Consider the following 57,671-nt stretch of genomic DNA (forward strand, 5'->3'; position numbering starts at 1 on the left):
CAAGCTGCCAGGTCCTTTTTTATTATTAAAAAACGAGAAAATAGCCTTAAACAGGCTATTTTTTATTTACAGAAAGAAGTTAAATATCTATCATTCAATATGCATTCATGCTATAATGAACCCGATTATAAAAAAGAAGGAAAGGTGAATTGTATGATTGGTTATTACAACTATACAGTCATTCTAACATATTGTAGTTTAATCAGTGCGATTGTCGGAACACACTTCGCATTTGAACACAATTATGTTTTGGCATTATTCTGTCTTATGCTTTGTGGCTTTTTTGATTCTTTCGATGGTATCGTTGCACGTTCAAAAAAGGACAGAACAGAAGAAGAAAAGAAGTTTGGTATTCAGATTGATTCTCTTGTAGACTTAATCAGTTTTGGCGTTTATCCTGCAATCATTGCCTACTCAATGGGATTCAATAGTTTGCCTTGTTTGATCATCTTTATTATATATATTCTTGGTGCTGTTATTCGACTAGGGTATTTCAATGTTATGGAAGATATGAGACAGCAGCAGACTACTGAAAAAAGAAAATATTACCAGGGATTACCTGTTACATCTTCATGTCTAATTTTTCCAATGATCTATTGTTTAACAGTATGGCTTACGGTGCCTCAAGTCCAGCTTGTTTATTTAATTGGACTACTAGTTGTAGGTATTCTATTCGTAGCTAACATCAAAGTAATCAAGCCTGACTTTAAGGGTGTCCTAGGTCTTATCGGCTTTGGTATTATTTTATTAATCATTTTAATTATTAAAGGTGTTGTTTTAATCTAGTATGGCAATATTCAAACGTAATGGTGAAAAATTAGAATATGATCAGTCACAGGATCTCTTCTTAGAGAAATTGTATGGATCACTTGCAGGAAGATGTTTATTAAAAGTATTAACTCAGCCAGTTATTACTGAACTAGGTGGTGCTTTTATGAATTCTTCTCTTTCTAAAGGACAAATCAATTCCTTTGTAGAAAAAAACAATATTGATTTGAATCTATATGAATCACAAGATTATCATTCTTACAACGATTTCTTTACACGTACTATTAAAGATGGTGTAAGACATATCGATATGGATGAAAATGCATTGATTGCACCTTGTGATAGTAAACTCACTGTTTATCCTATTGAGGATACATTACAGCTTAAAATTAAGAATTCAGTTTATACAATTGAAGACTTATTAATGAGCCCTGCACTTGCAGATGAATATAGAGGTGGTCTATGTCTTGTATTTAGACTTACAGTAGATGATTATCATCACTATCACTTCATTGATGATGGAACAGCTGACAAAGATCACTTTATTAAAGGTGTTTTCCATACAGTCAATCCTATCGCAAGTGATTATTATCCTATCTATAAGACTAATAGCCGTTCTTATACAGTTCTTCATACAAAGCACTTTGGTGACGTAGTTCATATGGAAGTAGGGGCAATGATGGTTGGTAAAATTACTAACTTAAATAAGAAAACCTTTAAACGTGGTGAAGAAAAAGGCTATTTTGAATTTGGTGGCAGTACAGTTGTCTTATTCATAAAAAAAGATATTGTAGATATTGATGAGGATATTCTCAACATTTCTAAAAATGAAGATGAAGTACGTGTTCTCATGGGAGAACGTATCGGTACACTAAAATAGTGAGAAGGTGAATACCTTCTCATTCTTTTTGTTTTGTTTAAAGAGTTTTATGCTATAATTAAGAATGCGAATAAGGAGGTTATGTGATGGGCAAAGTAATCGCAATTACAAACCAAAAAGGTGGCGTAGGAAAAACAACCACTAGTATTAATTTATGTGCAGCACTCGCACTTATGAAGAAGAAAGTATTACTTGTAGATATGGACGCTCAGTCTAATGCGACGCAGGGTATTGGAATTGATCGTTCTAGTTTAGAAAAAACAACTTATGATGTGCTTATTGATGAAGTACCCATTGAATCAATCATCAAACATAGTGAAATCCCACACCTAGATGTGGCACCTGCAAGCATTGACTTAGCGGGTGTAGAAGTACAACTATCAGCTGTACCAAAGGGAAGAGAAAAACGTTTAAGAAAGGCAATGGATAGTGTTAGAGATCAATATGATTATATTATTATTGATTGTCCACCAGCTTTAGGTTTATTAAACACAAACGCTCTTACAGCTGCAGATAGTGTTTTAATTCCTGTTCAATGTGAATATTATGCGCTAGAAGGTTTAACACAATTATTAAATACTATTTTATTAACACAGTCAGTATTTAACCGTAATCTTACAATTGAAGGTGTATTATTGACTATGCTTGATTCACGTACTAATTTAGGTGTAGAAGTGACACAGGAAGTACGTAAATACTTTAAGGATAAGGTTTATAAAACAGTCATTCCTAGAAATGTAAAGCTCTCAGAAGCACCTTCTGCAGGTCTTTCAATCTTTGATTATGATTCACGTAGTGAAGGTGCGAAGTCTTACGCACGACTTGCGAAAGAGGTGGTGAGCAGAAATGGCAGATAAGAAAAAACGTTTAAGTAAAGGATTAGATGCAATCTTTGATACAACATCTACTGGTGGAGATCTTCAATCAATGATTTCTGCAATTGAAAGTAATTCTAATGAATTTACTCAAGAAAAGGTTTCTATTGATTTAATCAGACCTAATCCTTATCAGCCTAGAAAACATTTTGATCAGGATAAGTTGAATGAATTAGCTCAATCCATTAAAGAACATGGCATCCTACAGCCAATTCTATTAAAGAAATCTATTCATGGTTATGATATTGTAGCTGGTGAAAGAAGATTTAGAGGAGCTAATATTGCAGGGTTAAAAGAAGTTCCTGCAATTATCGTAGACTTCACTGATGATCAGATGATGGAAATTGCGCTTCTTGAAAACATTCAGAGAGAAGACTTAAATGCGATTGAAGAAGCACAGGCTTATAAAGCCATGATGGATAAGATGAATCTGACTCAGGAAGAACTAGCTGGACGTATTGGGAAATCAAGAACTCATGTGACTAATACTTTAAGACTTCTTAATATCAATGAGAAGCTCCAGCAGTATATTCTAGAAGGTATTCTTTCTATGGGACATGTTAGACCATTAGTTGGTTTAGATGATGAAACAGCTCTTAAAATTGCGAATCGTGCTATTAAAGAGAAGCTTTCTGTACGTCAGGTAGAAGATATCGTTAGAGGATATAAACTTGCTCAGAAGCGTAAAAATGCGCCTAAGAAAGAAAAGAATACAACCTATACTTATGCAGAAGATTTATTAAGAAAGAAGTTCCGTACTAAAGTAAAGGTAGAAGAAAAAACAATTACTCTTAAGTACTCTGATACAGAAGACTTAAATCGTATTCTAGAAATCATGGGTGTAATAGAAGATATCTAAAGAACAGGAAACTGTTCTTTTTTCATTTCTAGGAAATCTCAATGTTTAATTTATATTCTATGTATAATAAATATGAAAGAAGAGGACAACAAAATGAAACAATTTCCAGAAGGATTTTTATGGGGCGGTGCTGTTGCTGCCAATCAGTATGAAGGTGGATGGAATGAAGGCGGTAAAGGTATTACTGTCTCAGACTGTGCTAGAAGTCATTTAGATGTAGATGTACAGGACTATAAGAAACAAAACGAAGTCACTACAGCTGACATCGAAGAAGCATTAAACACACAGGATGAAGTATACTATCCAAAAAGACATGGTGCAGATGGATATCACCACTATAAAGAAGACATTAAGCTATTTGCAGAAATGGGCTTTAAAGTATTCCGTTTATCTATTGCCTGGGCAAGAATCTTCCCTAATGCAGATGATGCAACACCTAATGAAGAAGGTTTAAAGTTTTATGATGATGTATTTGATGAATGTTTAAAATATGGTATTGAACCATTAGTCACTATTTCTCACTATGAACCACCTATTAATCTTGTATTAAATTATGATGGATGGTATTCAAGAGAAGTCATTGATATGTTTGTACGTTATTGTGAAGTGATTGTAGATAGATACAAGGATAAAGTAAAATACTGGCTTACTTTTAATGAAGTAGACTCTATGATCAGACATCCATATACTACAGGTGCACTTATTAAAGATCGTTTCCCAGGTAAGAACTTTAATGAAGTGATCTTCCAGGCAATGCATCATCAGTTTGTGGCCAGTGCACTTGCGACTAAGATCGTACATGAAGCAAGACCTGATGCTAAAGTAGGTTGTATGTTAACAAAGCTTACTTACTATCCATATACATGTAAACCTGAAGATGTTTTACAGGCACAACAGGATATGAGAAGTACATATTGTTATAGTGATACACAGGTATTTGGTGAATATCCAGCATACTTATTATCTAAATTCAAGAATGAAGGCATCAATATCAAGATGGAACCAGATGACTTAAAGATTATGAAAGAATATCCAGTTGATTTCGTTTCATTCTCTTATTATTCATCTAGCTGTGTTGCAAAAGATGACAATGGTTTAAAGAAAACTGCAGCTAACACTAATGTAGCTATTAAGAACCCATATATTCCATCATCTGACTGGGGATGGCAGATTGACCCTATTGGTTTAAGAATCTCTTTAGTAGACTTATATGACCGTTATAGAAAGCCATTATTCGTAGTAGAAAATGGTTTAGGTGCGAAGGATGAATTAGTGAATGGTACTGTAGATGATCAGTATAGAATTGATTACTTCGATGCACACTTTAAAGAAATGTATAATGCGATTGTAGAAGATGGTGTAGACCTCATGGGTTATACATCTTGGGGATGTATTGATATTGTTTCTGAATCTACAAAACAGATGTCTAAACGTTATGGTTTCATCTATGTAGATTGTGATGATCTAGGTAATGGTACTTATAAACGTTATAAGAAGAAATCATTTGATTATTACAAACATGTCATTGAAACAAATGGTGCATGCTTATTCGAAGACTAAAGGTAGTGTTTTACTACCTTTTCTTTATGTCGAAAGAATGGTATTATTGAATGGTAAAGAAGAGAGGTATATATGAGAGAAAATTATGATGTAATTGTAGTAGGTGCTGGTCCAGCAGGAATTATGGCAAGTTATGAATTCGTATTAAAGAATCCTAACTTATCAGTATTATTAATTGATAAAGGAAGAGCAGTGACTGCAAGACATTGTCCTATTAAAGATAAGAAGATCAAACAGTGTCCAGTGATCAAGGATAATGAACCAGGCTGTTTACCAGCATGTTCTATTACATGTGGATTTGGTGGCGCTGGTGCTTATTCTGATGGTAAGTTTAATATTACAAGTGAATTTGGTGGATGGCTTACTGATTATCTTCCAGCAAATGAAGTAGAAGATGTAATTCGTTATGTAGATAGCTTATATTTAAAGCATGGGGCAACTAAAGATATTACTGACCCAACTACAGATAAAGTAAAAGAAATCGAACACAGAGGCTATGCAGTAGGTTTAAAGTTATTACGTGCTAAGGTCAGACATTTAGGTACAGAAGAAAACTTACGTATCATGACTGAAATGCAGGAAACATTAAAGGAACATATTGATATCCAGTTTAATACAGAAGTAGAAGATATTATTGTAGAAGATAATACAATCAAGGGTATAAAGCTTGCGAAGGGTGATATCATTACAGCCTCTAAAGTATTACTTGCACCAGGTAGAGATGGTGCGACATGGCTCGATGCTGTCTTTAAGAAACATGGCTTAGATCTTTATAACAACCAGGTAGATATTGGTGTACGTGTAGAAACATCTAATATCGTTATGGATGAAATCAATAAAAACTTATATGAAGGTAAGTTCATCTATAACACATCTGTAGGTACAAGAGTAAGAACATTCTGTTCAAACCCTAGTGGACATGTTGTAATAGAAAACCATGAAGGGACAATGATGGCCAATGGACATGCTTATCATGATCCTAAATTAGGGTCTAACAATACAAACTTTGCATTATTAGTATCTCATGTATTCTCTGAACCATTTAACCAGCCTAATGAATTTGCCCATCAGGTTGCTCAACTAGCAAACAAACTTTCAAATGGTTCTATCATCGTACAGAGATATGGTGATATCCAAAAGGGTAGAAGAACAACTGAAAAGCGTTTAAAAGAAGGTTATACAGTGCCTACATTACCAGAAGCTGTTCCAGGTGATTTAGGTCTTGTATTACCATACAATACAATGAAATCAATCGTAGAAATGATTGAAGCATTAGATCACGTAACACCAGGTATTGCGAATGAACATACATTACTTTATGGTGTAGAAGCTAAATTCTATAGTGCAAGACCAAAGGTAAGAGAAGGATTTGAAACTCTTGTAGATGGTTTATATGTTGCCGGTGATGGTGCAGGTTTAACACGTGGACTTGCTCAGGCAGGTGCTAATGGAATCTTAGTTGCAAGAGATATTATTAAAAGATTAGGAGAATAATGATGGAATACGGATTACATGATATTATTGAAATGAAAAAGCCTCATCCATGTAAGAAATCCACACAATGGGAAATCGTAAGAATGGGTGCGGACATTAAAGTGAAATGCATGGGTTGCGGCGCAATTATCATGTTTTCACGAAGAGATTTTGAAAAGAGATTAAAAAAAGTAATTGAACATAAAGAAAGTGAATAATTTGACTCCATCAAAAAATAATGGTTTAATATAATCATACAGGATAACTGATGTAGAAAAATCGATCTCGTCTAACACGCCTTATACTTATTTAAGTATTCTGCGGATGAGGGATGCCCATTCTTAGAAATGGTTCGACCGCCCCTCCAGTTATCCTTTTTTTATTTACACAAAAACGAGAGGCATAATGCCTCTCGTTAGTTGTTGATACGTTGATGACTGACAAAGTCAGTATGTTCTAATGTTTTAAAAGTATAGCCATTTGCCTGATAGTATTCAATAATTGCAGGTAATGCCTGTACTGTAGTTGTTTTAGTGGCTGTATCATGCATTAAAATACAGACACGTGGTAGTCTTGACTTAGAACTTTCAATAATACGTGCAGGATTTACTGAACGTCTTGTCGCATCATTAGAAGATACATTCCAGTCATAGTACTTATAGCCTTTCTTTTCTACAACCTGTGCAACCTTAGCCATAATTCCCTGTGAATAATGTCTTGATATCGTATTTGAACTTCCTCCAGGAAAACGGATCAATTTGCTGGTACGTCCTGTTTGTTCTTTGATGATTTTCTCAATATTACCTAAATCCTCAAAATAAGTTTCTTCACTTTGATAAATACTATACTTATGTGTATAACTATGTGCACCAATGGTATGTCCTTTTAAATAAGCTGTACGAATATAGCTTTGATAACGCGCATTTTCACCAGTCACAAAGAATGTCGCTTTCACATTATATTTATCGAGAATATCTAATACTTGAGGTGTGTTATGAGAAGGTCCATCATCAAAAGTTAGATAAACTTCCTTCACTTCATCAGCATGTACAGGACTATAAACAAGACTGATTAAAAGCATGAAAGCTATCGCAATATTTATCTTTTTCATGAGCACATCTCCTTTACCGGATACCATTATACACACTTCTCTGTGTAATAGTTATGTAATCTATAAAAGTTCAATAATAAGACTTAATACCATACCGGCAGTCACATCACTGATATGATGAAGACCACTTAAAACCCTTGTAATGGCAGTTAAAAATGCGAATATAAGCATCACTATACCAATATATAAATCAAAATGAATCGCAGTAAATGCGATAATAAATGCACTTGCAGCATGTCTAGAAGGGAAAGAACATCCTTCATGATGTTCAAAGAGTGGAGTGACTTCTAAGTAGTCATAAGGACGTGATTGATTAATCAGTTTTCTAATCACTGTCACAATAAGAAATGCAGCACAAGGCTTAATAATCGCATAAATAAGATAATCATCATGAGTCATATAGAAACCAATTAATAACATCACATAAGAAGCCATCATGATATATTTTAATGCGATTGTAAGAAATCCTACCACTTTTTTATAGGTAGGATGAGACCATAAAAATTGATTGAGTCTTTCATATATATTATTCATTTTATCACCTTCTCCATTATACCATTCATTCATTGCAATTTAACGTTAAGTATAATAAAATAATGTAGATTAAAAGGAGTGAATATAAATTATGTCATTAACTGCAGGAATCGTTGGTTTACCAAACGTTGGTAAATCTACATTATTTAATGCGATCACAAACGCACAGGTAGAAGCAGCCAACTACCCATTCGCAACAATTGACCCTAACGTAGGTGTTGTTGAAGTACCAGATCATAGATTAGATGATCTTGCTGCAATCTTTAATCCAAAGAAGACTATCTATACTACATTTGAATTTACAGATATTGCCGGCCTTGTAAAAGGTGCATCTAGAGGTGAAGGTTTAGGAAATAAATTCTTAGCTAACATCAGAGAAACAGATGCAATCTGTGAAGTAGTAAGATGTTTTAGAGATAAGGATATTACTCACGTTGATGGTTCAGTAGATCCAGTACGTGATGTTGAAACAATCAATCTTGAACTTGTAATGGCTGACTTAGAAACAGTGGACAAGAGAATTGGTAAGATTGAAAAGAAAGCTCAGACTGGTGATAAAGAAGCTAAAGCTGAAATGGAAGTATTAGCACCATTAAAAGAAGTATTAGAAGCTGGTAAGATGGCTCGTACGCTTACTTTTAATGAGGAAGAAATGGTTTATGTAAAACAGTTCAACTTATTAACTACTAAGCCTATGATCTATGTAGCGAATATGGGTGAAGAAGATATCGAAGATCCAAATTCAAACCCATACTATATCACTTTAAAAGAATATGCTGCAAAAGAAGGATGCGATGTTGTTCCTATTTGCGCTAAGATTGAAAGTGAATTAGCTGCATTAGATGCAGAAGATAAAGCTATCTTCATGGATGATTTAGGAATCAAGGAAAGTGGTTTAGATAAGCTTATTAAAGAAACATATGCTTTATTAGACTTAAAGACTTTCTTTACAGTAGGACCTGATGAATGTCGTGCATGGACATTTACTAATGGTATGACAGCACCAGAAATGGCCGGTATTATTCATACAGACTTCCAGAAAGGTTTCATTAAAGCTGAAACTTATACTTATGATGATATGATGCAGTATAAGAGTGAAGTGGCTTTAAAAGAAGCTGGTAAGATCAGACAGGAAGGAAAAACTTATAAAGGACTTGATGGTGATATCATGTTCTTCAAGTTTAACGTATAATGAAAATCATTAGACGTATTCTTCTTGTAGTATGTTTAGCTGTCTTTCTATATAGTGCAGGTAATCTTGCAAACATTGGATATAAATATCATAAGGTCAACTCTGACAACAAGAAGCTACAAGAAGAAGTCGTCACTGAAGTGAAGCAGGATTCACCACTGGATAGAAAAGTTGATTTTAACCAACTAAAGAGTATTAATGAAGATATCGTAGGATGGATCTATATTCCTAATACAAACATTGATTATGCTTTATTAAAAGGAAAAACAAATGATACATATATTCATACAAACTATGAAAAGAAGCATTCATTTGCAGGCAGTATTTTCTTAGATGAAGATAATAATTCTTCTTTGACTGATAGTAATACAATTATTTATGGTCATAATATGAAGAATGGTTCAATGTTCGCGAATATTAAGAAGTTTACAGATCAGGATTACTTTAATAATCATCCAAAAGTATATATTTATTTACCAGATGGCAGCATTAACGTATATTCTATCTATAGTACTAAGATCATTGATGCAACAAGTGATTATTACTTGAAGGATATTGATTATGCAAGTTATGTGGCTAATGCGAAATCATCCGCTAAACAATCAAGAGATGTAGATTCACAAAATACAGCACCATTATTGCTTTTATCTACTTGTTATGCGCATGATACGCCAACACGTAGTGTTTTATTTGCAAGACTAGAGAAAAACGTAAAGTAATTTACGTTTTTTTTATATATAATGTAATAGAGGTGATTCATGATGTATAGCGCAATTATATTATGTGCAGGAAGTGGTAAGAGAACAGGTCTTGGTTACAACAAGATGTTCTATCAATTACAGGGAGAGACTGTATATGAAAAGACAGTGAATGTCTTTTTACATGATAAGAGATGTGAAGAAATCATTATTGTATGTAAAAAAGAAGAACAGTCACATTTCAAGAAACTATTAAATAAGAAATGTATGAAGTTTGTAGAAGGTGGAAAAGAAAGACAGGATTCTGTTTATGAAGGATTAAAACATGTCACAAGTGATTATGTAATGATTCATGATGGCGCAAGACCTTTTGTGAAAAAAGACCTTCTAGACCGTTTGGTAGTAGGTATGGAAGAACATAAGGCAGTTCTTGCAATGGTACCATGTAAAGATACAATCAAGCGTGTCAAGGATGGTAAGGTAGTAGAAACACTTATTAGATCTGAACTGATGCAGGCACAGACACCACAGGCTTTTGATACAGTACTTATTAGAAATGCTTATAAAGAAGCCATTGAAAATAATATCCAGGCAACAGATGATGCATCTATGTTGGAATTACAGGGTAAAGATGTCTATGTTGTAGAAGGTGATTATGACAATATTAAAATCACTACGAAAGAAGATCTAAAATAGTAAAAAAAACTTCGATTAATCATTGCTTTTTTGATTTTCTTGTGATAGTATGAACAAGCATGTAAAATATTACTGCCTGTCTAGAAGTATTCTAGACCGTCAAGACCAGAGGAGGTAAAAAAATGAACAAGTATGAAATTATGATGATTTTAAAACCTGATTTAGAAGATGATGCTAAGAATGCAGTATTAGATGGTTTTAAAGCAATCTTAACTGAAGGTGAAGGTGTTGTTGATAACGTTGACACTGAAAAGTTAGGCTTACGTGAATTAGCTTACGAAATCAAAGATTATACTAAGGGATTATATGTAGTAATCAATACTCATACAACTCCAGAAGCAATCGCTGAATTCGAACGTTTATCACGTATCAACCCAAGCGTATTACGTCACTTAACTTTAAGAAGAGACTAAGAAGAGGTGATGGCGAATGCTTAACCGTGTCGCATTAGTCGGAAGACTTACAAGAGATCCTGAATTAAGAAGAACAGGTAATGGTACAGCTGTAACAAGTTTTACTTTAGCAGTTGATCGTAACTTCTCAACAAGAGATGGTCAGGAAGCTGATTTTATCAACTGTGTTGTATGGAGAAAACCTGCTGAAAATGTTGCACAGTATTGCAGCAAGGGTTCACTTGTATCAGTCGACGGTCGTATACAGACTCGTAGTTACGACAACAATCAAGGCCAGAGAGTTTATGTAACAGAGGTTGTGGCTGATTCAGTTCAGTTCTTGGAAACAAGAGCACAGAGAGAAAGAGCTCAGCAGAATGCACCTATGATGCAGCAGCCTACAATGACTCAGCAGCCTAGACAAAACAACAATGACTTCTATGATATGAAGACAGTGGATCTAGATAAGGATTTTGATGATTCAGTGAATTCATATGATATCATGGATGACGATATTCAATTCTAACAGGAGGAAACAACAATGGCTTTCAGAAGACAGAGAATGGGTAGAAGAAAAGTTTGCTACTTCACTAAAAACAAGATTGATTACATCGATTATAAAGATGTTGAACTTTTAAAGAGATTTATCTCAGCTAACGGTAAAATCATCCCAAGACGTGTAACTGGTACAAGCGCTAAGTATCAGAGAAAACTTGCTAGAGCAATCAAGAGAGCAAGACAGATGGCTTTATTACCATACGTTGGTGAATAGTTAAAATGAAGGAAAAACCTCGATAAAATCGAGGTTTTTTTTTGCGAAATAGCGTTTTATACGTGATTTTTAACGGAGAAGTGCGTATTATTTGTCGTTTTCATCCTCTAAATTGAGGTCAACTAAGTCAGCAACGAATTTCTGACGAGCATGTAATACGTCTATATAGGTATCAGCGGTTATATTGATATCACTATGACCAAGATGAGCAGATACAATTTTTAGATCGACATCATTCATTAATAATAAAGTCGCATTAGCGTGACGTAAGAAGTGAACAGATATAGATTCATAGTCTGTTCCTTTTTTATTGAAGCTAATCTAGATGATGCAGTATGACGATTAATGTAATTAGTAGTATTACCTGCAAAGACTAGATTATGATCTTCATATACATTACATTTAGAAATCATGGCCTTTTTCATGTCAATATGTATTACAAGAAATAGTATTCGTAAGAAGGTTACATAAGCATTTTTTACATGATGAGATTTGTTGAATATAGTATTTATTTATTGACTTTTAAAAAAATATTGAGTTATTATAGATATAGATACACCGGTATACCGGAATAATGATAAGAAAGAAGGAGTTATGATGAGAAAAGTTAATGTTCAAGGTATGGAAATTGGAGTAATGGGAATGGGATGTATGGGATTCTCTCATGCGCACGGTGATCCAGCTCCTAGAGAAGAATGTATTTCCATGATGCGTAAGGCTCATGAAATGGGTGTTACATTATATGATACAGCTGATGTATACGCTAATGGCCATAATGAAATCTTAGTAGGTGAAGCTTTAGCACCAATTCGATCAGAAGTACAAATCTTAACTAAGTTCAATCCAGAGGTAGCACCTGTAAATGATCCAGCTAATGGTACAGTTGCTCAACAAATTGAAGCAAGATGTGATGCTTCATTAAAACGATTAGGAACTGATTATATTGATATCTATATGATGCACAGAGTTCCTGATGATTTACCAATTGAAACATATGCAGAAGCTATGAAAAATTTGATTGAAAAAGGTAAAATTAAGGCTTGGGCTATGTCAAGAGCAAGAGAAGATCAAATCAGAAAAGCACATGCTGTATGTCCAGTAGCAATCGTAGAAAATGAATTTTCTATGGTTGTTAGAAATATTGAAACTGACGGTTCTTTACAAGCATGTAAAGAATTAGGAATTGCTATGACTCCTTATATGCCTTTAGCTTCAGGTTTATTAACTGGTGCTTATAGACCAGGTATGAAATTAGAATTCAAGAATGATGATATTCATAGAACATTCTCTTGGTTTACAGAAGAAAACTTAGAAAAAAATCAACCATTATTTGAAATGTTAGAAAAATTTTCAACTAAAAAAGGATGTACATATGCACAATTAGCTTTAGCATGGGTAATGGCTGAATATGATATGATGATTCCAATTCCTGGTATGTACAAACAAGAATTCATTGATTCAAACTTAGAAGCATGCAATATTGTTTTAACTGATGAAGAAATGAAAGAAATCGATGAAACTTTAGCTACACTAACAATCTATGGTGACGGTGCTGAATGGCGTGTTGACCAATTAAGAGGAATGTTAAAAGAAGAAGGATACGAAGTAGAAAAATCTTGGAGAAAATAAGATGCATTCGCATCTTTTTTTATATCTAACTCGACATTATACGTAATGAATGTTAGAGTATAAATAGTACCGGTATACCGGATTTAGGAGAATAAAGATGCAATTATTATTAAAAGATCAAGCATATCAGGCATTATTAGAAATGATATGGTCAGGAAATTTAGAGGCAGGAGGAATCTATTCACTTACAAAAATCGCACAAGATTTAAATATTTCTAGAACGCCTTTAAGAGACGCAATTCAAAGATTAAGTGATGAAAAACGTATTGATATCTTACCTAGCAGGGGATTCTGTTTACATAAATTCACAGAAGAAGAAATTAAACAGAGATATCATCTTACAATCTCTCTAGAAGGATATAGTATTGTACGTTTAATTGAAAAATATAAGGAAAATCCAAAGAATCCATATATTATGAAATTAGAAGAATGCGTAGATTTAATGGAAAATGGTTTAAATGAAGAACATACATTTAAAGAAAAGTATAATTATGACAACGTTTTTCATAATACTTTAGTTGAATCACTAGATGATAACTTTCCTGAATATCTTTCTTTAAAGGATCATGGATTTATTAATATACCAGAATTACATGTCTATGCAAAATGTCTAGATATGAAAGTTATGTTAGCGTTTAATAAAAGAACACTTAATGCAATCAAAACAGGTAACTATGAAGATGGATATAAATGTATGATTGAAAATGCTGATTATGTTTACAACATTTATATAGAACAATCAAATAAATAAAAGGAGAACAAAATGACATTTCCGAAAGGTTTTTTATGGGGTGGAGCAGTAGCTGCTAACCAATGTGAAGGTGCTTATTTAAGAGATGGAAAAGGCTTATCAGTACCAGATATGTTATTAGGTGGAGATAGATATACACCAAGAACATTCTGTAGTGTGATTGATGAAACAGCTTTTTATCCATCACATCAAGCTATTGAATTTTATGATCATTATAAAGAAGATATTGCTTTATTTGCAGACATGGGATTCAAGTGCTTTAGATTTTCTATTAACTGGGCAAGAATCTTTCCTAATGGAGATGATATAATGCCTAATGAATTAGGTTTACAATTTTATGAAAATGTTGTTGATGAATGTTTAAAATATGGTATTGAACCATTGATTACATTATCACATTATGAAATGCCATTTGCATTAGTTCAAAAATATAATGGTTTCTATAGCAGAGAAGTGGTTAACTTCTATGTTAATTACGCAAAGACATGTTTTACTCGTTTTAAAGATAGAGTTAAATACTGGATTACATTTAACGAAATTAACTGTGCCATTGTAACAATGGGTCATGGTGGCATGGGTGATTTATATGGCTTAGGTGTGATGGACAGAGAAGATGTTAAATCTACTGAACGTATTCCATTATCTAAACTTAAAACAAACCCACAAGTCACTTTCAATGCAATGCATAATCAATTTGTTGCAAGTGCACTTGCAACTATTGAAGCACATAAAATCAATCCTGATTTTATGATAGGAACAATGATAGCACAGGTTACAGGATATCCTTTAACACCAAATCCAAAAGATATTCTTTTATGGCAAAAAGAAGATAATATCAATAATAACTTATGTGGTGATGTGCAAGTCAGAGGGAAATATCCAGAATTTGCTTATAGCTTCTTTAGAGAGGTTGGTGTAGATCCTTCATTCATTACAAAAGAAGATGAAGACATCTTATATAAAGGCAAAGTTGATTTCTATACTTTATCTTACTATCAGACAAACTGTGTTACTACAAGTAAAGATGCAGAAATTGTTGAAGGAAATTTACATGGTGGTGCTAAAAATCCATATCTTAAAGCATCAGACTGGGGCTGGCAGATTGATCCTGATGGATTAAGATTTACATTAAATAAATTACATGATAGATATCCTGAAGTACCATTAATGATTGTAGAAAATGGTTTTGGCGCATTTGATAATGTAGAAGAAGATGGGTCAATTCATGATCCATATAGATTAGATTACTTTAGACCTCATATTATTGCAATGAAAGAAGCCATTGAAGATGGTGTACCATTAATTGGTTATACAACTTGGGGACCAATTGATCTTGTTTCAGCTGGAACTGGTCAATATGCAAAACGTTATGGATTTATCTATGTAAATCGTCATGATGATGGCACTGGAGATTTTTCAAGATCTAAAAAAGATTCTTATTTCTGGTTTAAGAAAGTTTTAGAATCTAATGGTGAAAATTTAGAATAAAATGTAACTTGCTTGATATGTAAGTATTGAGCGAGTATTCTTTGATTGGAGAGGTGAATAATGAATTATCAAGAAATATTAGATCAAAGTAGACCTTTAATGGGGAAAGTATGTAAATCATGCCCAGTATGTAATGGTAAGGCATGTGGTAATAAAGTACCAGGACCTGGTGCGAAAGGGACAGGCACTGTCGCTATCAGAAACTATGATGCCTGGCAAAATATCTATGTCAACATGGATACACTCACAAGTAATGCACCTGTTGATACAACTTTAGAATTATTTGGGAAGACATTTAAATATCCAATCTTTGCAGGACCTGTAGGAGCGATTCAATTACACTATGGAGATTCATTAGATGATAATTCATATAATGATATCTTAGTCAGAGGATGTAAAGAAGCAGGAATTGCAGCCTTTACTGGTGATGGTGTTAATCCAGCCATCATGCAAGCTTCAACTCAATATATCAAAGAAAATGATGGTATTGGTGTACCAACAATCAAACCTTGGGGTGAAGAAGTCTATGATGAAAAATTAAAACTTGCGATTGAATCTAATGCCTTCGCAGTTGCGATGGATATTGATGCAGCAGGACTTCCTTTCTTAAAAGGACAGACTCCTCCAGCTGGTAGAAAATCACAAGAAGAATTAAAACGTATTATTGATAAAACACCTGTACCTTTTATCGTAAAAGGTGTTATGACAGTAAATGGTGCTTTAAAAGCCAAAGAAGCTGGTGCTAAAGGTATTGTTGTATCAAACCATGGTGGAAGAGTATTAGATGGGACTCCTGCAACAGCTGATGTCTTAGAAGAAATTGTAAAAGCTGTTGATGGAAGTATGAAGATCTTCGTAGATGGTGGTATCAGAAGTGGGACTGATATTTTCAAAGCGTTAGCTTTAGGAGCTGATGCAGTGATTATCGCAAGACCATATGTCAATATGGTATTTGGTGGTAAAGAAGAAGGAATTAAAGCTTTAACTGAAAAGCTTGGTGCTGAATTAAAAGATACAATGGAAATGTGTGGAGCCACTACATTATTAGAAATCACAAGAGACAAAGTTAAATAATTAGGGTTAAGTCCAAAAATATAGTTATTCAATTTAAATTAACGATATTATTCCAGATAAAGCGATAAATAAACGTTTTACCTTATGTTGGTGAATAATTTTTATAGGCATAAATACTTATAAAAATAAAGTCCATAGATACTAGAAAATCTGGTATTTATGGGCTTTTTTGTACTTTCTTTTGTTGTTTAATAGTATATGTAACATATCAGTATGGATGCATAATGCTAAATATAAATTAAACAAAATAGAATGAAACGAAAATAAATACGTTTCAATATAATTGCAACGAAAAAGCTTTCGTTGCAAAAAGAGTAAAACGAAAGAAACGATATTATTTAAATAAGCTTTGATATTTTTTTATTTTGGCTAAGTAGATTATTATAGCGTAGCTGAACAATAAATTCGATTTAACCAGATCATTCATTCCGATAAACTTGATCAATCATTTTGATTAGGTTGATCAGTGTATTATACGTACTTCATTTCTAAAAAAATTAAATTGTAGATATGCATCGAATCAATATAATAATTTTGAATCTGTGTCAATAGAGGAGGGGACTGATATATCCCTCCTGCATACTGTTCATAAAAGAAAAAGAATACCTGACATCATTGCCCAACAGAACTGTTGTAAATTAATACCTCAGCTCCCACAAAGTCAAAGGATCTCCCTGCATTATGATTAATGATTTAGAGAGTATGTTTTAATATGCATCAGGAATGTGAAGATTATCAAAGAGGTAAAAGCATTAAGGCACGCTGGAGTACTTTTTTTATTTGTCTGGAAAATTCTATATTGATATAAATGTTTAATGTGTTATTGACATCAAAAAATGTTTGAAATCAAAATAATGCATATAAAATAAAGGTTACCATACGTTGGTGAATAATTCTATCCTCTGAACCTTGATGTAAATCAAGTTTTTTTTGTGCTTGAAATTGAGAATTATGATGCAAACAGTTCATAACACTATCTTTATTTATTCAGCATGGTATACTGTTGTATAGATAAAAAGAAAAGAGGTTAGAAAATGTACGCAAAAAATACATGGGAAAAGTATAAGGACAATCTCAATGAAGTCATGGAATATAATGAAGGTTATAAAGATTATATTTCAAAAAACAAAACAGAACGTGCTTGTGTTAAAGACTCTATTCGTTTAGCCAAAGAAAAAGGATTCAAGCCATTAGACTCTTTTGAAACACTTAAGCCAGGAGATAAGGTTTATGTCAACAACAGAGATAAGAATATTGCTTTATTTGTGATTGGTAATAAACCACTTACAGAAGGTATGAGAATCTTAGGTGCTCATATTGACTCTCCTAGAATGGACTTAAAACAGAATCCATTATATGAATCAGAAGGATTCGTATTAGCTGATACACACTATTATGGTGGCGTAAAGAAATACCAGTGGGTAACTATCCCTCTATCATTATATGGTGTTGTCGCAAAGAAAGATGGTACTGTCGTAGATGTTGTCATTGGTGAAGATGATAATGATCCAGTAGTAGGTATCTCTGATTTACTTATTCACTTAGCTGCAGAACAGTTAGATAAGAAAGCAGCTAAAGTGATTGAAGGTGAAAACCTTGATGTTACTTTAGGTAATATGCCTTTAGTAGGTGAAGAAAAAGATGCTGTGAAGGCCAATATCTTAAAGCTATTAAAAGATAAATATGATATCGAAGAAGAAGACTTTGTATCAGCTGAAATTGAAGTTGTACCAAGTGGTAAAGCAAGAGACTATGGTTTAGATCGTTCAATGATTGCTGGTTATGGTCATGATGATAGAGTATGTGCCTATACATCTTTAACTGCAATTCTTGATATGGATGTTTGTGACTATACATGCTGTACTATTCTTGTAGATAAAGAAGAAATAGGTTCAGTAGGTGCTACAGGTGCTCAATCTTTATTCTTTGAAAATACAGTTGGTGAAATGTTAGTGAAGATGGGTATTGATAGTTTTGTACAGACAAGACTTACTTTATCTAGATCAAAGATGCTTTCAAGTGATGTATCTGCTGGTGTAGATCCACTATTTGTAAGTGTGAATGATAAGAAGAACGCTGCTTATTTAGGTAATGGTATTGTATTTAATAAATATACTGGTGCAAGAGGTAAGAGTGGAAGTAATGATGCATCTGCTGAATATGTTGCGAGAATTCGTGCTGTGATGGATGAATCAAATATCCATTATCAGACAGCTGAACTTGGTAAGGTAGACCTAGGTGGAGGAGGCACTATTGCTTATATCCTAGGAAACTACAACATGGATGTTATTGATGCAGGTATTGCAGTATTAAACATGCATGCACCAATGGAAGTCGTATCTAAAGTAGACGTATACGAAACATATCAAGCATATAAAGCATTCTTAAAGAATGCATAATTCATAGAACTGTAGTTAAAACAGGCAGTAAACTTTATGTATTTCCACCTTGGATAAAACCAAGGTGTTTTTTAATTAATCTATGATACAATAATCAAGAGGTGATTTGATGAAACAATTAACACTTGGAATGGTGGCTCATGTTGATGCAGGTAAAACTACATTAAGTGAGTCATTACTCTATACGACAGGGACAATAAAACATCAAGGTCGTGTTGATCATAAAGATACATTCCTTGACTATAATACACAGGAAAGAGAAAGAGGCATTACTATCTTTTCTAAGGTTTCTTCTCTTAATTATAAGAATAACCATTTCACATTTATTGATACACCAGGTCATGCTGATTTTAGTGGAGAAATGGAACGTGCATTAAGTGTTCTTGATTATGCAATAGTGATTATCAATGGTTTAGATGGTGTACAGGCGCATACTAAAACAATCTGGAACTTATTGAGACACTATCATGTACCAGCCTTCATCTTTGTGAATAAAATGGATTTAACACATTATACAAAAGAAGAGTTATTGGACTCTTTATCACAATTATCTCCTCATATTATGGATATGAGTGCTTCTGAAGAAGATATTGCAGCACTGGATGAAGAGATGATAGAAGAATATTTAGAAACAGGGTCTTTAAAGGATGCATCTATCGCAAAAGCGATTTCTAATAGACATCTTTATCCACTCTATTTTGGTAGTGCCCTTAAGAACCAAGGTGTAGATGAATTACTCGATGCCTTAGACCGTTATACTTTAGAAAAAGAACCACAGACAGAATTATCTGCACAGGTCTTTAAGATTACGAGAGATGAAAGAGGAGAACGTCTTGTCTTTATTAAGATCACTGGTGGCAGGCTTCATGTGCGTGATACAATCCATGATGAAAAGATTCATCAAATTAGGTTATATCAAGGGAACCGCTACACTTTAGTAGAAGATGCATCTCAGAATGATATTGTAGCCTTAACAGGTATTAAGAAGCTTCAGGCAGGGGATTACATTGGATTAGGACATGTGATTCATTCAACACTGAGACCTTCTATGTTGTATCAAATTCAACCATCTAAAGAAGCAGATATCAACCATTTCTTTTCTTCTTTAAAGGTATTAGGTGAAGAAGAACCATTACTTCATTTAAAACTCTTTGATGATCATGCCCAGGTTTCTTTAATGGGTGAAGTACAGATAGATATTCTTAAACAATTAATGAAAGATCGTTTTAATGAGGATATCACAGTGGATGAAGGAGATGTCGCTTATCTAGAAACAATCAAAGAACCAATAGAAGGAGTAGGACACTTTGAACCATTACGACACTATAGTGAAGTCCATCTTTACTTAGAACCACTTCCTCAAGGTTCAGGACTTGTCTTTGAAAATCAATGTCAGAATAACTTAGAAGAAAGATATCAAAATCTCATCATGACACACTTACAGGAAAAAGAACACTTAGGTGTACTCACAGGTTCTCCTATTACAGATATGAAAATCACACTTCTAGGTGGTAAAGCCCACTTAAAACATACAGAAGGAGGAGACTTCAGAGAAGCCACTTATCGTGCTATTAGACAAGGGTTAAAAATGACTGAATCAGTCATCTTAGAACCTTACTATAAATATGAATTAGTCATTCCTACAGAAGCTTTGAGTAAGGTTTATTATGCTTTAGAAGACTATCCAACACCTACTGTAGTGAATGAGAATAATGATATTACAACACTTCATGGAGAAGCACCTGTCTTATTCTTGACTCACTATCAAAAAGAACTTCTGACTTCCACAAAAGGAAAAGGACAGCTTTTCTTCTTAGATACATTCTATGCACCAGTAGAAAATCAGGAAGAAGTGATAACTAAATGTGATTATGATAGTGAATCAGATCTAGATAATCCTACAGGTTCTATTTTCTGTTCACATGGTGCAGGCTATTATGTGCCTTATGATGAAGTAAGAGAGAAGATGCATTTACCTCTTTATAGTGCGATGAAACAGGAACATACTTATACACATAATCCTGTACATATTAGTGATGAAGAACTTAAAAGAGTATATGAACGTACCTATGGTCCAATAGATACAAAACTTGCAAGTGACTACTATAAACCAAAACAAGATCATGTCTCTTCTAATACAGTACAGGTATTAGATGAATATTTGATTGTAGATGGATATAATGTCATCTTTGCCTGGGATGAACTGAAAGAACTTGCAAAACAAAACCTAGGTAGTGCAAGAGATAAGCTTATTGATATATTGATGAGCTATAAAGGGTATCGTGGCTGTCATATGATCCTTGTCTTTGATGCTTATAAGGTTCCACAGAATAAAGGCAAGAGTCAGATGTATCATGATATGGAAATCGTTTATACAAAAGAAGGACAGACAGCCGATGCTTATATTGAAAGCATTACAAAACAGATGGCAGGACAATATCGTCTTGTGGTAGCCACAAGTGATAATCTTGAACAGAAGATTGTATTAGGCCATGGGGCGACACGTATCTCATCAAGAGAATTACTTCAGGATGTCATTTCTCGTTCTAAAATCCAAAAAGAAGAATTTGAAAGAAAAAATCCCCAAATGCATAGTTATGCATTTGAGGATCTCAAGAAGTCTTAGGACTTCTTTTTTTATTTGATGTTTGTAACTGTATAGTCTTTATCTTCTACAGTTTTCTTTAAGACATCATTAGATACTTCTTTACTTAAAGTGACAACTGCAGTGCCTTTTTCATGACTTACATCAGCACTTTCTACACCATCTACAGCTTCTAATGCCTTCTTTACAGCCATTTCACAATGACCACACATCATACCAGTAATTTCTAAAGTCTTTTCCATTGTTTTCTTCTCCTTTTTCTTTCTTTTTATATCTTTAGATGCATCATGCATAGAGAAAGTATTGAGTCTCAACGCGTTCATACATACAAAGAAACTAGATAAACTCATGGCAGCAGCCCCTAACATAGGACTCATCTGCCATCCTGTTAAGTGAATAAATACACCAGCAGCAACAGGAATACAAATCGCATTATAGAAAAATGCCCAGAATAAGTTTTCATGGATATTTCTTAATGTCGCACGAGAGAGTCTAATAGCGGCAGTGACATCTGTCAGCTTACTATTCATTAAGACAACATCAGCTGCATCTATCGCAATATCAGTACCTGCCCCAATCGCAATTCCAATATCCGCACGTGTGAGGGCAGGTGCATCATTGATTCCATCACCCACCATAGCTACTTTACCATGCTTTTGTAAATCTTTAATAACACTCTCTTTACCATCAGGCAATACTCCTGCAATTACCTCATCTACACCTGCTTTTGAACCAATTGCATCTGCAGTCTTCTTGTTGTCACCTGTCAACATTACAACTTGAATACCCATGTTCTGCATTTCTTTAATAGCCTGAGGGCTATCTTCCTTCATTGTATCAGCCACACAGATCATACCAAGATAAGTATCATCATAACTAAAGAATAGAGGTGTCTTACCTTCCATTGCCTTGTCAGATGCTTGTTTCATCATTTCTTCAGGAATATGTTTTTCCATCATCTTGATGCTTCCACCTAATACTTCTTTACCATGAATTAATCCTCTTAACCCATGACCAGGTAATATCTCGAAGTCTTCAACATCTTCACTACCTTGATAATAATCAGTCACAGCTTTACCAAGAGGATGCTCACTCTTTTTTTCTAGACTAGAAGCATAATTTAATAGTACTTCTTTTTCTATCTTATAAGGGACCACATCAGTGACTACAGGAGTTCCTTTTGTGATTGTACCTGTCTTATCTAACGCAATAATATCAATAGAACCTGCCACTTCTAATGATTCAGATGTCTTAAACAAGATACCATGCTTTGCACCCATACCATTACCTACCATAATAGCCACGGGTGTCGCAAGACCTAATGCACATGGACATGAAATAACTAAAACGGAAATAGCACGGGCAATAGAGAATCCAATACTCTTTCCAAGAATCATCCAGACAATAAATGTGACTAACGCAATACCGATAATCACAGGTACAAAGATACCAGAGACTTGATCGGCTTTCTTTGCGATAGGTGCTTTAGTAGATGCTGCATCACTCACCATCTGAATAATCTGTGAAAGTGTTGTATCCTCATCTACACGAGTGGCACGTACTTTAATAAAGCCTGACTGATTAAGTGTTGCGCCTGATACTGTATCATTTACTGTTTTATCAACAGGAATACTTTCACCTGTTAAGGCAGATTCATCAATAGCTGTAGAACCTTCTACAATCACACCATCAACAGGAATATTTTCACCCGGTCTTACTACAAACAAATCACCTTTATTCACTTCATCAATACTTACAGTGACTTCTTTATTATCCTTAATAATGACTGCAGTTTGAGGTGCAAGATCCATTAAGCTCTTTAAGGCATCTGTAGTACGTCCTTTAGACATTGCCTCTAACATCTTACCAACAGTAATTAAAGTAGGAATCATTGCTGCAGATTCAAAATAGAGATCATGTCCTAAACTCATCACCTTCATCATCTGTCCCTGGCTCATGGCATCAATCATTAAATATAAAACAACTAAGCTATAACCAAAAGCAGCACTAGACCCTAATGCGACCAAAGCATCCATGTTAGGGGATAACTGAAATAAACTCTTATACCCATTAACAAAGAATGCTTTATTAATGACTAAAATAATAATAGTCAATAACATTTCTGTTACTGCAAGAGATACATGATTCTCCAAAAACGAAGGTACAGGCCATTTCCACATCATATGACCCATAGATAAATACATTAATAGTATTAAGAATACTAGAGAAGTAATCAATCTCTTCTTTAATTTTGGCGTCTCATGATCCACTAAAGAATCATCTTTTACCTTTTCAACACCTTTTTCACTTGCACCATATCCAATATTCTCAATTGCCTGAATAATAGATTCAGAAGATGCTGTTCCTTCTACGCCCATAGAATTTGTGAGTAAAGAAACAGAACAGCTATCTACACCATTAATATGAGCTACAGTTTTTTCAATACGATTGGCACACGCTGCACAACTCATACCAGTAATATTATATTGTTTCATTTCATCACCTTCTGTAATACTTTCACTAATTCATCAATTGTTTCATCATGACCTTCTTTAATATCATCCACAACACATGTCTTAATATGCTTTGCAAGTAATTCTTTATTAAAACTATTCAAAGCTGCATTGACTGCAGAAACCTGAACAAGAATATCAGGACAATAAGCATCTTTTTCTACCATGCCTTCAATTCCTCGAATCTGACCTTCAATACGTTTAAGGCGGTTCATGAGTTTTTTCTTTTCTTCTTCACTACGATCCTTATGACGTTCACTACAGCAGCAATCTTTTTTATCCATTATTTCACCTCCTACTCCAATCATATACCCTGTAGGGGTATACGTCAAGCGATGTGATTGTTGTATAATGACCACAAGGAGAAATGAATTATGAAAATAAATAAACTCGTGCAGGGTGCACTCATCGCATCACTCTTTGGTGTCCTTGCAGTACTCAATACAATGACAGGTACGATGTTTGATAGCTTAATTGGCTATGGAATGGCTATTCCTATGGCTATTTATAGCTATAAGACAGGCCTTAAAGAAGCTTTAATGACTTCTGTAGCTTCCATGGTCATTGCCTTCCTATTTGGAACACTCAGCTATGTATTAATTGTCCTCTCATCACTTGGTATGGGAACAGTTGTAGGGCTATGTTTAAAAAATAAAGCTAAGAAAGAAACAATGCTGGTGCTTGGTGCTACATTCTTCTTTTTATCTGATTTTTTATATTTCTATGTATTCTCAGGAGTGCTAGGTATTAACTTACTCACTGAAGCAAAAGAAATGTATAACCAGATTATTGCGGCAGTGCCTTCTATAACTAATGCCTTTACTTTCCAGGACTTCTATAATCTCATTCCACTCTCTATACTCATCATGTCATTCTTACAGAGTTATTTAGTCATGATGTTATGTGCACTATTCTTTAAACGCTTAAGAATACCTTTTGATATGAGTATTCATATTGCGACATTTAGATTCAGCCCTAAAATGGGATATATTCTCGCAATCATGCTTGCAGGTAGTATGATTGCTAGACAATATTTTGGAAATGTTGTTATTGTACAATATATCTATTTTATTAGTATCTTAGGATTTATGGTGGATGGACTTGCTTTCTTATCTTTCTATCTTGTTATCAGAAACCATGGACGTTATTCTAACTTACTTATATTTTTAGTATTCATTCCGTTCCTACAGACACTATTAGTGATTCTAGGAATTATTGATATATTTGTTGAAATACGTCAAATACTGTATAATAAATATCAATAAGGAGGGCCTCTACAATGACGAGAAAAGTTGCACAACTTAGAAATATCTTTGTTCTTTTACTCGTATTTATTACCTTTGCGACCTTTGCGGCTTTTGGTATATTTCATCAGGCTTGGATGCTTCGTCTTGCGATATTTGCGGTTATTACGAATGTAATCTACATATCGTTACTATTCTATATGGGCTACTTAATGGATCAAAACAGCTATTCAGTCAGTGATGCTTTAGGTATTGATGCAAAGAATGCTTTGATCTATGGTGGCGTAGGATTGATTCAATATGATGAAAACAGAAACATTACATGGGTTTCAGACTTCTTAAAGGCATTAAATATCAATATTGTAGGAATCAAGCTATTAGAATGGCAGCCTACACTTGCTAGTCTTTTTGATGATGAAGATGTCAAAACAATAGAAGTTAAAGGAAAGAAATTCGAAGTATATAATAGTGCGGATACAAGACTCATCTATATGAAGGATGTGACACAATATGTCTCTTTATCACAGGACTGTGAAGATATGCAGGTATGCATGGGTTATATTACTGTGGATAACTATGATGAAATTATTGCGAATGTAGATGAATCACAGAAGGTAAAGATTCAAAATTTATGCCGTAGTACAATTACTGACTGGGCATATAAGAATGGTATGATTATTAGACGTTATCAGACAGGTAAATATATTGTTTTCTTTAATGAACGTATCTATAAGAAACTCATTGAATCTAAATTCTCTATTTTGGATGATTTCAAGAATGCGATAGAAGAATTAGATGTGCTTATGACATTATCTATTGGTATTGGTAGAAGTACAAAAGTATTAAGAGAATTAGAAGAACTTGCTTCTTCAGCATTAAGCCTTGCTTATTCACGTGGTGGTGACCAGATTGCGATTAAGAGTGGTAAAGATCATGTACGTTACTTTGGTGGTAAAACAGATGCATTTGAAACATCTTCTAAAGTACGTTCTCGTATTATGGCACAGTCTCTTGCCGGTCTTATTAGTCGTTCACGTAATGTCTTAGTTATGGGACATAAGAACTCAGATTTGGATTCATTTGGTGCTTCTCTTGCGGCTGCGCGTATTGCAGAGAATTTAGGTAAGAAAGCCAATATCGTAATTGACTATGAATCTCTTGAAGAAAAAACAAAAGGTGTCGTAGAAATGTTGAGAAGTAATCCTGATTATAAGGGTTTAATGTTGACTATTTCAGAAGCACTTGAAAAAACTAATAAAGATACTTTATTAATCTGTGTAGATAACCATAAGGATTCATTGGCTATTAGCCGTTCAGTACTTGATAAAGTAAAAAACAAGGTCATTATTGACCACCATCGTCGTAGTGAAGAATTTATTTCTTCACCGGTTCTCACATACTTAGAACCATCTGCATCCTCTACAGTAGAATTACTTGTAGAACTATTTGACTACCAGCAACATGAAATTGAAATTTCATCACTTGATGCGACAGTTATGTATACAGGGATGCTAGTAGATACAAATTATTTCAGACAGCATGTGGGTACAAGAACATTCCAGTCAGCAGCTAAACTCAAAGAAGCACAAGCTGACTTAGCACTTGCATATGAATTATTAGAAGATTCATTTGAATGTATGAAAGAAATATTTGATATCACAGAATCAGCTTATCGTTATAAGGATAGATTCCTTATTGCGACAGGCAAAGATGACGAACTGAGTCGTTCTACTCTCGCAAAGGCTGCAAACCAATTAGTATATGTTTCTGGCATTTATGCTGCATTTGCGATAGGATATATATCTAAGAACACAGTGGCAATCAGTGCACGTAGTTCTAAAAAGATCAATGTCCAGATGATCATGGAAGATCTTAATGGTGGTGGTCATTTCTCTATGGCTGCCTGTCAGATTGAAAATGTGACAATCGAAGAAGCAAAAGAGAGATTAGAACATGCAATAGATGCATATTTGGAAGATAGGGGTGTATAAACATGAAAGTTATTTTATTAGAAGATGTAAGAAAAGTTGGTAAGAAGGGTGAAATCGTTAATGTATCTGACGGTTATGGACAGAACTTCTTAATTAAGAATGGTAAAGCTTTAATGGCAACAGAAACAGGTAAGAAGATTGTTGCTCAGCAGGAAGAAGAAAAGAAACAGGAAGACTTAAAGAAGAAAGAAGAAGCTCAGGAACTTGCAAAGAAGCTTGAAACTATTGTAGTAGAATTCAAAGTAAAGACTGGTAAGGATGGTAAGAGCTTTGATCATGTTTCTACAAAACATATCGCAAAGAAATTATTAGAAGAACATGGTATTAAGATTGATAAGAGAAAGTTCATCAATGCATATCCAGTAGGTGCTTTAGGAACTACTAAGTTGAAGATTGAACTTTATAAAGGTGTTATTGCGACTATCAATGTTCATCTATCTGAAAAATAAGGTGAATACTTATGGATACAAGAGAACTCCCTCATGACTTAGAGGCAGAACGAGCTTTATTAGGGGCAATGTTGATTGATAAGAATGCATGTAATGATGTCATCAACATGGCAACACCTCAGGATTTCTATCTTGATGCGCATCGACTGATCTTTACAGGTATGAAGTTCCTTCATGACGGTAATAAACCAATTGATGCCACTACAGTGACTGATTATTTAATTAACCAGAAGATATTAGAAAAAGTAGGTGGAGTAGACTACTTATTGGTACTTGCAAATTCAGTACCAACAGTCGCTCATACACCGCATTATCTTAAGATATTAAATGAGAAGTCATTACTTAGAAGGCTTATTAAAGAAGCTACAAACATCGTACAAGATGCTTATGGTGAAATTACTGATATTAATGATTTTATTGATACAGTAGAAAAAGATGTCTTAGAAGTCACTAGAGATAGAAATGCCGGGGAATTCAAGACAATTGAAAGTGTTGTACAGAATGTCACAGCTAGAATGAATCTCCTTCAGAAAAATGGTGGAGTTGTCTCTGGTGTAAAGACAGGCTATAAAGAATTAGATAAATTAACATCAGGCTTTCAGCCAGGTGATTTAGTTATTCTTGCAGCTAGACCTTCTGTAGGTAAAACAGCTTTTGCCTTGAATATTGGTTTTAACTCATCACTTAATAGTGAAGAAGCTGTCGCAATATTTTCACTAGAAATGCCTGCTGAACAGCTTGTCACCAGATTAATATGCTGTGCAGGATCTATTGATAACGATAAATTAAAAACAGGTGCGATTTTAAAAGAGAATGCGAATAAATATTATGCAGCAGCAGATCGTGTCACACGTTGTAATTTATATATTGATGATACACCAGCAGTTAAGATTGGTGAAATTGCAGCTAAATGCAGAAGACTACAAAGAGAACAGGGATTAAAGATGGTTATTATCGATTACCTCCAGTTAATCTCTGGTCCATCTTCATCAAGAGAATCAAGACAGCAGGAAGTATCTGATATCTCTAGACAGTTAAAAGCACTAGCAAGAGAATTAAAGTGTCCCGTTATTGCCTTATCACAGCTTTCTCGTCAGGTTGAACAGCGTAAAGGAAAACCAATGTTGTCCGACTTAAGAGAATCTGGGGCTATCGAACAGGATGCCGATATCGTCGCTTTCCTTCATCGTGAAGACTATCAGAATAAAGAAAAAGAAGCAGAAACAAACGGCTTAACAGAAATTGTTGTGGCTAAGCACAGAAATGGTGCAACAGCCGATATCAGCCTTGTATTTGAAAAACAATACTCACGTTTCTCAGATTACTATACAGGTCCAGAAAACCAGAATAGTGGTGAAGGACTAAGAATTTAAAAGCAGTGGCTCATGAGCCACTGCTTATTTTCTTGGTCTGAATTGTATTTTTTTCTGATTCTCAAATTTAATAGGTTTTTCTACTATTTCATGACAATGACGACAACGTGGTTCATAGGCTTCCTTAGCACCTACTAAGACAATAGGATCATTAAAAGAAGCAGGTTTACCATTAATAATACGCTGTGTTCTAGTGGCTGGTGCACCACATTTTGCACATACTGCAGTTAGCTTAGTCACGAACTCAGCACGTGTTAATAAATCGGGTAAGACACCAAATGGTTCACCACGGAAATCTTTATCTAAACCAGCAACCATTACACGTAATCCACTATCTGCAAGATACTCACAGATATCAACAACATCCTCATCAAAAAACTGTACTTCATCAATCGCTACAACATCTGTATCATAATTTACATGATTAAGTATTTCCTTTGCTTCACTGATGACAATACAAGGTACTTTACTTCCTGCATGTGAAGCAATTTCAGTTGTAGAATAACGATCATCAATCTTTGGCTTAAATACAAGAATATTCTTTCTTGCATAAGATAATACATTAATACGACGGATTAATTCTTCAGTCTTACCTGCAAACATACATCCACAGATCACTTCTATCCAACCTTCACGATATTGATTATACATTTAATAAAACCTCCTAAAAGTTCACATAGATTTCATATACTCCCTGTATTATACAGTTGTAGAAAAGAAAAGCCATAAAAAATTTTCCCTTAATCCCATTAAAAAGAGTCGGTCATCATTCCGACTCTTTTTGTTAGTATAATTCATTAATGACTTCATCAAGAGAATCTAATATTTTATATGTCTTATTTGCATATTCTTCTGTAGGATATTTCATATCAGGGATACAGATTACTTTAATACCAGCTGAAGAAGCTGCCTGAATACCTGCTTCACTATCTTCTAATACAATCGCTTCATCAGTCTTTACACCAAGCTTTTCACATGATTTTAAGAAGACTTCAGGATGTGGTTTACCATGAGTTACTTCATCCCCACAAATTGAGTCATCGAAATATTGTGTAATATGAGCCTGTGCAAGAATAGTATCGACACGATCACGATTAGAAGAAGTAGCCACAATAGTCTTATAACCATTTTCTTTTAAATAATTAAGAAGCACTAATAAACCTTTCTTAATTGGTACACCTTCTGTTTCAAAACGTTTTGCCATTAAAGCATGTACATCTTTAATGACATCATCAATAGGAAAGTCCTTACCATAAGTATCGTAAAATCTTTCATAGATTCCTTTGATAGGTTTCCCTAATAAAGTTTTATAGAATGTTTCATCCATTGTCAAATTCATTGGTTTTATGATTTCCTGATAACATTCAAAAGTCACTCTTTCAGAATCAATCATCAAACCGTCCATATCAAAAATAACTGCTTTAATCATATTTACAAACCTCCAATCTATATATTCAAGTATATAAGAAATAGAAAGCGTCTTCAATTAATTGCGAAAAATAATTGAATATATTATAATGGGTACGATTTGGAACAATTAACAAATTTATTAGATGAAATCAATATTATTAAAAGAAAGGATAGAAGATGAATACACTATTAGAAAGACTACAGACAGTAGAAAAAAGATATGAAGAATTAACACAGATTCTTATGGACCCATCTATCGCGAATGATATTCAGAAGATGACACAGGCTTCTAAAGAACAGGCTTCTTTAGAAAAGGCTTATAACTTATATAAAGAATACAAGGCTTTATTAGATGGTATCGAAGAAGCCAAGGAATTATTAAATGAAAATGATCCTGAAATCAAAGAAATGGCTAAGATGGAATTAGAAGAATTAGAAAAGAAACAGCCAATCATGGAACATGATATCCAGATTGAATTAATTCCTAAGGATCCAAATGATGAAAAGAACGTAGTCATGGAAATCCGTGGTGCAGCCGGAGGAGATGAAGGTAATATCTTCGCAGGTGATTTATTTAGAATGTATTCTAAGTATGCTGAATCACAGGGGTGGAAGATTGAAATTGAAGATGCTCAGCCTTCAGAAGCAGGAGGATATTCACTTGTATCATTTATTATCAAGGGTACTGGTGTATATTCTAAGATGAAGTTTGAATCTGGTTCACATCGTGTACAGCGTGTGCCTAAGACTGAAACACAGGGACGTGTTCATACATCAACTGCCACAGTATTAGTTATGCCAGAAGCAGAAGAAGTAGATCTCGATATTGATCCAAAGGATTTAAGAGTTGATACTTATCGTTCATCTGGTGCTGGAGGACAGCATATCAATAAGACTGACTCTGCTGTACGTATTACACATATTCCAACAGGAATTGTGGCAACAAGCCAGGATGGCCGTTCACAACATGATAACCGTGCTAAGGCTATGCAGTCATTACGTACAAGACTTTATGAAGCTAAATTAAGAGAAGAAGAAGAAAAACTAGGAAACGAACGTCGTAATAAGATTGGTTCAGGTGACCGTGCTGAAAAGATCAGAACATATAACTATCCTCAGAACCGTGTCACTGACCATCGTATTGGTTTAACTATTCAGCAGTTAGATCGTATTATGGAAGGTAAATTAGAACCAATCATTGATGCATTAATCAATGAAGATCAGAGATTAAAACTTCTAGGAGAAGAAGAATAAGTGCTATTAGGTGAATTACTTAAACATGCACATGATTTAATTGATGATCCACATACAAATATCCCTGAAAGACTCTATGAAGATCTCACAGGAGATGCTTATTATCAACTATTGTTGAAGAGGGAAGAGCCTGTTGAAGAGGCTCTTCTTGTGCAATATAAGGATTATTTGGATAGATATTTAAAGGGTGAACCTTATCAGTATATTATTGGAAAAGAATATTTTTATGGTAGAGAGTTTGATGTCAATCCAAGTGTTTTGATTCCTCGTTATGAAACAGAAGAACTTGTAGAAAAGGTTTTATCTTATATAAAACCAGGAATGGTTGTGGCAGATATAGGTACAGGCTCAGGCGCTATTGCAGTCACATTAGCTTGTGAATCTAAGGCAGATCTATATGCGGTAGATATCTCTAAAGAAGCTCTTAAAACAGCATCTCATAATGCGAAGAAACATGAAGCTTCTGTCACATTCTTAGAAGGTGACTTATTACAGCCTCTTATAGATCGAGATATTCACGTAGATATTCTTGTTTCTAATCCTCCTTATATTGATTATGATGAAGTATTAGATCCTCGTGTAGTGGATCATGAACCACATCTTGCATTATTTGCGGATGATCATGGTTATGCATGTTATGAAAATATATTTAAACAAGCTCCTTCAATATTAAAGGAGAAAGCGATTCTAGCATTTGAAATTGGATATAATCAAGGAGAAAGAATGAAACATCTTGTTCCTCTCTATTTCCCAGATGATACATTTGAAGTCATCAAGGATATCAATGGAAAGGATAGAATGTTGTTCATTTATCATAACTATGAAAATATTTGAAACTGAACGTCTTACAATTAGAACACTTGATGAGAATGATATTGATCGTCTTGTAGAATATCGCAGTAAAAAGACTGTGTCTCAGTATCAATCCTGGAATAGATATACAAAAAGAGATGCGGTGAAACTTATCAAGAAGTGTAAAGATACTGTAATAGAGCATAAAAAAGGGTCTATGCAGTTTGGTATTACAATCAAAGGAAGCCAGCATCTTATTGGTGATTTACATATAGAGATCATGGCACCTCATACATTCTCTATTGGTTATACGTTGGACGATGTTTTCTGGAATAATGGCTTTGGCACTGAAGCGGTACTCGGACTCTTAAGTTATATGTATGAAGAACATGGTTTCTTCAAATGTATTGCCTATATCTATAAACAGAATGAAAAATCAAGACATCTCTTAAAGAAGATTGGTTTTAAGAAGTTTGATGAATCTTTCTTTTATGGGGATGAAGGATATATTTTTGACCTCGGCAACTTACAAAACATATATTTTGTGCTACAATAACAGATACGAGGTGGAACTATGATTAAAGAATATATTAAGAAGTATAGTAAAGCATCTATCATCACATCAGTGATTATGATTGTTGCTTCAGTATTGTTGATTGTTTTCCCAAAGACAATGTTGGATATTGTAGTTTATGTGATTTCAGGTGCATTATTTGTGGATGGTCTCATTCATCTTGTGACTTACTTTGCGTTAACTCATGATATGCGTATCTTTTCTAATGATTTATTAGAAGGTATTCTCGCATTATTGGCAGGCGTTTTTGTTGCATTCAATGCTGATGCATTCATTAGTGCACTCACAATGATCATTGGCTTATGGATTGTGATCAAAGGCTTATTAAACTTACAGCTCTCATTCCAGTTACAGCAGATTATTGAATTCAACTGGTTCTGGATCTTCTTATGTGCTGTATTATGTGTTGCATTAGGCGTATTTATTATTGTACATCCTATCGATATGGCTATTGGTTTGACTATGGCTGAAGGTATTGTATTATTAGTTACTGAAGTATTGAGTCTTATTCAGACAATCTATGTCTTATATAAACTCAATCATTCTAAAATGTCTAGATCATATATTAATTAAAAAGTACCATCACGGTACTTTTTTCTAAAGGAGAAAACATGCTGAATACATCATTATTAGACAAAAAAAAGAAATATCTCCTAGGTGTATCAGGTGGTCCTGATTCTATGGCACTTCTTGATATGATGCATGAATATTCAATCTGTGTCGCTCATGTAAATTATAATCTTCGAGATGATACAGAAGAGGACTACAAAGTAGTACATGACTATTGTATAGCACATTCTATTCCTTTTTATTATAAGGAATTTACACCGGATGATTATGTGAGAGGAAATTTTCAAAGTGTTGCAAGAGATATGCGTTATGCTTTTTATCAAGAAGTATATAAAACGGAACAATGTGATGCATTATGCTTAGGACATCAAAAGGATGATGTGATTGAAACTATTTATATGCACTTGGAACGTGACTCTCATCCTGATTATTTAGGGATCCAGGAAGTCTCTCATCGCTTAGGTATGACTATTATTAGACCATTACTTCATGTGACTAAACAAGATTTACGTGATTATTGTGATGATCATCACATTTTGTTTCATGATGACTATACTAATTTCCAGACAGAGTTCACAAGAGACCGTATTCGTAATACAATCTTAAATCAGTATACAGACTCACAAAAAGAAGAACTCTTGAAAAAGGGTGAAGAATACAATAAGAAACAGGCATTAAAAAAACAAGAAGTAGACAAATACCTCACTGAACCACTGGATTATACATTAGTTCCAAAAGAACTTCTTCCTGATGTACTCTATGCTTTATTAAAGAAACATATAGAAGTATCGAAGATTTCTCATCATCTCATTGATGAAATCATCCATCAGATTCAATCCTCTAAACCTAATATTCAAATGCCTATTGGTGTTAATGAGGAGTTCATAAAAGAATATAATAATGTATACATTCGTAAATCTATAAAACAAGTAGATTATACGTATAGAGTAGATCATAGACAGAACTTCGACTGTCCTTATTTCAAGATTCGAACACAGGGAGAAATGAATGATGGTATCCCTGTCAAGGATGAAGACTTTCCACTCACTATTCGTAATATGAGACCAGGCGATCGTATGGAAACAGCAGGGGGCACTAAAAAGGTTTCTAGACTCTTTATTAATGCGAAAATTCCCTTACCATTACGACGTTATTGGCCAGTTGTATTAGATTGCCGTGGAAATATTCTTTTGGTCCCGGGAATTGCGAAAAACAAGGAGTATTTGTCTATCAATCCAGATTTGTTTGTGATAAAATAACAACGACTATACTAGGAGGTACGGTTCAATGCATAAGGACATGAAAGAAATATTATTTACACAGGAACAGATTTCTGAACGCTGTAAAGAATTAGGCGCACAGATCTCAAAAGATTATGAAGGTAAGAAGATTCTTCTTATTGGTCTTTTAAAGGGATCTATTCCATTCCTAGCAGAACTTTCTAAATATATTGAGGGCGATGTATATTTTGATTATATGTCAGTCAGCAGTTATAAAGGAACTGAATCTGGAACTATTCATATTAAGAAAGACGTTGATATCGATGTCAAAGGTATGGATGTATTAATCGTAGAAGACATCCTTGATACAGGTAAAACATTGGATACTGTTACACATATGTTGAAAGATCGTGGTACAGCATCTTGCGAAATCGTTACTATGCTTGATAAACAGGAAGCAAGAAAGTATCCTGTACAGGCTAAGTATGTTGGTTTCCCTGTACCAGAATTATTTGTGGTTGGTTATGGTCTTGATTTTGATCAGAGATTTAGAAACCTACCATATATTGGTGTCTTAAAAGAAGAATGTTACCAGTAAGGAGTTTATGATGAAGAAGAATAACAAAACATTATTTAAAGCTATTCTTCCTTGGGTCATCGTATTATTATTGTTGAGTTCATTATTCCCATTCTTATTGAATAATGGCGGTAGTAAAGAATTAACTTATTCACAATTCATGACAGTAGTAAAAGATAAAAAGATAACTAACGTGACTATTACACCTAATAGTTTTGTAACCAAGGTCGAAGGTAGCTACAAGAAGAACTCTAAGGGCGATAAAGTGAACTTTACAACTATCGTTCCTAAGACAGACAAAGAATTAGATTCATTAACACAGGTTCTTGAAGACAAGAATGTCAAGATTAAGGTCACTGATTCAGAAAGTGATAACATGATCTGGAATATACTAGGTTCCATCCTTCCATATGTAATATTGTTTGGTGGTATGTTCTGGGTATTCAAGAACTTTAATGGTGCTGCAGGAGGCAACAATAAAGCCTTTGAATTTGGGAATTCTCGCGCTAAGCTAGAAAGAAATTCTAAGACTCGTTTTACAGATGTTGCAGGTGCAGATGAAGAAAAAGAAGAATTAACAGAACTTGTTGCATTCTTAAAGAACCCTAAGAAGTTTACTGAAATGGGTGCTAAAATTCCTAGAGGTGTTCTATTAGTAGGTCCTCCAGGTACAGGTAAAACATTATTAGCACGTGCTGTTGCAGGTGAAGCAAACGTTCCATTCTATTCTATTTCTGGTTCAGAATTCGTAGAAATGTTCGTTGGTGTTGGTGCTGGCCGTGTAAGAGATATGTTTAAGAAGGCAAAAGAAAATGCGCCTTGTATCATCTTTATTGATGAAATTGATGCCGTAGGTCGTCAGAGAGGTACTGGTGTTGGTGGTGGACACGATGAACGTGAACAGACATTAAACCAGTTACTTGTAGAAATGGATGGTTTTGAAGGTAACGAAGGTGTTATTATCCTTGCAGCTACTAACCGTGCAGATGTTCTTGACCCTGCTTTATTACGTCCAGGCCGTTTTGATAGACAGATCAGAGTATCTAACCCTGATAAGCGTGCAAGATCTCAGATCTTGAAGGTTCATGCAAGAAATAAACATTTTGCACCAGATGTTGATTTTGATAACATCGCTCAGCGTACTCCTGGATTCTCAGGTGCAGAACTTGCGAACGTATTAAATGAAGCAGCATTACTTGCAGTAAGAAGCGGTCATCAGATGATCACATTAAGTGATGTCGATGAAGCGATTGATAGAGTAATTGGCGGTCCAGCTAAGAAGTCTAGAAAATATACTGAACATGAAAGAAAACTTGTTGCTTATCATGAAACTGGACATGCGATTATTGGTTTGACATTAGAAGATGCCAACCAGGTACAGAAGGTCACAATTGTACCACGTGGTGATGCAGGTGGATATAACTTGATGACTCCTAGAGAAGAAACTTACTTCTCAACTAAGAAACAGTTACTTGCAACTATTACAGGTTATATGGGTGGTCGTACGGCTGAAGAAATCTTCTTCGGTGATGTATCATCAGGTGCTCATAACGATATTGAACAGGCTACACGTATTGCTCGTATGATGGTTACAGAACTTGGTATGAGTGAACTTGGTCCAATTAAGTATGACAGTGGTGATAATGCAGTATTCTTAGGTCGTGACTATTCACAGTTAAGTAATACACATTCTGGTCAGATCGCATTTGAAATTGACCAGCAGGTACGTAAAATCATCGAAACAGCACATGCTCAGGCAACTGAAATCATCAACAATAATAAAGATAAAATGGATATTATTGCGAATGCATTGCTTGAACATGAAACATTGAATCATGAACAGATTCAGTCTTTATATAACACTGGTAAAATGCCAGAAACTTATGATGGAACAGAAGAACATGTTGAATCTAACGATGACAACAATAACACTCCTGAACCACCTAAGGCTGATCCAGAAGATGATTTACTAGATGAAATGAAATAAGCGCTTTGCGCTTATTTTCATTTGGGAGGTAATAAAATGCAGCGTAGATTTATGGTAAGACTATTAGTAGGTATTATTGTCATTAGTATGATTTTGCCTCTAGTAAGCTATTTTGCGATAGGGAGATGAGATAAATGAAAGATTATTTAGTACGTGGACTCGTTAATTCGAAGAACTGTCGTGTTTTTGCCTGTACAACAACTAACCTTACAAATGTTGCACAGCAGAATCATAACTTATGGCCTTGTGCAAGTGCTGCACTTGGACGTATGATGGCAGTCACTTTAATGATGGGTGCTATGAATAAGAATAAAGAAAAGATGACAGTAGTCATCAATGGTGGTGGACCAATCGGTACAATGCTTTGTACAACACATTCTGATGGTAAAATCAAAGGATTTGTATCTAATCCAGAAGTTCACTATACATACAATGATACAGGTAAGCTTGCAGTAGGATTATGTGTAGGTAATCAGGGTACTATCCAGGTCACTCGTGATATGGGATTAAAGGAACCTATTACATCTAGTTCTCCATTACAGACTGGTGAAATTGGTGACGATTTCTCTTATTACTTCATGCTATCAGAACAGGTACCATCAGTTGTTGCAGTAGGTGTTCTTGTAGAAGAAGACAATACTGTAAGAAGTGCAGGTGGTTATATTATTCAGTTATTACCAGAAGCAACTGAAGAAGATATTGCGTATATTGAAGATAAGATCAAGAATATACCACCAGTATCACAGTTATTAGATGAAGGACATACTCCAGAAGAAATCTTAAAGATGATCTTTGAAGATGTTGAAATCCTAGATACACAGGATTTATCATTTGAATGCGATTGTAGTAAAGAAAAGATGGAAGAAGCTTTATCTACTCTTCATACAAAAGATCTAGAAGATATGATTAATGAAGATCATGGCTGTGAGATTACATGTCAGTTCTGTAATGCACATTATCAGTTCAGTGAAGATGAATTAAAGGAAATACTTAAAAAGCGCCAGTAAAATGGCGCTTTTTTCACACTGTCTGGTATTATACAAAGATCAGTTAACATATATCATGGAAGGGAATAGAATTGAATAATTGATCTTTTGAGAATTTTACGACAGTTCCTCCTTTCAATAACTAGTATAGAAGCTAAATTTATAATAAATATCTATATATTATGGAGAAATATGTGCTGCATTAATGGAGTGCTTTGACTGGGCATTCTTTTGCACATTCATAACAAAGAATACAGTCAGTGCCGTTTTTACGTCTACGTGATTCATTGTTGACTTCTACATTCATTGGACATATCTTTAAACATTTAAAACATACAAAAAGGAGCAGGAAGGGAAAACCTGCTCCTTATGTCCTATTAGTAAAATAGGGAAGGGAAATGAAAACGATATATATTATTGAAAGGATCGGGAACTTCCTTTCACAACTCATAGTATAAAGATAATTTATCTTTGTATTGTGTCAGGAATATGGTATATTTTGTGATGGTGATTAAAAAATGTTGAAAATTGGAAACGTAGAAATAAAACATCCTATTATCATGGCTCCTATGGCAGGTATCACAAATGTCGCTTACCGTAGACTTGTAAAAGAGTTTGGTGCAGGACTTGTAGTATCTGAAATGGTCAGTGATAAAGCGTTATGTTATGGAAATCAAAAGACAATTGATATGCTTGCTGTAGGTGAAGATGAACACCCTATGAGTATGCAGATTTTTGGTGGTGAAGTAGAGACTATGGTTAAAGCTGCCAAGTTTGTAGAGGAACATTCTGATTGTGATATTATTGATATTAATATGGGATGTCCTGTAAATAAGGTATTAAAGGCTCATGCAGGCAGTTATTTAATGCAGTATCCAGAACTTGCATATGATATTGTGAAGGCTGTCGTAGAAGCAGTGAATGTACCAGTGACTGTTAAGATGCGTATTGGTTATGATATGAAGCATATTAACTGTGTAGAAATGGCACAATTAATGGAAAAAGCAGGTGCAAGTGCAGTAGCTATTCATGGTCGTACACGTTCACAGATGTATGAAGGACATGCAGACTGGTCATGGATTAAAAAAGTAAAAGAAGCAGTCAGCATTCCAGTTATTGGGAATGGTGATGTCAGAACACCTGAAGATGCGAAAAGAATGATGGAAGAAACAGGCTGTGATGCTGTCATGGTTGGTAGAGGTGCTTTAGGTAATCCATTTGTGATTCGTAGAATGGTGAAATATCTAGAAGAAGGTATTCTAGAAGAAGAACCAGACTATCATGCACGTATTCAGTTATGTATTGATCATGCCCATCGTTTAGTAAAAACGGAAGGTGAAAAGAATGCGATTAGACAAATGCGTGGACAGGCACCTTGGTATGTTAAAGGGTTAAGAGGTTCAGCAAAAATCAAGAATCATTTAACACAGATGAATACATTAGAAGAATTAGAAACAATTCTAAAAGATTTTGAGAAAGAACTAGAAGGTGAGTAATCATCTTCTTTTTTGTTTTATAATAGAATAAAGGAGATGATTTTATGTCTGTACTTTATGCAATGTGTGTCCCTCATCCTCCATTAATTATTCCTGAAATAGGTCAAGGAGAAGAGAAAACCATTAGTAACACAATACAATCTTATGAATCTATTATGAAATATGTATCTACTCTTCCAATAGAAACAGTGATTGTGATTAGTCCTCATGCGATCGCCTATAGTGATTATATTCATATATCTCCTGGTAAACATGGATCAGGAGACTTTAGTCAGTTTCATGCAGAAAATGTAAGAATAGAAGTGGATTATGATACAGAACTTGTAAAGAAAATCACTCAATCTGCCAAGAAGCATCATATTTTTGCAGGAACATTAGGAAAAGATGATAATTTAGATCATGGTACAATGATTCCTCTTTACTTTTTAAATAAGTATCTAAAGGACTATAAAGTTGTAAGAATTGGAATATCTGGTTTATCTCCTCTTACTCATTATCGCTTTGGACAATGTATTAAAGAAGCAGTGGGAGATAAGAATGTTTTATTAATTGCGAGTGGTGATTTGTCTCATTGTTTAAAAGAGGATGGTCCTTATGGTTATAAAGAAGAAGGACCGCTTTTTGATTATGATATTATTACAGCATGGAAGAATAGTGACTTTATGCGTTTTCTAACATTTGATCCCATCTTTACTGAAGCAGCCGCTGAATGTGGACTTAGATCATTTCAAATCATGGCAGGTGCTTTAGATCAAAAGAAGATTAAGCCACACTATTATTCTTATGAAGGTCCATTTGGAGTAGGTTATGGTATATGTGGCTTTGAAATATGTGGTGAAGATCAACCCCGTGATATAGGAAACCAATATAAAAAGAAGATGCAGGAAGAAGTCAAGAAGATCAAAGAACATGAAGATGACTATGTCAGACTGGCTAGAACCACAATAGAACATTATGTAAAAGAAAAAGTAGAAATCATTCCAGAAGTCACAAAAGAGATGAAAAGACGTGCTGGTGTCTTTGTATCTATTCATGAAGAAGGGCGTTTAAGAGGCTGTATTGGTACCTTTATGCCTGTACAGGATAATATTGCGTTAGAAATAGTACATAATGCGATCAGTGCATGTAGTGAAGATCCACGCTTTGATCCTATTACAGAAGAAGAACTAGATAATCTCATTATTTCAGTCGATGTATTAGGAGAAATAGAGCCAGTAGAAGATATCAGTACACTAGATTCTCATATCTATGGTATTATAGTATCCCATGGTTCTAAAAGAGGTTTACTCCTACCTGATTTAGAGGGTGTAGATACAGTGACTGATCAGATTCAGATAGCTTGTCATAAAGCAGGTATTCATGAAGGAGAGAAGATCAAGATAGAAAGATTCAAGGTGATCAGACATGATTAGATGTGATTTATGTCCTCATCATTGTGTATTAAAAGAAGGACAGACAGGATTCTGTCATCAAAGAATCAATAAAGAAGGAAGCATAGTGCTTAAAGACTATGGTGCTATTACATCACTGTCTTTAGATCCTATTGAAAAGAAACCTCTCTACCATTTCTATCCTGAAACACAGATATTATCTGTGGGTTCTTATGGCTGTAATATGAAATGTCTTTTCTGTCAGAACTACACCATATCACAAGATAAAGGTTCTTCTATACAGGTGCATACAACACCTGAAAAACTTGTAGAAGTTGCCTTAGATTTAAAAAAAGAAGGGAATATCGGTATTGCGTTTACTTATAATGAACCACTGATCAGCTATGAGTTTATTTATGATACATTTGTATTATGTAAGAAGCATGAATTAAAGACTGTTCTTGTTTCTAATGGAATGATAGAAGAGAAATATATAAAGGAGTTATCTCCTTTAGTAGATGCATGGAATATTGATTTAAAGGGATTTAGAGAAGATATCTATAAGAAACTCTCTGGTGATTTAGAAACAGTAAAGAAGAGTATTCAAATAGCTTCATCAAGTCATCTGGAAGTCACTTCTTTGATTGTACCTGGTATTAATGATAGTCTCAAAGATATGGAAGAAGAAGCAAAGTGGTTAGCGTCTATTGATCCGAATATAGTGTTACATGTCACACGTTATTTTCCTGAGTATCATTATCATAAATCTCCTACATCTATAGAACTTATTGACCAAATGGTAGAAGTAGCTAAGAAATATTTGAAGAATGTATATAGAGGTAATTGTTAGATGTTTAATGAAGAAGAAATTAAAAGCTTTAGTACAACAGATATGCGTATATATAACTATATATTGAAGCACAGCATTCAATTCCCTTATATGAGTATAAGAGAACTGGCAGATGAGATTCCTACATCTACAGCTTCCATTATGCGCTTTGTGAAAAAGATGGGATATGACAGTTTTCCGGAATTAAAATATGCTTATAAGAAAGAAGAAAAAGAAGTCTCTCTTTATATGGTGAATGACCTAGATGAAACTATCGACTGTTTAAAGAAGTTCAATACTCCTTATTATCAGGATTTATTCAAAGAAGTTGCTTATGTACTAGGTAATGCGAATATGATTGTTTTTGATGGTATGGGAGATTCGGGTAAGATTGCAGAATATGCAGCAAGACGCTTTTCTGGTAATGGTTTCTTTAGTGCTGCCTTAACAGATCCATATCAGAGGGTATCTATGGATGGTACTGATATAGTTGTCGTTATGTTGTCTATCTCAGGAGATACTGTAGAACTTATTAGAAAAGCCAATGATTATAAAGCAGCAGGCAGTACTTTAATCACAATTACTGCATCGGACGATAATACACTTGCAAAAATGAGTGATTATCATATCAGCTATTATATTGATGATGTAAGACATGAACTTTCTTCCCATACAACTCAGGTACCTGCATTAAGTATTATTGAAATACTTTCAAATATGACATTGCATATATGTCACAATACGTTACAATAGTGAAACATTTTGCAGATAATGCATACTATTCAAGGAGGGCTTCAAGCCCTTTTTTTATTTTTAATCTTCTGATAGAATCAATTACGGAAAACGAAATCGTTTTCAACATCGGCCGAATGAAATAAGAAGAGGAGAAACAAAATGGAAGCAATTCAAAGCTTTATGGAACGTTACTTCGTACCATTAGCTGCAAAAATCAATGGTCAGCGCCATGTGGCAGCCGTGCGTGATGCGTTCACTTTAGCATTCCCACTCACAATGGGTGGGTCAATGGTTATACTTATTAACTATGTATTATTAGATCCTAGTGGATTCATCGCAAAATTACTTCACTTAGGTGATTTAATTCCAAACTTAGCTCAGTATCAGGCTATCTTGAGTTCTGTTGTCAATGGTACTAATAACATCTTATCAATTCTCATTGCATTCTTAGTGGCTTATCAGTTAGCTCAGGAAATGGGTGGAGATAAAGTATTATGTGGTATTACATCTCTTTCAGCTTTCTTTATTCTTTATCCTGCTGCTCAGACATTTGCAGGTAAGAATGCAGGAACTGGTTTAACAACTACTTACTTTGGTGCACAGGGATTATTCGTTGGACTATTAGTAGGTCTATTAACTGCAGAATTATTAATTCGTCTTGGTAAAAATGAAAAGTTGAGAATCAAGATGCCAGAAATGGTACCACCTGCAGTAGCACAGTCATTTAACTTATTAATCCCAATGATGTTAGTACTTGCAATCATAGGTGTATTAAACTACTTATTCTTAATGATTACTCCTGAAGGTATTCAGGTTGTCATTTATAACGCTATCCAGTCTCCATTAACATCTCTTGGAAGCTCTATGGGTACAATTATTGTATTTGTAATAGTTCAGCAGTTATTATGGATTATAGGTATCCATGGTCCTAACACTTTAAATGCTTTACGTTCAGTTATCTTTGCAGAACAGGGAAATGCAAACTTAGCTTATGTTGCAGTTCATGGTTCAGCATGGGGTGCACCTTTTCCAGTAAACTGGGTTTCAATCAACGATGCATTTGGTAATGGTGGAGGATCAGGTGCTACACTTGGTTTAATCATTTCAATGTTTATCGTAGGTAGAAAGAATAAGGGTGAATTCTCTATTTGTAAGATGTCATTAGCTCCAGGACTATTCAACATCAACGAACCAATCATGTTCGGTTTACCAATCGTTATGAACCCAATGTATGTTATTCCATTCATCTTAGCACCAATCGTATGTGACCTAATCGGATATTTCTGTGTATGTGTCATTAAGATCATCCCACCAATCGCTTATACAGTTGCTTGGACAACTCCAGGATTCTTAACACCATTCTTAGGATCAGGTGCTGACAATATTATGGCATTAGTTATCGGTATTCTTTGCTTAGTCGTAAGTACAATTATCTACTTACCATTCGTTGCAGCAAGCACAAGAGCCGCTATCAAGAAAGAAGCAGAAGAAGCAGGAGAAAACAATGCGTAAAGACTTCTTATGGGGTGGAGCAGTTGCTGCACATCAGGTAGAAGGTGGATTTAATGAAGGTGGTAAAGGACCAAATGTCTCAGATATGATGACAGTTGGTTCTGCCACTACTCGTAGAAAGATCACTAAAGCAATTGAACCTGATCAGTTCTATCCAAATCATACAGCGATTGATTTCTATCACCACTATAAGGAAGATATCGCTTTATTTAAAGAAATGGGATTTAAATGTTTTAGAACATCTATTTCCTGGGCAAGAATCTTCCCAATGGGAGATGAAGAAACACCAAATGAAGAAGGTTTAAAGTTCTATGATGATATGTTTGATGAACTATTAAAGAATGGTATTCAGCCAGTCATCACATTATCACACTTTGAAATGCCTTATCATTTAGTAGAAAAATATGGTGGATGGAGAAACAGAAAGATGATTACATTCTTTGTAAGATTCGCAAAAGTATGTTTCGAAAGATACCACAATAAAGTTAAATACTGGATGACTTTCAATGAAATCAACAACCAGGCGAACTATGAAGCAGACGTAGCTGTATTTACTAACTCAGGTATTATATTTGAAGAAGGTGAAGACAAAGAACGTACTGTTTATCAGGCAGCACATTATGAGCTTGTTGCAAGTGCAATGGCTATTAAAGAAGGACATGCCATTGATCCTTCTATGATGATCGGATGCATGATTGCGATGACACCTATTTATCCTTATTCATGTAATCCAGATGATATGTTGAAGGCAGTAGGTGCAAACCATAAGCGTTTCTGGTATATGGATGTTCATGCAAGAGGACGTTATCCAGGTTATATGAAGTCTTTCTTTGAAAGAAAGAACTTCAATCTAGATATTACTGAAGAAGACTTAGCTGTTCTTCCTCAGGGTACAGTAGATTATATTGGATTTAGTTATTATATGTCATTTGCGGTTAAGGGTGATGGAGATGTCAACCTTGACTATAATGAAGAAACAGATTTATGTGATAACCCATATATTTCAAAGACTGAGTGGGGATGGCCAATTGATGCGAAAGGTTTAAGATATAGCTTAAACTGGATGTATGACCGTTATAACCTTCCTCTATTTATTGTAGAAAATGGCTTCGGTGCAGTGGACCAGATGATAGATGGAAAAGTACATGACCAGTACCGTATTGATTACCTTAAAGCGCATATCGAAGAAATGAAAAATGCAGTAGATATTGATGGTGTAGACTTATTAGGTTATACTGTTTGGGGATGTATTGACTGTGTTAGCTTTGGTACGGGTGAAATGAAGAAACGTTATGGTTTCATTTATGTAGATAAAGATAATGCAGGTCATGGAACACTTGCAAGAAGCAAGAAGGATTCCTTTGATTGGTATAAGAAAGTAATAGAAAGTAACGGAGAAAAATTATGAAAAAATACTTAGTTCTAGATGTTGGTGGCAGTGCTATTAAATATGCAGTAATGGATGCAGAAAAGAATATATATGAAAGAGGTAAGGTACCTACTCCCTTAGATTGCCTTGATTCATTTGTAAATAGCGTTCAATCTCTTTATAATACATATTCTGATGTATCTGGTATTGCGATGAGTATGCCAGGAAGAATTGATCCTAATAAGGGTTATTGTTACACTGGTGGTGCTTTAGCTTATAATCATGATATAAATATGGCAGAATTACTATCTGAGCGTTGTGGTGTAAGAGTCACAATTGGTAATGATGCAAAATGTGCCGCTAATGCAGAACTAGGTTTTGGTAGTCTTCGAGATATTCAGGACGGCGCTGTAGTGATTCTTGGCACAGCTATTGGTGGTGCTTTAATTAAGGATCATAAGGTATTAAGTGGATGTAGATTTGGTGCAGGTGAATTTTCTAATATCATCACTGATTACCATAAGCCATATGATGGTGATACATCTTGGTATGCAAGTAATGGAATCAATGGATTATTATTACATATCCAGGAAGCATTAGAAACAGAAGAACACTATACTGGTGAAGAAATCTTTGAAATGGCAAATAATGGAAATGAAGCTGTTTTAAAAGGATTAAATCAGTTCTGTTTAGAAACTGCAGTACAGATTTACAACATCAATCAGATCTTTGATTGTGAAAAAGTAGCCATTGGTGGAGGTATTAGTGCACAGCCATTACTATTAGAACTTATCAAAAAGAACTTTGATGAAATCTATAATTCATGTTATGCAAGCACATTACCACCAGAAATCGTAGTTTGTGAATATCGTAATGATGCGAACTTAATCGGTGCTTTATATCAGCACTTAAATTAATAAAGGAAGATGATAAGATGTGGAATAAATTAAGAAATGAACCTGTGAATAAAACAGGTTATATCAAAGGTATAATCGCTTATGGTATTGATTGGTATTTAGGAAGTGTCTTATCATCACTTCCTCTTATTCTGTTATATATGTCTCTTCATAAGGATGCTGTCTATATTCCTCAGCAGTTATCTATATTTAAGGGATATTATCAAGTGATTGCGGGTGTTCTTTCACTTTCAGTTGCATTTGTGTACTATGTAGTATTACCTATAATCTGGAAAGGACAGACTGTAGGTAAAAAACTATTAGGATTGAAGATTGTGAATGACAACTATCAAGAAGTGAATGTGAAACAACTGATCATCAGACAGGTTATTATGATCTTCTTAGTAGAAGGAAGTATTTATACATGTAGTAATATGCTTCATCAGTTAGTCAATGTATTAACTGGATACAATATTGCCTCTATCTGGAATAAAGTAGGACTCGTTATTACTATATTATCTGGAATACTAGTAATTGTCTTAAAGTCTAAGAAATCATTACATGATATTGTCTCACATACACTTGTTGTAGACATTAAGTCAGAAGACTACAAGAATATGTTGTTGAGTATTGAAAAGAAAAATAAGAAACAGAATAAGAAAATGAAAAAGAGATTTGCATAAAGTATGATAAAATACCTTTTGGAGGTATTTTATGGTTACGGTAGATCAAATGAATCAATTAAGTGATTTGGAATTAGATATTTACAACTACATCATTTCTCATCGTCATGAAGTGATTCATATGAAACTTAAAGATTTGTCTACAGATCTTCATGTATCTTCTTCTATGATTACAAGAGTAGCTAAGAAACTTGGTTATGAAGGATTCTTAGAATGGAAAGCAGAAATGAAACTGGATCAGGAAGATAAACCTATACAAAATAAACGTGCTTTAAATTATATTCTCGATTATTTTAATCGTGTAGACAATAAAGAGTTTGATGATCTTATTCATCAAGCTGCTGAAATAATTGTGAACAGTCATGAGGTGATCTGTTCTGGCATTGGTCTAAGTGATGCGATTGCGAAGTTTGCGTCTTCTTTATTTAATCGTAAGGGAAAACGTACAATGTATAGTGGAGACTTCAGTAGCCGTTTTAGGGGGATGTATGATCAAAATGACTGTGCTCTTTTCTTCACAGTTTCAGGAGAAACAAGAGAAATCATTGATCGTATCAAAGACTTAAAAAAATATGATATCAAAATCATTGTAGTCACAAATAATGCTTCTTCCTCAGCTGCGAAGATGTCTGATTTAGCTCTTACGTACTATATGCCAACTACCAAAAATAGTGACTTTTATAGTTCAGCAACACAGGTGCCTGTTCTCTATATCATTGAGTCTATTGCGAATCTATTTATAGAATATGGAATTTACTAAGAATGCTTGAAAGGCATTCTTTTATTTGTTTAAATGTTCTATGATATGAGAAGAAAGAGGGACGCTATGAGGGAAAATCTAGAAAAGTATGGCGAAGTCATTGCCGGAAGTATTTTATTATCTTTAGGAATCTGGTTGTTTGTAACACCTAATGGCTTAAACTTTGGAGGTGTAATTGGTACATCACAGATTATCGAAGTTTTTATAAGAAAACTTCTACCAATTCCTAAATCAATGAACATTGTAGGGATCATCAACTTCATGATTAATATTCCATTATTTATTATGGGATATAGAATCTTGAACAGAGAATTCTGTATTAAAACAGGTATGAGTGTTGTTGTACAGACTATTACATTATCTTTCTTACCTAACTTAACACATCCAATCATGCCCGATATGTTATCTAACTGTATCTTTGGGGCTATTATGTGTGGCGTTGGTGTAGGACTTGCCCTTAAAGGTAGTGGTAGTGCAGGTGGTATTGATATTGCGGGTGTATGCTTATCTAAGACTAAACCAGGATTCTCAGTAGGGAAGTTATCAATAAGTTTGAATGCAGTTATTTTAACTTGCTGTGCATTTATCTTTGATTTACAGACTACACTGTATTCTATTATTTTTGTATTGTATTTTATTAGTGACCATATCCACTATCAGAACATCAATGTGATCGCATTAATCTTCACTAAAGAAAAAGATATGAAGAATGTGATTATGGAAAAGACTGGTAGAGGTGTAACTTACTGGATGGGTAAGGGTGCTTATACAGAAAATGATCAATATATTCTCTATTGTGCAATCAATAAATATGAAGTGAAAACATTTAAGAAGATTGTACATGATATTGATCCACAGGCATTTGTGACTATTAGTGAGGATTCAGAAATCCTTGGTGGATTTGAAAAACGTCTATAGATAAATTAGATTGAATAAGGCTGACAAATTGACCTTGACAACATATTTATTTATTGTCTATAATACTTGAGTAAAAGCTATGAACAGAAGAGTAATATCAATGGAACGCAGAGAGAATTCCTGGCTGGTGTAAAGGAATGGGGAAGTTGATATGAATAAAGACTGGGAGCTGTATTTTGGATCTAACGTGATAAAATAACGTGTTGCCGCGTTAAGGCTTAATGAGGTCTACTTATGTAGATGAATAAGGGTGGTACCACGGTTAACTCTCGTCCCTAGCGGATGAGAGTTTTTATATTCTAAAGAAGGAGAACACACATGGAAGAAAGAAAGTTTACTGATCAGGAATTAGTAAGAAGACAGAAGTTACAGGAACTTAAAGATCTTGGAATTGATCCATTTGGACAGAGATTTGATGTGACTGCTTATACTTCAGACATTAGAAAGAACTATAGCGGTAAGACTGCAGAAGAATTAGAAGAAAGCAAACCAGCTGTAAGTATTGCAGGTCGTATTGTTGCAAAGAGAAGAAAAGGTAAAGTATGCTTTATGAACCTTCTTGATAGAGATGGAAAAATCCAGTTATATATCAAGAAAGATACTGTTGGTGAAGATGTTTATGAATTAGTTAAGAAGAGCGATTTAGGTGACATTATCGGTATTGATGGTGAAGTATTCATGACTCATACTGGTGAATTAACTGTAAGAGTAGAAAAGTATACACACCTTACTAAGGCTTTAAGACCTTTACCAGAAAAGTTCCATGGTTTAACAGATACTGAAGAACGTTTCAGAAGAAGATATGTTGATTTAATCATGAATGATGAAGCACGTAAAGTAGCCTTCATGAGACCTAAGATTGTTCGTTCAATCCAGCATTATTTAGATGACAAAGGTTATACTGAAGTAGAAACACCAATCATGAACTCTATTCTTGGTGGTGCTGCAGCTAAGCCTTTCATCACTCATTTCAATGCATTAGATAAAGATTTCTACTTAAGAATCGCAACAGAATTAAACCTTAAGAGATTAATCGTTGGTGGTATGGATGCCGTTTATGAAATCGGTCGTTTATTCAGAAATGAAGGTATGGACAGAACTCATAACCCAGAATTCACTACTATCGAAGTATATAAAGCATTCTCTGACCTTGAAGGTATGATGGACTTAACAGAAGGTATCATTGCGAATGCCGCAATGACTGTCAATGGTACTTATGATGTAGAATACAAAGGTCATTCTATTTCATTAGCACCTGGATTCAAGAGAATCTCTATGGTTGAAGCAATTAAAGAAAAGACTGGTGTTGACTTTGGTGAACAGAAGACTTTTGAAGAAGCTAATAAACTTGCTGAAGAACATGGTATTGAAGTAGAACCACACTTTGCATATGGTCATATTGTCAATGCATTCTTTGAAAAGTATGTAGAAGAAACAATTGTGGAACCAACATTCGTATATGGTCATCCAATTGAAATCTCTCCACTCGCAAAGAAGAACTTACAGGATCCTCGTTTCACTCAGAGATTCGAATTATTCATCTGTGGTAACGAATATGCAAATGCATTCACAGAATTAAATGATCCAGATGATCAGTATGAAAGATTCGCAAATCAGTTAAAAGAAAAAGAATTAGGTAACGATGAAGCCAACGAAATGGATATGGACTATGTAGAAGCCCTTGAATACGGTCTTCCACCAACTGGTGGTATGGGTATGGGTATTGATAGATTAGTTATGTTATTAACTGGTCAGGAAACTATCCGTGAAGTTATCTTATTCCCACATATGAAGAATAAATAAGTACTATTAAAGGTATATGGATAAATTGAGCCATATACTTTTTTTGTTCTTAACAGTTCTTTTGAAAATGTGATGGAATGAAAATTAGAAATATGAAGGAATAAAAGTGAAAATATGAAGGAATGAAAACCGGAAATGTGATGGAATGAAAAAAAGAGGGCTTAACCCCTCTTATAAAACCTTCTTCACAAATATCTTATTGAATATACTTCTTGTAAATTCATCATCATTCATCTTATTCTCTAAGTACTGATCAAAGTTCTTCTTATTCTCTTTTACTTGTTCAAAATGTGGATAATTCTCTTTAATCATCTTTCTAGTAGTAGTGTATGTACTTCCACTAAAGTTATACTGAATAGATTGTACATTGTCAATTAAAGAGAAGATAGAAACTGAATTTCTAGATTATAATGAAAATTGGTTAGTTTAGATTTAATTACCTATTTTACTTAAATGCTCATCAATGTTACGACCACTATACATGACAGTAACAATACGCACGATTTTCTCTTTTACAAAAGGAATATATAGAATAACGAAGTTATCTACAGGAAGAACTCTTATGCCTCTACTGTGCCATGGTTCATCCTCATAACGGCGGTATCGTTGAGGTAGTTCATCAAGAGATAAAATAGCATCCCATAAACGTTTGATTTGCTTTATTGCATTTTCTGGTGAATTTAAATCAACAGAGATATACAAATAGATACTTCTTAAATCCTTGTCAGCTTGTTCAGTTAATTCTACATTGAATTTCATAAGTTAAAATCTTTTCGCATTTCATCAAATGCTTGCTTTGCAGGTTTTGTTTTTCCTTCTAAAATATCTGTATATCCTTTTTCTATTTTAGCATTTAATTCTTCTTTACTGAGTGCACCCATGCAGACGGGTTTTTCGTACGGTAATCGTACTTCAAAGGGAAGTCCTTTTTTTAGGACGATTTGTTTAAAAAACATATCAATTGCATTTGAAGTAGTTATGCCAAGTGTAGATAATATTGTTTCTGCCTGTTCCTTTAATACGGGGTCAATTCTTGCATAAACGCTAGCTGATTTTGCCATAACAATGCCTCCTTTTGTTGTAATCGTCTTTCTTTCCTATTTTGATTTTACAATGATGTATTGATATTCGCAATACATTTTATCGGAGAGTTGGCAATTTCCTTAATGTTTAATATTTCATTTAAAAAGAGGGTTCAAACCCTCTTATAAACCCTTCTTCACAAATATCTTATTGAATATACTTCTTGTAAATTCATCATCATTCATCTTATTCTCTAAATATTTATTGAAGTTCTTCTCATTCTCTTTTACTTGTTCAAAATGTGGATAATTCTCTTTAATCATCTTTCTAGTAGTAGTGTATGTACTTCCACTAAAGTTATACTGAATAGATTGTACATTGTCAATTAAAGAGAAGATAGACACAGAATTATAGATTAGGCTCTTATTGATATAAAGATCCTCATTCTGATACCAGTCTGTTGCATTGTAGTTCACAGTGAGTCCTTGATTTTTAGAATCAATTTGAAAAACATAACCGTATTCATGTAAAGGCAGACTATTTAATAAATTTCCTACATTGGAATTATTACCAATATAAGGATTCTTATACTTCTTAATATTGTGTATGCCACTCAACGGTCTGTTAAATACAGTTGTAGGAACAGTATCTTCTGTATATTTCTTTGCGCTATCTACAATATAATACTCATTAGGTGTGTTTTTATTTATTCTATAAACATTATAGAATGGGTTGTAGTAGGTTGTCACATTAGAAGTCTTAATCATATAAACATAGATAGGGGGTCTATGAGAAGTTATAACACCTACATAATCCATCAACATAAATCCACATAATATTGCAACAAATACACCACTACTTATTAATAATCTATTTCTCTTCAACTCTTTTGATAACCCATAAACAAATACTATAATACCTACAATAGAGTAAATACAGCACCAGCTGCTTTCCTTATCTAATATCGCAAATGCAGCAAAACATAGAAATGCGCCAAAAATCATAATACCAATAGAAATCTTTCTTTTCTCTTGTACAAGCATATTCTTACTATAATTAATTGTATTCTTTAAGCTCTTTTCTGTTGTTTCCATGATTTTATCCTCCGTTATATATTTTCCATTGAGCAGTTCATTTAAAGAAATGTCCAAAGTTTCACTTAAGGGAATCAGTAAAGACAAATCAGGCATATAGTTCCCATTTTCCCATCTAGAGATAGTCTTATTAGTTACTCCTAATAGTTCTCCTAACTGTTCTTGAGTGAGACCTTTTCTTTTTCTATTCTCAGAAATGAACTTTCCTATTTTTTTTGTATCCATAACGTTTCTCCTTTCATGAAAACTATAAAATAAAGCATGAAACAACAACACCCCACAAATAGCGAATACACTACTTTTATTATATATATTATGAGGGGAAGAGGGAACAATCCAGTATATACAGAGTTTTATCTGACTTGTTTATTGTCTCTATTTTCGTTAATATAGTAGATGATGAAATGAGGTATAAAAATGACTGAACAGGTACATAAAAGAAGAAAAAGATATAAGGGGACACACCCTAAAAACTTCTCAGAGAAGTATAAAGAACTTAATCCAGAATTATATCCTGAAACAATAGAAAAAGTTATTTCTAAGGGTAGTACACCAGCAGGTATGCATATTTCTATCATGGTAGATGAAATACTAGAATTCTTAGATATTCAGCCAGGACAGATTGGTTTAGATTGTACTCTAGGATATGGAGGACATTCTTCTAAAATGATGGAAAAATTAGAGGGGCAGGGACACCTTTATGGATTAGACATCGATACTATCGAAATAGAAAAAACAACAGAGAGACTAAGAAATAAAGGTTATGGAGAAGACATCTTTACTCCTATTTTGACTAACTTTAGAAACATTGATCAAGTAAGTGAGAAATATGGACCATTTGATTTTGTCTTAGCTGATTTAGGCGTATCTTCTATGCAGATTGATAATCCAGAAAGAGGATTTTCATATAAGAAAGATGGTCCATTAGACCTAAGACTTAATCCTAAAGCAGGTAGACCTGCTTATGAAATCTTAAAAGACTTATCAAGAGAAGAACTAGAACATATTCTTACAGAAAACTCAGATGAACCATATGCTGATATACTAGCTAAGAATATCTATTCATTCATACGTTCTGGTATGGAAGTAGAAACAACTCAGCAACTCTATAAGATCATTGATAAAACACTTAACTTTATTACTGATAAAAATAGAAAAGATATTGTGAATAAGACAGCTGCAAGAGTATTCCAGGCATTAAGAATAGAAGTGAATCAGGAGTTTGAAGTATTATATGATTTTGTAGAAAAGCTACCTCTTATTTTAAAACCAGGAGGAAAGGCTGCAATTCTTACATTCCATTCTGGAGAAGATAGAATTGTGAAGAAGTCTTTTAAAGAATTAAAGAATCTTGGCATTTATGAAGATGTATGTAGAAATGTGATTAGACCTTCTAAAGAAGAATGTCATCGTAATTCACGTGCAAAGTCTACTAAGATGAGATGGGCTATTAAAGCAAAATAGAATACTTGAATATTAGGTATACAAGTGTTATACTTTATTTGCAAATCAGAAAACAATTGCATCAAAACGAAAAGGTAAGGATGGTCAGATCCTTACCTTTTCTAACTATTAGAGTGGTTTAACACTAGGCTAGTTATCGTTTTATTCTTTTGTCTAACCATTTGCATATGTAATAAACTAATACACCTGCCACGACAGACACTATTAAATCAGAAAACAATTAACATCACCCCCTTTCAAGGAGGACGATAACAAAGATATTATATCAAATTGCGTTGTTGAAGGGCAGAATATCATCGTAATTCACGTGCCAAGTCTATTAAGATGAGATTGGCTATTAAAGTAAAATAGAATACTTGAATATTAGGTATACAAGTGTTATACTTTATTTGCAAATCAGAAAACAATTGCATCAAAACGAAAAGGTAAGGATGGTCAGATCCTTACCTTTTCTAACTATTAGAGTGGTTTAACACTAGGCTAGTTATCGTTTTATTCTTTTGTCTAACCATTTGCATATGTAATAAACTAATACACCTGCCACGACAGACACTATTAAATCAGAAAACAATTAACATCACCCCCTTTCAAGGAGGACGATAACAAAGATATTATATCAAATTGCGTTGTTGAAGGGCAGAATATCATCGTAATTCACGTGCCAAGTCTATTAAGATGAGATTGGCTATTAAAGTAAAATAGAATACTTGAATATTAGGTATACAAGTGTTATATTTTATTTGCAAATTTGAGAACAATTGCATCAAAACGAAAAGGTAAGGATTGTCGGATCCTTACCTTTTCTAACTTTTAGAGTGGTTTGACACTAGGCTAGTTATCGCTTAAATCTTTTGTGCAAGAATGCAACCCACAGCAGTCTTTTTAATTTTTGATAAACCTTGTATACTGTAAACAAGGAGAATCATATGAGAAAAGAAGAACTAATAGATTTATTGAAGAAGGATGTAGTCCCTGCATTAGGATGTACAGAACCAGTTTGTGTCGCATTATGTGCAGCTTATGCATCTAAACAGCTAAAAAATCTAATAACTAAAATAGAGTTAGATGTTAATAAAGGTATATATAAGAATGGGATGTCTGCAGGTATACCACATTGTGAGCATGTAGGTTTAGAGTATGCCGTTTCTATTGGCGCATTATTAAAGAACCCAGAAAAACAGTTGACTCTATTTGAAGATATAGAACCAGATACAATCACTTATGCTGAATTATTAGTGCCCCATGTTTCTATCACAATTAATGATTCAGCATCTATTCATGTAAAATGTACTCTTTATACATCTAGTGAGACAGTGACATGTATGATCAAAGAGGCACATACAAATATAGTTTATCTAGAAAAGAATGGAATTGTATTAGAAGAGAAAACAACTCAAGAAACAAACAATACACCCACTGTGATTGATAAACTCAAAGAAATGAAAATATCAGACATACGTTCTTTGGTAGACTCAATGACAGTGAATGAACTTCATTTCTTATTAGATGGTATAGAAATGAATAACCGATTATCACAATATAAAGGAACAACACATTTGAGTGATTCATTCAATCATTCATTATTCTCTGAAGACTTGTTAACTAGAATAATAAGGAAAGTTACTGCAGCTGCTGAAAATAGACTAGATGGCTGTCCACTTCCTGCCATGAGTAGTTCAGGTGCAGGTACAAAAGGACTCGTTGTTTCTATACCAGTGAATGAAGTGGCAGAAGAACTCCATGTATCACTAGAAAAGAAACTCAAAGCACTTGCGCTTACACATCTGGTAAATAGATATATTAATGTACATATAGGTAAATTATCGCCTATGTGTACATGTGTCATGGCGTCTTCTACATCTGCTTCTGTAGGTATCGCTTATCTCTTAGATGCAACAAATGATCAGATAGGGTACTGTATACGTAATATGACAGGGACTGTTACAGGAATGATTTGTGATGGTGGAAAAGTAGGATGTGCATTCAAGGTATCTACAGGTTCTACGGCTGCACTTATGTGTGCAATGACTGCAGTCAATAATGCAGTATTAAGAGAAAGTGATGGAATTTGTGCAGCAACACATGAACAATGTATTCAAAATATGGCACGTATTGGGCAAAATGGAATGATTAAAGTAGATGAAGAAATCATCTCAATTATGAAAAGTAAAGAGTGTCAATAGTAAGAAGGTGGTCCAAGGATCATCTTCTTTTTGCATTTATAAACATTGTGAATATATATGTTAAATCAAGGTGAGATATTATTCCGAAAAAATGAAAATAATTCATATTTTCGGAATAAGAAGGTATAAAATACATGGATGAATTGTTCTGGAACCTTGATATAAATTATGGTTTTTTGTGCTTTGTTGTAATGTACATATATACGTTATACAATTATTTATAAGATTACTTATGAAGGGAAAAAGAGACTATGACTCAATATACAGAATTACTTGATAAAAAAGCTGAAGAACTACTATTAGATGATGATAATTATGAAGAAAGATTACTTGAAGTTGCTACACTGTTTCGTGGATTTGATAAAGCATTTACATCATTTATTAAAGAACATGGATATACAGGTGATTTATCTGATACACCTGCAAAGGTAGAGTTTTTACGTGATAAGTTCAAAGCAGTGCATATAAAACTACCTCGTGATTTGTTTGTACCCAATAGGAAGATTTCTCGTGAAACTGCTTTTCAGATCTGTTTTGCGTTAGGTTTAGATGTTGATGAAACAAAAGACTTTTTTAGATGTGTTCAGTTTGAACGTGGGTTTGATTGTCATACTATAAATGAAGCAGTTTATTATTTCTGTATGAGAAAAGGTCTTTCATATGATGAAGCACAAGAGATGATTCATAGTATTCCTATACCTAAAAAGATGAAAAAACTTCCAGATTGTGATGTTCTTTACACAGGTGCTATTATTGAAAACCTCAACAACATTGAGGATAAAGAAAAATTGATACACTATATCACAGAGAATATAGATGAATTTCGTTATAATAATGTCT

57 protein-coding genes and 1 other annotated feature (1 of these 58 running past the window's edge) are annotated in these 57,671 nt (G+C 34.1%); of the genes, 45 read left to right on the forward strand and 12 right to left on the reverse strand.

Annotation, left to right across the window (positions count from 1 at the left end; all coding sequences use genetic code 11):
• The 7 genes from QVO42_RS08650 to QVO42_RS08680 form a co-directional block, all read left to right on the forward strand.
• A partial coding sequence (locus tag QVO42_RS08650; RefSeq protein WP_353867263.1) for a CDP-alcohol phosphatidyltransferase family protein occupies nt 1-786 on the forward strand: 786 nt, incomplete at its 5' end.
• Between the two features lies 1 nt (nt 787).
• Nucleotides 788-1,648 (forward strand): phosphatidylserine decarboxylase, encoded by an 861-nt coding sequence (locus QVO42_RS08655; protein ID WP_022425720.1) that lies wholly within the window; start codon nt 788-790, stop codon nt 1,646-1,648.
• Between the two features lie 86 nt (nt 1,649-1,734).
• Nucleotides 1,735-2,505: a ParA family protein gene (locus tag QVO42_RS08660; protein ID WP_022425721.1), complete on the forward strand. Its 771-nt coding sequence runs from the start codon at nt 1,735-1,737 to the stop codon at nt 2,503-2,505.
• Nucleotides 2,495-3,382: a ParB/RepB/Spo0J family partition protein gene (locus QVO42_RS08665; protein ID WP_022425722.1), complete on the forward strand. Its 888-nt coding sequence runs from the start codon at nt 2,495-2,497 to the stop codon at nt 3,380-3,382. Before QVO42_RS08660 ends, QVO42_RS08665 begins: the two co-directional genes overlap by 11 nt.
• Before the next feature lie 93 nt (nt 3,383-3,475).
• On the forward strand, nt 3,476-4,942 hold the full coding sequence (locus QVO42_RS08670; protein ID WP_022425723.1) for a family 1 glycosylhydrolase: 1,467 nt from the start codon (nt 3,476-3,478) through the stop codon (nt 4,940-4,942).
• Between the two features lie 72 nt (nt 4,943-5,014).
• Nucleotides 5,015-6,436: an NAD(P)/FAD-dependent oxidoreductase gene (locus QVO42_RS08675; RefSeq protein WP_022425724.1), complete on the forward strand. Its 1,422-nt coding sequence runs from the start codon at nt 5,015-5,017 to the stop codon at nt 6,434-6,436.
• A gap of 2 nt (nt 6,437-6,438) precedes the next feature.
• The gene (locus tag QVO42_RS08680; protein WP_022425725.1) at nt 6,439-6,633 is read left to right on the forward strand and encodes a DUF951 domain-containing protein; all 195 of its coding nucleotides are present in this window, start codon (nt 6,439-6,441) and stop codon (nt 6,631-6,633) included.
• Between the two features lie 197 nt (nt 6,634-6,830).
• Here the strand turns inward: QVO42_RS08680 and QVO42_RS08685 are convergent, their stop codons facing one another.
• On the reverse strand, nt 6,831-7,526 hold the full coding sequence (locus QVO42_RS08685; RefSeq protein WP_022425726.1) for a polysaccharide deacetylase family protein: 696 nt from the start codon (nt 7,524-7,526) through the stop codon (nt 6,831-6,833).
• A gap of 60 nt (nt 7,527-7,586) precedes the next feature.
• Nucleotides 7,587-8,060: a phosphatase PAP2 family protein gene (locus QVO42_RS08690; protein WP_022425727.1), complete on the reverse strand. Its 474-nt coding sequence runs from the start codon at nt 8,058-8,060 to the stop codon at nt 7,587-7,589.
• A gap of 91 nt (nt 8,061-8,151) precedes the next feature.
• Here QVO42_RS08690 and ychF point away from each other — a divergent pair, with 91 nt between their 5' ends.
• The 6 genes from ychF to rpsR all read left to right on the forward strand — a co-directional run bounded on the left by ychF (nt 8,152) and on the right by rpsR (nt 11,810).
• Complete coding sequence (gene ychF, locus QVO42_RS08695) at nt 8,152-9,252, forward strand: redox-regulated ATPase YchF (RefSeq protein WP_022425728.1); 1,101 nt, start codon at nt 8,152-8,154, stop codon at nt 9,250-9,252.
• Entirely contained in the window at nt 9,252-9,971 is a 720-nt protein-coding gene (srtB, locus tag QVO42_RS08700) for a class B sortase (protein ID WP_022425729.1), read from the forward strand. Before ychF ends, srtB begins: the two co-directional genes overlap by 1 nt.
• Before the next feature lie 42 nt (nt 9,972-10,013).
• Nucleotides 10,014-10,646, forward strand: a complete 633-nt coding sequence (gene ispD / locus QVO42_RS08705) for a 2-C-methyl-D-erythritol 4-phosphate cytidylyltransferase (RefSeq protein ID WP_117459109.1) — start codon at nt 10,014-10,016, stop codon at nt 10,644-10,646.
• A gap of 122 nt (nt 10,647-10,768) precedes the next feature.
• Nucleotides 10,769-11,059 (forward strand): 30S ribosomal protein S6, encoded by a 291-nt coding sequence (gene rpsF / locus QVO42_RS08710; RefSeq protein ID WP_022425731.1) that lies wholly within the window; start codon nt 10,769-10,771, stop codon nt 11,057-11,059.
• Nucleotides 11,060-11,075: 16 nt separating this feature from the next.
• Nucleotides 11,076-11,564, forward strand: coding sequence for a single-stranded DNA-binding protein (gene ssb, locus QVO42_RS08715; protein WP_022425732.1), 489 nt, complete (start codon nt 11,076-11,078; stop codon nt 11,562-11,564).
• Between the two features lie 15 nt (nt 11,565-11,579).
• Nucleotides 11,580-11,810 (forward strand): 30S ribosomal protein S18, encoded by a 231-nt coding sequence (gene rpsR / locus QVO42_RS08720; protein WP_006505606.1) that lies wholly within the window; start codon nt 11,580-11,582, stop codon nt 11,808-11,810.
• A gap of 87 nt (nt 11,811-11,897) precedes the next feature.
• Here the strand turns inward: rpsR and QVO42_RS10475 are convergent, their stop codons facing one another.
• Nucleotides 11,898-12,131: a tyrosine-type recombinase/integrase gene (locus tag QVO42_RS10475; RefSeq protein WP_353867264.1), complete on the reverse strand. Its 234-nt coding sequence runs from the start codon at nt 12,129-12,131 to the stop codon at nt 11,898-11,900.
• A 273-nt stretch (nt 12,132-12,404) separates the two neighbouring features.
• Here QVO42_RS10475 and QVO42_RS08725 point away from each other — a divergent pair, with 273 nt between their 5' ends.
• The 6 genes from QVO42_RS08725 (at nt 12,405) to QVO42_RS08750 (ending at nt 21,777) form a co-directional block, all read left to right on the forward strand.
• Nucleotides 12,405-13,439 (forward strand): aldo/keto reductase, encoded by a 1,035-nt coding sequence (locus tag QVO42_RS08725; RefSeq protein ID WP_288164203.1) that lies wholly within the window; start codon nt 12,405-12,407, stop codon nt 13,437-13,439.
• Between the two features lie 97 nt (nt 13,440-13,536).
• Nucleotides 13,537-14,190, forward strand: coding sequence for a GntR family transcriptional regulator (locus tag QVO42_RS08730; RefSeq protein WP_022425734.1), 654 nt, complete (start codon nt 13,537-13,539; stop codon nt 14,188-14,190).
• A gap of 12 nt (nt 14,191-14,202) precedes the next feature.
• The gene (locus tag QVO42_RS08735) at nt 14,203-15,678 is read left to right on the forward strand and encodes a glycoside hydrolase family 1 protein (RefSeq protein WP_022425735.1); all 1,476 of its coding nucleotides are present in this window, start codon (nt 14,203-14,205) and stop codon (nt 15,676-15,678) included.
• Between the two features lie 60 nt (nt 15,679-15,738).
• The gene (locus QVO42_RS08740; protein ID WP_022425736.1) at nt 15,739-16,752 is read left to right on the forward strand and encodes an alpha-hydroxy-acid oxidizing protein; all 1,014 of its coding nucleotides are present in this window, start codon (nt 15,739-15,741) and stop codon (nt 16,750-16,752) included.
• Between the two features lie 1,034 nt (nt 16,753-17,786).
• Nucleotides 17,787-19,151 (forward strand): aminopeptidase, encoded by a 1,365-nt coding sequence (locus QVO42_RS08745; RefSeq protein ID WP_022425737.1) that lies wholly within the window; start codon nt 17,787-17,789, stop codon nt 19,149-19,151.
• A gap of 109 nt (nt 19,152-19,260) precedes the next feature.
• Nucleotides 19,261-21,777 (forward strand): translation factor GTPase family protein, encoded by a 2,517-nt coding sequence (locus QVO42_RS08750; protein ID WP_022425738.1) that lies wholly within the window; start codon nt 19,261-19,263, stop codon nt 21,775-21,777.
• Between the two features lie 11 nt (nt 21,778-21,788).
• Here QVO42_RS08750 and QVO42_RS08755 read toward each other — a convergent pair whose 3' ends face one another.
• Complete coding sequence (locus QVO42_RS08755) at nt 21,789-24,251, reverse strand: heavy metal translocating P-type ATPase (RefSeq protein ID WP_022425739.1); 2,463 nt, start codon at nt 24,249-24,251, stop codon at nt 21,789-21,791.
• Nucleotides 24,248-24,553 carry a metal-sensing transcriptional repressor gene (locus tag QVO42_RS08760; protein ID WP_022425740.1) on the reverse strand — a complete coding sequence of 102 codons (306 nt, stop codon included), beginning with the start codon at nt 24,551-24,553 and terminating at the stop codon, nt 24,248-24,250. Before QVO42_RS08760 ends, QVO42_RS08755 begins: the two co-directional genes overlap by 4 nt.
• Before the next feature lie 90 nt (nt 24,554-24,643).
• On the opposite strand from QVO42_RS08760, the gene QVO42_RS08765 reads away from it, so the two are divergent.
• From QVO42_RS08765 to dnaB, 4 genes are read left to right on the forward strand one after another with little or no spacing between them, the layout of a single operon-like run.
• A complete protein-coding gene (locus QVO42_RS08765; protein ID WP_022425741.1) occupies nt 24,644-25,534 on the forward strand; it encodes a DUF2232 domain-containing protein in 891 nt (296 codons plus the stop codon).
• Nucleotides 25,535-25,548: 14 nt separating this feature from the next.
• Nucleotides 25,549-27,504 (forward strand): GGDEF domain-containing protein, encoded by a 1,956-nt coding sequence (locus QVO42_RS08770; protein ID WP_022425742.1) that lies wholly within the window; start codon nt 25,549-25,551, stop codon nt 27,502-27,504.
• A gap of 2 nt (nt 27,505-27,506) precedes the next feature.
• A complete protein-coding gene (rplI, locus tag QVO42_RS08775; protein WP_022425743.1) occupies nt 27,507-27,953 on the forward strand; it encodes a 50S ribosomal protein L9 in 447 nt (148 codons plus the stop codon).
• An 11-nt stretch (nt 27,954-27,964) separates the two neighbouring features.
• Nucleotides 27,965-29,326 carry a replicative DNA helicase gene (gene dnaB / locus QVO42_RS08780; RefSeq protein ID WP_022425744.1) on the forward strand — a complete coding sequence of 454 codons (1,362 nt, stop codon included), beginning with the start codon at nt 27,965-27,967 and terminating at the stop codon, nt 29,324-29,326.
• Between the two features lie 24 nt (nt 29,327-29,350).
• Here the strand turns inward: dnaB and QVO42_RS08785 are convergent, their stop codons facing one another.
• Together QVO42_RS08785 and QVO42_RS08790 are read right to left on the reverse strand one after the other, a co-directional pair.
• On the reverse strand, nt 29,351-29,977 hold the full coding sequence (locus tag QVO42_RS08785; protein ID WP_022425745.1) for a thymidine kinase: 627 nt from the start codon (nt 29,975-29,977) through the stop codon (nt 29,351-29,353).
• 133 nt (nt 29,978-30,110) lie between these two features.
• Nucleotides 30,111-30,755: an HAD family hydrolase gene (locus QVO42_RS08790; protein ID WP_022425746.1), complete on the reverse strand. Its 645-nt coding sequence runs from the start codon at nt 30,753-30,755 to the stop codon at nt 30,111-30,113.
• A gap of 158 nt (nt 30,756-30,913) precedes the next feature.
• Between QVO42_RS08790 and prfA the strand changes: the two genes are divergently transcribed.
• The 8 genes from prfA to hslO all read left to right on the forward strand — a co-directional run bounded on the left by prfA (nt 30,914) and on the right by hslO (nt 38,717).
• The gene (prfA, locus tag QVO42_RS08795) at nt 30,914-31,990 is read left to right on the forward strand and encodes a peptide chain release factor 1 (protein WP_022425747.1); all 1,077 of its coding nucleotides are present in this window, start codon (nt 30,914-30,916) and stop codon (nt 31,988-31,990) included.
• On the forward strand, nt 31,991-32,824 hold the full coding sequence (gene prmC, locus QVO42_RS08800; RefSeq protein ID WP_022425748.1) for a peptide chain release factor N(5)-glutamine methyltransferase: 834 nt from the start codon (nt 31,991-31,993) through the stop codon (nt 32,822-32,824).
• Nucleotides 32,811-33,338, forward strand: a complete 528-nt coding sequence (locus tag QVO42_RS08805; protein ID WP_288164231.1) for a GNAT family N-acetyltransferase — start codon at nt 32,811-32,813, stop codon at nt 33,336-33,338. Before prmC ends, QVO42_RS08805 begins: the two co-directional genes overlap by 14 nt.
• A gap of 18 nt (nt 33,339-33,356) precedes the next feature.
• Nucleotides 33,357-33,929: an HdeD family acid-resistance protein gene (locus QVO42_RS08810; RefSeq protein WP_022425750.1), complete on the forward strand. Its 573-nt coding sequence runs from the start codon at nt 33,357-33,359 to the stop codon at nt 33,927-33,929.
• A gap of 38 nt (nt 33,930-33,967) precedes the next feature.
• Nucleotides 33,968-35,185, forward strand: a complete 1,218-nt coding sequence (gene tilS / locus QVO42_RS08815) for a tRNA lysidine(34) synthetase TilS (RefSeq protein ID WP_022425751.1) — start codon at nt 33,968-33,970, stop codon at nt 35,183-35,185.
• Nucleotides 35,186-35,213: 28 nt separating this feature from the next.
• Complete coding sequence (gene hpt / locus QVO42_RS08820; protein WP_022425752.1) at nt 35,214-35,744, forward strand: hypoxanthine phosphoribosyltransferase; 531 nt, start codon at nt 35,214-35,216, stop codon at nt 35,742-35,744.
• 7 nt (nt 35,745-35,751) lie between these two features.
• A complete protein-coding gene (gene ftsH, locus QVO42_RS08825; protein ID WP_288164235.1) occupies nt 35,752-37,710 on the forward strand; it encodes an ATP-dependent zinc metalloprotease FtsH in 1,959 nt (652 codons plus the stop codon).
• Nucleotides 37,711-37,844: 134 nt separating this feature from the next.
• Nucleotides 37,845-38,717 (forward strand): Hsp33 family molecular chaperone HslO, encoded by an 873-nt coding sequence (gene hslO / locus QVO42_RS08830; RefSeq protein ID WP_022425754.1) that lies wholly within the window; start codon nt 37,845-37,847, stop codon nt 38,715-38,717.
• A 181-nt stretch (nt 38,718-38,898) separates the two neighbouring features.
• On the opposite strand, the gene QVO42_RS08835 is transcribed toward hslO, so the two are convergent.
• A complete protein-coding gene (locus QVO42_RS08835) occupies nt 38,899-39,045 on the reverse strand; it encodes a 4Fe-4S dicluster domain-containing protein (RefSeq protein WP_288164246.1) in 147 nt (48 codons plus the stop codon).
• Between the two features lie 169 nt (nt 39,046-39,214).
• On the opposite strand from QVO42_RS08835, the gene dusB reads away from it, so the two are divergent.
• From dusB to lysS, 11 genes are all read left to right on the forward strand, one after another.
• Nucleotides 39,215-40,192: a tRNA dihydrouridine synthase DusB gene (gene dusB, locus QVO42_RS08840; protein ID WP_022425755.1), complete on the forward strand. Its 978-nt coding sequence runs from the start codon at nt 39,215-39,217 to the stop codon at nt 40,190-40,192.
• Between the two features lie 44 nt (nt 40,193-40,236).
• Nucleotides 40,237-41,604: an AmmeMemoRadiSam system protein A gene (gene amrA, locus QVO42_RS08845; RefSeq protein WP_022425756.1), complete on the forward strand. Its 1,368-nt coding sequence runs from the start codon at nt 40,237-40,239 to the stop codon at nt 41,602-41,604.
• Nucleotides 41,597-42,412 (forward strand): AmmeMemoRadiSam system radical SAM enzyme, encoded by an 816-nt coding sequence (gene amrS, locus QVO42_RS08850; protein WP_022425757.1) that lies wholly within the window; start codon nt 41,597-41,599, stop codon nt 42,410-42,412. Before amrA ends, amrS begins: the two co-directional genes overlap by 8 nt.
• Nucleotides 42,413-43,144: a MurR/RpiR family transcriptional regulator gene (locus QVO42_RS08855; RefSeq protein ID WP_022425758.1), complete on the forward strand. Its 732-nt coding sequence runs from the start codon at nt 42,413-42,415 to the stop codon at nt 43,142-43,144.
• Between the two features lie 141 nt (nt 43,145-43,285).
• Nucleotides 43,286-44,638 carry a PTS sugar transporter subunit IIC gene (locus QVO42_RS08860; protein ID WP_022425759.1) on the forward strand — a complete coding sequence of 451 codons (1,353 nt, stop codon included), beginning with the start codon at nt 43,286-43,288 and terminating at the stop codon, nt 44,636-44,638.
• Nucleotides 44,631-46,046 carry a 6-phospho-beta-glucosidase gene (locus tag QVO42_RS08865; RefSeq protein WP_022425760.1) on the forward strand — a complete coding sequence of 472 codons (1,416 nt, stop codon included), beginning with the start codon at nt 44,631-44,633 and terminating at the stop codon, nt 46,044-46,046. Before QVO42_RS08860 ends, QVO42_RS08865 begins: the two co-directional genes overlap by 8 nt.
• Nucleotides 46,043-46,924, forward strand: coding sequence for an ROK family protein (locus tag QVO42_RS08870; protein ID WP_022425761.1), 882 nt, complete (start codon nt 46,043-46,045; stop codon nt 46,922-46,924). Before QVO42_RS08865 ends, QVO42_RS08870 begins: the two co-directional genes overlap by 4 nt.
• Before the next feature lie 17 nt (nt 46,925-46,941).
• The gene (locus QVO42_RS08875) at nt 46,942-47,586 is read left to right on the forward strand and encodes an RDD family protein (protein ID WP_022425762.1); all 645 of its coding nucleotides are present in this window, start codon (nt 46,942-46,944) and stop codon (nt 47,584-47,586) included.
• Nucleotides 47,587-47,617: 31 nt separating this feature from the next.
• Nucleotides 47,618-48,346, forward strand: a complete 729-nt coding sequence (locus QVO42_RS08880) for a MurR/RpiR family transcriptional regulator (protein WP_022425763.1) — start codon at nt 47,618-47,620, stop codon at nt 48,344-48,346.
• Between the two features lie 66 nt (nt 48,347-48,412).
• Nucleotides 48,413-49,264, forward strand: a complete 852-nt coding sequence (locus tag QVO42_RS08885; RefSeq protein WP_022425764.1) for a YitT family protein — start codon at nt 48,413-48,415, stop codon at nt 49,262-49,264.
• A 70-nt stretch (nt 49,265-49,334) separates the two neighbouring features.
• Nucleotides 49,335-49,544: a binding site (T-box leader), on the forward strand.
• 38 nt (nt 49,545-49,582) lie between these two features.
• Complete coding sequence (lysS, locus tag QVO42_RS08890; RefSeq protein WP_022425765.1) at nt 49,583-51,067, forward strand: lysine--tRNA ligase; 1,485 nt, start codon at nt 49,583-49,585, stop codon at nt 51,065-51,067.
• A gap of 171 nt (nt 51,068-51,238) precedes the next feature.
• Here lysS and QVO42_RS08895 read toward each other — a convergent pair whose 3' ends face one another.
• The 4 genes from QVO42_RS08895 to QVO42_RS08910 form a co-directional block, all read right to left on the reverse strand.
• Complete coding sequence (locus QVO42_RS08895; RefSeq protein ID WP_288164239.1) at nt 51,239-51,379, reverse strand: hypothetical protein; 141 nt, start codon at nt 51,377-51,379, stop codon at nt 51,239-51,241.
• A gap of 120 nt (nt 51,380-51,499) precedes the next feature.
• Nucleotides 51,500-51,826, reverse strand: coding sequence for a type II toxin-antitoxin system RelE/ParE family toxin (locus QVO42_RS08900; RefSeq protein ID WP_022425766.1), 327 nt, complete (start codon nt 51,824-51,826; stop codon nt 51,500-51,502).
• Entirely contained in the window at nt 51,823-52,128 is a 306-nt protein-coding gene (locus tag QVO42_RS08905) for a type II toxin-antitoxin system RelB/DinJ family antitoxin (protein ID WP_022425767.1), read from the reverse strand. The genes QVO42_RS08900 and QVO42_RS08905 overlap by 4 nt, the downstream gene beginning before the upstream one ends.
• A gap of 144 nt (nt 52,129-52,272) precedes the next feature.
• The gene (locus QVO42_RS08910) at nt 52,273-53,409 is read right to left on the reverse strand and encodes a DUF4825 domain-containing protein (protein WP_022425768.1); all 1,137 of its coding nucleotides are present in this window, start codon (nt 53,407-53,409) and stop codon (nt 52,273-52,275) included.
• Between the two features lie 192 nt (nt 53,410-53,601).
• On the opposite strand from QVO42_RS08910, the gene rsmH reads away from it, so the two are divergent.
• The 3 genes from rsmH to QVO42_RS08925 all read left to right on the forward strand — a co-directional run.
• Nucleotides 53,602-54,648, forward strand: a complete 1,047-nt coding sequence (gene rsmH, locus QVO42_RS08915) for a 16S rRNA (cytosine(1402)-N(4))-methyltransferase RsmH (protein ID WP_022425769.1) — start codon at nt 53,602-53,604, stop codon at nt 54,646-54,648.
• A 926-nt stretch (nt 54,649-55,574) separates the two neighbouring features.
• A complete protein-coding gene (locus QVO42_RS08920; protein ID WP_022425770.1) occupies nt 55,575-56,831 on the forward strand; it encodes an L-cysteine desulfidase family protein in 1,257 nt (418 codons plus the stop codon).
• Nucleotides 56,832-57,082: 251 nt separating this feature from the next.
• A protein-coding gene (locus tag QVO42_RS08925) for a hypothetical protein (RefSeq protein ID WP_022425771.1) crosses the window boundary here: on the forward strand, nt 57,083-57,671 show its beginning. 620 nt of this gene lie beyond the right edge of the window; the window shows 589 of its 1,209 coding nt (coding positions 1-589); its start codon is at nt 57,083-57,085; the stop codon falls past the right edge of the window.

Source organism: Catenibacterium sp. CAG:290 (assembly GCF_000437715.1).
Classification (GTDB): Bacteria; Bacillota_I; Bacilli_A; order Erysipelotrichales; family Coprobacillaceae; genus Catenibacterium; species Catenibacterium mitsuoka_A.

Coding starts and splice junctions, on each gene's coding strand:
- QVO42_RS08655 (WP_022425720.1), top strand. CDS start 788: ATGGCAATATTCAAACGTAATGGTGAAAAATTAGAATATGATCAGTCA.
- QVO42_RS08660 (WP_022425721.1), top strand. CDS start 1,735: ATGGGCAAAGTAATCGCAATTACAAACCAAAAAGGTGGCGTAGGAAAA.
- QVO42_RS08665 (WP_022425722.1), top strand. CDS start 2,495: ATGGCAGATAAGAAAAAACGTTTAAGTAAAGGATTAGATGCAATCTTT.
- QVO42_RS08670 (WP_022425723.1), top strand. CDS start 3,476: ATGAAACAATTTCCAGAAGGATTTTTATGGGGCGGTGCTGTTGCTGCC.
- QVO42_RS08675 (WP_022425724.1), top strand. CDS start 5,015: ATGAGAGAAAATTATGATGTAATTGTAGTAGGTGCTGGTCCAGCAGGA.
- QVO42_RS08680 (WP_022425725.1), top strand. CDS start 6,439: ATGGAATACGGATTACATGATATTATTGAAATGAAAAAGCCTCATCCA.
- QVO42_RS08685 (WP_022425726.1), bottom strand. CDS start 7,526: ATGAAAAAGATAAATATTGCGATAGCTTTCATGCTTTTAATCAGTCTT.
- QVO42_RS08690 (WP_022425727.1), bottom strand. CDS start 8,060: ATGAATAATATATATGAAAGACTCAATCAATTTTTATGGTCTCATCCT.
- ychF (WP_022425728.1), top strand. CDS start 8,152: ATGTCATTAACTGCAGGAATCGTTGGTTTACCAAACGTTGGTAAATCT.
- srtB (WP_022425729.1), top strand. CDS start 9,252: ATGAAAATCATTAGACGTATTCTTCTTGTAGTATGTTTAGCTGTCTTT.
- ispD (WP_117459109.1), top strand. CDS start 10,014: ATGTATAGCGCAATTATATTATGTGCAGGAAGTGGTAAGAGAACAGGT.
- rpsF (WP_022425731.1), top strand. CDS start 10,769: ATGAACAAGTATGAAATTATGATGATTTTAAAACCTGATTTAGAAGAT.
- ssb (WP_022425732.1), top strand. CDS start 11,076: ATGCTTAACCGTGTCGCATTAGTCGGAAGACTTACAAGAGATCCTGAA.
- rpsR (WP_006505606.1), top strand. CDS start 11,580: ATGGCTTTCAGAAGACAGAGAATGGGTAGAAGAAAAGTTTGCTACTTC.
- QVO42_RS08725 (WP_288164203.1), top strand. CDS start 12,405: ATGATGAGAAAAGTTAATGTTCAAGGTATGGAAATTGGAGTAATGGGA.
- QVO42_RS08730 (WP_022425734.1), top strand. CDS start 13,537: ATGCAATTATTATTAAAAGATCAAGCATATCAGGCATTATTAGAAATG.
- QVO42_RS08735 (WP_022425735.1), top strand. CDS start 14,203: ATGACATTTCCGAAAGGTTTTTTATGGGGTGGAGCAGTAGCTGCTAAC.
- QVO42_RS08740 (WP_022425736.1), top strand. CDS start 15,739: ATGAATTATCAAGAAATATTAGATCAAAGTAGACCTTTAATGGGGAAA.
- QVO42_RS08745 (WP_022425737.1), top strand. CDS start 17,787: ATGTACGCAAAAAATACATGGGAAAAGTATAAGGACAATCTCAATGAA.
- QVO42_RS08750 (WP_022425738.1), top strand. CDS start 19,261: ATGAAACAATTAACACTTGGAATGGTGGCTCATGTTGATGCAGGTAAA.
- QVO42_RS08755 (WP_022425739.1), bottom strand. CDS start 24,251: ATGAAACAATATAATATTACTGGTATGAGTTGTGCAGCGTGTGCCAAT.
- QVO42_RS08760 (WP_022425740.1), bottom strand. CDS start 24,553: ATGGATAAAAAAGATTGCTGCTGTAGTGAACGTCATAAGGATCGTAGT.
- QVO42_RS08765 (WP_022425741.1), top strand. CDS start 24,644: ATGAAAATAAATAAACTCGTGCAGGGTGCACTCATCGCATCACTCTTT.
- QVO42_RS08770 (WP_022425742.1), top strand. CDS start 25,549: ATGACGAGAAAAGTTGCACAACTTAGAAATATCTTTGTTCTTTTACTC.
- rplI (WP_022425743.1), top strand. CDS start 27,507: ATGAAAGTTATTTTATTAGAAGATGTAAGAAAAGTTGGTAAGAAGGGT.
- dnaB (WP_022425744.1), top strand. CDS start 27,965: ATGGATACAAGAGAACTCCCTCATGACTTAGAGGCAGAACGAGCTTTA.
- QVO42_RS08785 (WP_022425745.1), bottom strand. CDS start 29,977: ATGTATAATCAATATCGTGAAGGTTGGATAGAAGTGATCTGTGGATGT.
- QVO42_RS08790 (WP_022425746.1), bottom strand. CDS start 30,755: ATGATTAAAGCAGTTATTTTTGATATGGACGGTTTGATGATTGATTCT.
- prfA (WP_022425747.1), top strand. CDS start 30,914: ATGAATACACTATTAGAAAGACTACAGACAGTAGAAAAAAGATATGAA.
- QVO42_RS08805 (WP_288164231.1), top strand. CDS start 32,811: ATGAAAATATTTGAAACTGAACGTCTTACAATTAGAACACTTGATGAG.
- QVO42_RS08810 (WP_022425750.1), top strand. CDS start 33,357: ATGATTAAAGAATATATTAAGAAGTATAGTAAAGCATCTATCATCACA.
- tilS (WP_022425751.1), top strand. CDS start 33,968: ATGCTGAATACATCATTATTAGACAAAAAAAAGAAATATCTCCTAGGT.
- hpt (WP_022425752.1), top strand. CDS start 35,214: ATGCATAAGGACATGAAAGAAATATTATTTACACAGGAACAGATTTCT.
- ftsH (WP_288164235.1), top strand. CDS start 35,752: ATGATGAAGAAGAATAACAAAACATTATTTAAAGCTATTCTTCCTTGG.
- hslO (WP_022425754.1), top strand. CDS start 37,845: ATGAAAGATTATTTAGTACGTGGACTCGTTAATTCGAAGAACTGTCGT.
- dusB (WP_022425755.1), top strand. CDS start 39,215: ATGTTGAAAATTGGAAACGTAGAAATAAAACATCCTATTATCATGGCT.
- amrA (WP_022425756.1), top strand. CDS start 40,237: ATGTCTGTACTTTATGCAATGTGTGTCCCTCATCCTCCATTAATTATT.
- amrS (WP_022425757.1), top strand. CDS start 41,597: ATGATTAGATGTGATTTATGTCCTCATCATTGTGTATTAAAAGAAGGA.
- QVO42_RS08855 (WP_022425758.1), top strand. CDS start 42,413: ATGTTTAATGAAGAAGAAATTAAAAGCTTTAGTACAACAGATATGCGT.
- QVO42_RS08860 (WP_022425759.1), top strand. CDS start 43,286: ATGGAAGCAATTCAAAGCTTTATGGAACGTTACTTCGTACCATTAGCT.
- QVO42_RS08865 (WP_022425760.1), top strand. CDS start 44,631: ATGCGTAAAGACTTCTTATGGGGTGGAGCAGTTGCTGCACATCAGGTA.
- QVO42_RS08870 (WP_022425761.1), top strand. CDS start 46,043: ATGAAAAAATACTTAGTTCTAGATGTTGGTGGCAGTGCTATTAAATAT.
- QVO42_RS08875 (WP_022425762.1), top strand. CDS start 46,942: ATGTGGAATAAATTAAGAAATGAACCTGTGAATAAAACAGGTTATATC.
- QVO42_RS08880 (WP_022425763.1), top strand. CDS start 47,618: ATGGTTACGGTAGATCAAATGAATCAATTAAGTGATTTGGAATTAGAT.
- QVO42_RS08885 (WP_022425764.1), top strand. CDS start 48,413: ATGAGGGAAAATCTAGAAAAGTATGGCGAAGTCATTGCCGGAAGTATT.
- lysS (WP_022425765.1), top strand. CDS start 49,583: ATGGAAGAAAGAAAGTTTACTGATCAGGAATTAGTAAGAAGACAGAAG.
- QVO42_RS08895 (WP_288164239.1), bottom strand. CDS start 51,379: ATGATTAAAGAGAATTATCCACATTTTGAACAAGTAAAAGAGAATAAG.
- QVO42_RS08900 (WP_022425766.1), bottom strand. CDS start 51,826: ATGAAATTCAATGTAGAATTAACTGAACAAGCTGACAAGGATTTAAGA.
- QVO42_RS08905 (WP_022425767.1), bottom strand. CDS start 52,128: ATGGCAAAATCAGCTAGCGTTTATGCAAGAATTGACCCCGTATTAAAG.
- QVO42_RS08910 (WP_022425768.1), bottom strand. CDS start 53,409: ATGGATACAAAAAAAATAGGAAAGTTCATTTCTGAGAATAGAAAAAGA.
- rsmH (WP_022425769.1), top strand. CDS start 53,602: ATGACTGAACAGGTACATAAAAGAAGAAAAAGATATAAGGGGACACAC.
- QVO42_RS08920 (WP_022425770.1), top strand. CDS start 55,575: ATGAGAAAAGAAGAACTAATAGATTTATTGAAGAAGGATGTAGTCCCT.